General features: G+C 57.2%; 39 protein-coding genes and 4 pseudogenes. 27 read left to right on the top strand and 16 right to left on the bottom strand.

Going from position 1 to position 42,072, the window contains the following annotated elements; genetic code table 11:
* The coding region (locus B4968_RS23815) for a hypothetical protein (RefSeq protein ID WP_206601099.1) at positions 1 to 207 on the top strand (207 nt) is incomplete at its 5' end.
* A gap of 33 nt (positions 208 to 240) precedes the next feature.
* On the opposite strand, the gene B4968_RS12230 is transcribed toward B4968_RS23815, so the two are convergent.
* The 3 genes from B4968_RS12230 to B4968_RS24465 form a co-directional block, all read right to left on the bottom strand.
* Entirely contained in the window at positions 241 to 930 is a 690-nt protein-coding gene (locus B4968_RS12230) for a c-type cytochrome (RefSeq protein ID WP_241525715.1), read from the bottom strand.
* Positions 931 to 1,897: 967 nt separating this feature from the next.
* Positions 1,898 to 2,680 (bottom strand): MDR/zinc-dependent alcohol dehydrogenase-like family protein, encoded by a 783-nt coding sequence (locus B4968_RS12220; protein ID WP_241525714.1) that lies wholly within the window; start codon positions 2,678 to 2,680, stop codon positions 1,898 to 1,900.
* A 71-nt stretch (positions 2,681 to 2,751) separates the two neighbouring features.
* On the bottom strand, positions 2,752 to 3,012 hold the full coding sequence (locus B4968_RS24465) for a hypothetical protein (protein ID WP_241525713.1): 261 nt from the start codon (positions 3,010 to 3,012) through the stop codon (positions 2,752 to 2,754).
* 184 nt (positions 3,013 to 3,196) lie between these two features.
* Between B4968_RS24465 and B4968_RS23100 the strand changes: the two genes are divergently transcribed.
* The 5 genes from B4968_RS23100 (at position 3,197) to B4968_RS12200 (ending at position 9,230) form a co-directional block, all read left to right on the top strand.
* On the top strand, positions 3,197 to 3,409 hold the full coding sequence (locus tag B4968_RS23100; RefSeq protein WP_139792784.1) for a hypothetical protein: 213 nt from the start codon (positions 3,197 to 3,199) through the stop codon (positions 3,407 to 3,409).
* A 322-nt stretch (positions 3,410 to 3,731) separates the two neighbouring features.
* The gene (locus B4968_RS12215) at positions 3,732 to 4,529 is read left to right on the top strand and encodes an MBL fold metallo-hydrolase (protein ID WP_338153254.1); all 798 of its coding nucleotides are present in this window, start codon (positions 3,732 to 3,734) and stop codon (positions 4,527 to 4,529) included.
* Between the two features lie 362 nt (positions 4,530 to 4,891).
* Positions 4,892 to 5,107 (top strand): hypothetical protein, encoded by a 216-nt coding sequence (locus B4968_RS12210; RefSeq protein WP_083099363.1) that lies wholly within the window; start codon positions 4,892 to 4,894, stop codon positions 5,105 to 5,107.
* A 91-nt stretch (positions 5,108 to 5,198) separates the two neighbouring features.
* On the top strand, positions 5,199 to 8,108 hold the full coding sequence (locus tag B4968_RS12205; RefSeq protein ID WP_083099362.1) for a LodA/GoxA family CTQ-dependent oxidase: 2,910 nt from the start codon (positions 5,199 to 5,201) through the stop codon (positions 8,106 to 8,108).
* A gap of 6 nt (positions 8,109 to 8,114) precedes the next feature.
* Complete coding sequence (locus B4968_RS12200; RefSeq protein ID WP_083099360.1) at positions 8,115 to 9,230, top strand: tryptophan 7-halogenase; 1,116 nt, start codon at positions 8,115 to 8,117, stop codon at positions 9,228 to 9,230.
* 312 nt (positions 9,231 to 9,542) lie between these two features.
* Here the strand turns inward: B4968_RS12200 and B4968_RS12195 are convergent, their stop codons facing one another.
* From B4968_RS12195 to B4968_RS25240, 7 genes are all read right to left on the bottom strand, one after another.
* Positions 9,543 to 10,472, bottom strand: coding sequence for a TRAP transporter large permease (locus tag B4968_RS12195; RefSeq protein WP_277620941.1), 930 nt, complete (start codon positions 10,470 to 10,472; stop codon positions 9,543 to 9,545).
* Positions 10,403 to 10,831 carry a TRAP transporter large permease subunit gene (locus B4968_RS25245; RefSeq protein ID WP_277620940.1) on the bottom strand — a complete coding sequence of 143 codons (429 nt, stop codon included), beginning with the start codon at positions 10,829 to 10,831 and terminating at the stop codon, positions 10,403 to 10,405. Before B4968_RS25245 ends, B4968_RS12195 begins: the two co-directional genes overlap by 70 nt.
* 75 nt (positions 10,832 to 10,906) lie before the next feature.
* A complete protein-coding gene (locus B4968_RS12190; RefSeq protein WP_083099359.1) occupies positions 10,907 to 11,908 on the bottom strand; it encodes a TRAP transporter substrate-binding protein in 1,002 nt (333 codons plus the stop codon).
* On the bottom strand, positions 11,898 to 12,425 hold the full coding sequence (locus B4968_RS12185; protein ID WP_206601097.1) for a TRAP transporter small permease: 528 nt from the start codon (positions 12,423 to 12,425) through the stop codon (positions 11,898 to 11,900). The genes B4968_RS12190 and B4968_RS12185 overlap by 11 nt, the downstream gene beginning before the upstream one ends.
* A gap of 34 nt (positions 12,426 to 12,459) precedes the next feature.
* Positions 12,460 to 13,587: an FAS1-like dehydratase domain-containing protein gene (locus B4968_RS12180; protein ID WP_083099357.1), complete on the bottom strand. Its 1,128-nt coding sequence runs from the start codon at positions 13,585 to 13,587 to the stop codon at positions 12,460 to 12,462.
* A gap of 45 nt (positions 13,588 to 13,632) precedes the next feature.
* Entirely contained in the window at positions 13,633 to 15,048 is a 1,416-nt protein-coding gene (locus B4968_RS12175; RefSeq protein ID WP_241525712.1) for an acetate--CoA ligase, read from the bottom strand.
* A 22-nt stretch (positions 15,049 to 15,070) separates the two neighbouring features.
* Positions 15,071 to 15,193 carry a hypothetical protein gene (locus B4968_RS25240; RefSeq protein WP_277620939.1) on the bottom strand — a complete coding sequence of 41 codons (123 nt, stop codon included), beginning with the start codon at positions 15,191 to 15,193 and terminating at the stop codon, positions 15,071 to 15,073.
* A gap of 145 nt (positions 15,194 to 15,338) precedes the next feature.
* Here B4968_RS25240 and B4968_RS12170 point away from each other — a divergent pair, with 145 nt between their 5' ends.
* From B4968_RS12170 to B4968_RS24460, 4 genes are read left to right on the top strand one after another with little or no spacing between them, the layout of a single operon-like run.
* Entirely contained in the window at positions 15,339 to 16,145 is an 807-nt protein-coding gene (locus tag B4968_RS12170) for an IclR family transcriptional regulator (RefSeq protein WP_083099356.1), read from the top strand.
* On the top strand, positions 16,142 to 16,606 hold the full coding sequence (locus B4968_RS12165; protein ID WP_241525711.1) for a PaaI family thioesterase: 465 nt from the start codon (positions 16,142 to 16,144) through the stop codon (positions 16,604 to 16,606). Before B4968_RS12170 ends, B4968_RS12165 begins: the two co-directional genes overlap by 4 nt.
* Positions 16,603 to 17,586, top strand: coding sequence for a CaiB/BaiF CoA transferase family protein (locus B4968_RS12160; RefSeq protein WP_241525710.1), 984 nt, complete (start codon positions 16,603 to 16,605; stop codon positions 17,584 to 17,586). Before B4968_RS12165 ends, B4968_RS12160 begins: the two co-directional genes overlap by 4 nt.
* Positions 17,555 to 17,827, top strand: a complete 273-nt coding sequence (locus tag B4968_RS24460) for a CoA-transferase family III protein (protein WP_241525709.1) — start codon at positions 17,555 to 17,557, stop codon at positions 17,825 to 17,827. The genes B4968_RS12160 and B4968_RS24460 overlap by 32 nt, the downstream gene beginning before the upstream one ends.
* A gap of 169 nt (positions 17,828 to 17,996) precedes the next feature.
* On the opposite strand, the gene B4968_RS24455 is transcribed toward B4968_RS24460, so the two are convergent.
* From B4968_RS24455 to B4968_RS24445, 3 genes are read right to left on the bottom strand one after another with little or no spacing between them, the layout of a single operon-like run.
* Positions 17,997 to 18,800 carry an O-linked N-acetylglucosamine transferase family protein gene (locus tag B4968_RS24455; RefSeq protein WP_241525708.1) on the bottom strand — a complete coding sequence of 268 codons (804 nt, stop codon included), beginning with the start codon at positions 18,798 to 18,800 and terminating at the stop codon, positions 17,997 to 17,999.
* 5 nt (positions 18,801 to 18,805) lie between these two features.
* Positions 18,806 to 19,801, bottom strand: coding sequence for an O-linked N-acetylglucosamine transferase family protein (locus tag B4968_RS24450; RefSeq protein ID WP_338153253.1), 996 nt, complete (start codon positions 19,799 to 19,801; stop codon positions 18,806 to 18,808).
* A complete protein-coding gene (locus tag B4968_RS24445) occupies positions 19,798 to 20,160 on the bottom strand; it encodes a tetratricopeptide repeat protein (RefSeq protein WP_241525707.1) in 363 nt (120 codons plus the stop codon). Before B4968_RS24445 ends, B4968_RS24450 begins: the two co-directional genes overlap by 4 nt.
* Before the next feature lie 442 nt (positions 20,161 to 20,602).
* Here B4968_RS24445 and B4968_RS12150 point away from each other — a divergent pair, with 442 nt between their 5' ends.
* From B4968_RS12150 to nusG, 5 genes and pseudogenes are all read left to right on the top strand, one after another.
* Positions 20,603 to 21,658 carry a GSCFA domain-containing protein gene (locus tag B4968_RS12150; protein ID WP_241525706.1) on the top strand — a complete coding sequence of 352 codons (1,056 nt, stop codon included), beginning with the start codon at positions 20,603 to 20,605 and terminating at the stop codon, positions 21,656 to 21,658.
* Between the two features lie 230 nt (positions 21,659 to 21,888).
* Positions 21,889 to 22,203, top strand: a complete 315-nt coding sequence (locus tag B4968_RS24440) for a hypothetical protein (RefSeq protein WP_241525705.1) — start codon at positions 21,889 to 21,891, stop codon at positions 22,201 to 22,203.
* Positions 22,151 to 22,468 (top strand): hypothetical protein, encoded by a 318-nt coding sequence (locus B4968_RS24435; RefSeq protein ID WP_241525704.1) that lies wholly within the window; start codon positions 22,151 to 22,153, stop codon positions 22,466 to 22,468. The genes B4968_RS24440 and B4968_RS24435 overlap by 53 nt, the downstream gene beginning before the upstream one ends.
* Before the next feature lie 66 nt (positions 22,469 to 22,534).
* Entirely contained in the window at positions 22,535 to 22,732 is a 198-nt protein-coding gene (gene secE / locus B4968_RS12140) for a preprotein translocase subunit SecE (RefSeq protein ID WP_083099354.1), read from the top strand.
* A gap of 353 nt (positions 22,733 to 23,085) precedes the next feature.
* A pseudogene (gene nusG / locus B4968_RS12135) lies at positions 23,086 to 23,618 on the top strand (transcription termination/antitermination protein NusG).
* 132 nt (positions 23,619 to 23,750) lie between these two features.
* Here the strand turns inward: nusG and B4968_RS25235 are convergent.
* On the bottom strand, positions 23,751 to 23,885 hold the full coding sequence (locus B4968_RS25235; protein WP_277620938.1) for a hemerythrin domain-containing protein: 135 nt from the start codon (positions 23,883 to 23,885) through the stop codon (positions 23,751 to 23,753).
* Positions 23,872 to 24,333, bottom strand: a complete 462-nt coding sequence (locus B4968_RS12130) for a hemerythrin domain-containing protein (protein ID WP_139792782.1) — start codon at positions 24,331 to 24,333, stop codon at positions 23,872 to 23,874. The genes B4968_RS25235 and B4968_RS12130 overlap by 14 nt, the downstream gene beginning before the upstream one ends.
* A gap of 238 nt (positions 24,334 to 24,571) precedes the next feature.
* Here B4968_RS12130 and rplK point away from each other — a divergent pair, with 238 nt between their 5' ends.
* From rplK to B4968_RS12090, 9 genes and pseudogenes are all read left to right on the top strand, one after another.
* Positions 24,572 to 24,997, top strand: coding sequence for a 50S ribosomal protein L11 (gene rplK, locus B4968_RS12125; RefSeq protein WP_083099351.1), 426 nt, complete (start codon positions 24,572 to 24,574; stop codon positions 24,995 to 24,997).
* 1 nt (position 24,998) lies between these two features.
* A complete protein-coding gene (gene rplA / locus B4968_RS12120) occupies positions 24,999 to 25,697 on the top strand; it encodes a 50S ribosomal protein L1 (RefSeq protein ID WP_083099350.1) in 699 nt (232 codons plus the stop codon).
* Positions 25,698 to 26,090: 393 nt separating this feature from the next.
* Complete coding sequence (gene rplJ / locus B4968_RS12115; RefSeq protein WP_083099348.1) at positions 26,091 to 26,609, top strand: 50S ribosomal protein L10; 519 nt, start codon at positions 26,091 to 26,093, stop codon at positions 26,607 to 26,609.
* Between the two features lie 81 nt (positions 26,610 to 26,690).
* Positions 26,691 to 27,062, top strand: a complete 372-nt coding sequence (gene rplL / locus B4968_RS12110; protein ID WP_083099346.1) for a 50S ribosomal protein L7/L12 — start codon at positions 26,691 to 26,693, stop codon at positions 27,060 to 27,062.
* Between the two features lie 266 nt (positions 27,063 to 27,328).
* Positions 27,329 to 31,463: pseudogene (rpoB, locus tag B4968_RS12105) on the top strand (DNA-directed RNA polymerase subunit beta).
* 53 nt (positions 31,464 to 31,516) lie between these two features.
* A complete protein-coding gene (gene rpoC, locus B4968_RS12100; protein WP_083099345.1) occupies positions 31,517 to 35,758 on the top strand; it encodes a DNA-directed RNA polymerase subunit beta' in 4,242 nt (1,413 codons plus the stop codon).
* Between the two features lie 209 nt (positions 35,759 to 35,967).
* Positions 35,968 to 36,510 carry a glycosyltransferase gene (locus tag B4968_RS12095; protein WP_241525703.1) on the top strand — a complete coding sequence of 181 codons (543 nt, stop codon included), beginning with the start codon at positions 35,968 to 35,970 and terminating at the stop codon, positions 36,508 to 36,510.
* Positions 36,497 to 36,775, top strand: coding sequence for a glycosyltransferase (locus tag B4968_RS24430; RefSeq protein WP_241525702.1), 279 nt, complete (start codon positions 36,497 to 36,499; stop codon positions 36,773 to 36,775). Before B4968_RS12095 ends, B4968_RS24430 begins: the two co-directional genes overlap by 14 nt.
* 2 nt (positions 36,776 to 36,777) lie before the next feature.
* A pseudogene (locus B4968_RS12090) lies at positions 36,778 to 37,643 on the top strand (DMT family transporter).
* A gap of 41 nt (positions 37,644 to 37,684) precedes the next feature.
* On the opposite strand, the pseudogene B4968_RS12085 reads toward B4968_RS12090, so the two are convergent.
* Positions 37,685 to 38,493: pseudogene (locus B4968_RS12085) on the bottom strand (putative rhamnosyl transferase).
* Between the two features lie 491 nt (positions 38,494 to 38,984).
* On the opposite strand from B4968_RS12085, the gene rpsL reads away from it, so the two are divergent.
* The 3 genes from rpsL to fusA are packed head-to-tail and all read left to right on the top strand — an operon-like array spanning position 38,985 to position 41,981.
* Entirely contained in the window at positions 38,985 to 39,356 is a 372-nt protein-coding gene (gene rpsL / locus B4968_RS12080) for a 30S ribosomal protein S12 (protein ID WP_005621086.1), read from the top strand.
* A 15-nt stretch (positions 39,357 to 39,371) separates the two neighbouring features.
* The gene (gene rpsG / locus B4968_RS12075) at positions 39,372 to 39,842 is read left to right on the top strand and encodes a 30S ribosomal protein S7 (RefSeq protein WP_058335875.1); all 471 of its coding nucleotides are present in this window, start codon (positions 39,372 to 39,374) and stop codon (positions 39,840 to 39,842) included.
* A gap of 21 nt (positions 39,843 to 39,863) precedes the next feature.
* The gene (gene fusA / locus B4968_RS12070; RefSeq protein ID WP_083099343.1) at positions 39,864 to 41,981 is read left to right on the top strand and encodes an elongation factor G; all 2,118 of its coding nucleotides are present in this window, start codon (positions 39,864 to 39,866) and stop codon (positions 41,979 to 41,981) included.
* The last annotated feature ends 91 nt before the right edge of the window (positions 41,982 to 42,072 follow it).

Raw genomic sequence — 42,072 nt, 5'->3', positions numbered from 1 at the left:
CGTCAGTGCAGGCAGGCCGGACGCTTACCAGTAGTGTGCAACTTGCGGACATCTGACAACGGCCACTCTTGGAGCGGCTTTGCCGCCATGCTGCTTCTTGAGCAAATGCCCGCTTTCCGCCGCCTCAGGCAATACCAGACACCAGAAGAGAAGTTTGAGACCTGTGTTGCAGCGTCCCGTGGTTTGTACCGGACAAAGAAGAACTAGCGCTTTCCCGTCTTCCTCCAAACCTCGAACAGTTTAGCCGGCATCTGGGAGTGGTGGCAATTGACGCAAGTATAGAACGATCGCGTCTAGATCGGTTTCCGTCATCGCCGCATAATGATGATAGCCCATAGGCGGGAGCATCCGGGAACCATCTGGACGCACACCCTCGGTAATCATGACCTTGAGTTCCGCATCGCTGTAGCCTGCGAGGCCATCTTTGTGGGTGGTCAAATTGGCTGACACAGATGTTCCCCATGGTCCGTGAAACTCAAACCCACCTGCACCAAGATGCGTATCAAACAACGGCCCTTTCTCACCCATCGGCGTATGACATTCGACGCAATGGGCGACCGGCCCTGCGAGGTATGCGCCATATTCGACGCTTACTGACTGCGGTGGTGCTGTAACGCTTTGTACCGGTGGCCCATACGCAGGTGGCAGCGGAATATTGTAGGTGGAGAAAGGCGTTTCAATCTGGCTCGTTGGAACCGTGCGTAGGAAGGCAACGATTGAGTAAAGGTCATCATCGGACAAACCTCGGTAAAGGCTCATAGGCATTGGCGGTCCGATTACAGAGCCATCAGGACGAATACCTTCTCGGATAGCTTTCGCCAGTTCATCGTCTGTCCAATTGGCGATACGCCCACCGGGTGTAATATTCACTGCCCAAGCCTCGAACGCAGGGTTCTTGTCGACCATGAACCCACCCAATTCTTTAGACATATCTGGTCCCTCGGGTGTTTGGGGCGTATGGCAGTTCCCGCAACCCGCTGGCCCTCGGACGAGATACTCGCCTCGTTCAACAGAGGGTTCTGCATTCGCAAGTAAGGCTGTTGATGCCAGTACAAAAGTAGCCAAGAAAAGGCGCATATCTTTTCCCCTGAGTTAAGTTAACCGCCGAGCCTGCGTTAGGATTGCCTCTCACAATAGGTTGAGTAAAGGAATTCACCTAGAAAAAGTTCCTCGGCATTTCTGCAATGGGCTCTGACAAGTCATCGGAGTCAATTTGCGGGACATCTGTGGGCAGAATGACCGCTTTCGCCGATCTGAGGGAGGATGCGTTCGCATGCAGCTAAGTGTTCCATCCCGGATGATTGCATAGCCCGTCGCCGATCTGCGTTTTTATGGCAGGGTCTGTTGTTGAGGCAGTTCGGGATGGAGAGAGCGATGCAAATCAGACTGCATAAGGACGCGACGACGACCCCAAATGGGCGGCACAGGATCACCCGACCCACGGGGCGGAGACCTTACAGGGGCGATATTTGCTTCCGTTGAAGGTGGCGCCCCATGGGCGGACATCGGCGGGCCGGAAACCTTCACACAGAACGACCTCGCCAGGCTCTGTTTCGAGGTTCTCAGTAAGCCAGCCCGGATCAGCTATCTGCCGACCCAACAGCCGTTTGAAATGACAAAATGGCAAACGGCCATGACGTTTCGGACATTCAAAGGCCTTGCAGGCCATATCTGTGCCGCCGTCAGCTTTGTCGACGCCAAACCCCGGCCGCGGATCCTGGCGGGCGCTTCAGATCATGTCTGGCCCGCTGCATTCTCCGGAGAGAATTCAGGAGCGTTAGTCGAAAAAACAGATCGCGCCGCAGACTGAAAGGCTGACCGGTGTCCCGAAAGTTGACCGGTGTCCCGCGCTTCGCCGGACACCCGAGCCAGCCTCACATGCCTGGGCACAGGCCCCTTATTTCCAGGGCATGACGAGATACTTCTCACCCGTTTTCATCGCGCGATAATCGGTCACGGCTTCTTTGGTAAGCATCTCATCGAGATCGACCCGTTTCTTATAGTGGCTGGCAAAGGTGGTTGTCAGGTTCTCGAGCACACGCCGCCGCATCCGCCCCACGGTTTCCATGCCAACCGATTGAATGAAGGGGAACAAGAGCCAGCCAGACAGGGTCCAGCCAAAACCGTAACTCGGCGACAGGATTGTCGCACCAACGTCTAGCCGACCGTATATGAACATGCGCTTTTGCTGGTTGGAGCCATAGCGTGAATACTCGGTCATCTTGCCAACCGCGACCTGCTCCATAGCCTTAAAAACACTGTCGACCGTTTTTCCCCCGCCAATCGGATCAAATCCGTAAAAGGCGTCGGTGTCGTCGATTGCGGACCGGAGTTGGTGCATGAAGTCGTCATCTGATGAATTGACGATATGGGTGGAGCCAAGCTGCTTGAGCAATTCGACCTGGGCGTCTTTGCGTACGATATTGACCAGCCCCAAGCCGTCTTCGTTGCAGATGCGGGTCAGCATCTGGCCCAGGTTTGATGCCCCCACCGTATGCAGAATAGCGTTTTGTTGGTCCATTTTTGCGTTTTCAACGAACCCCAGCGCGGTCATGGGATTGACGAAGGCGCTCGCGCCATCCTCGGCCGAATAGTCGCCCAGTGGCAGGCACATGGCGGCGTCGGCGATACAATACTGGCTGTAGGCATTGCCTGGCACACAGGCGACGCGCTGCCCCATCAGGGCCTTGGCGATCTCGCCGTCACCCGTTGCGACGACTGTGCCCGCGCCTTCATTACCGGCAGGAAGTTTCAGCCCATGGCGCGCCTTGGATCTCCCGTATTGAACGGCTCGGGCATGCGGGCGACGAATTTACCAGGCGAATATTCGGCGCCTTCGAGATCGGCCGCACCGGCAAGAATGGCGAGATCCGACGGATTGATCGGCGCCGCCTCCATTTTCACCAGGACCTGATTGCCGGTCGGGTCGGAAAAGGTCACATCCTCAATCGCGACGGTGAGCGTGCCATCGCTGTCTAGCGTGGTGAATAGCTGCTTGCCGGTGGTGCTCATGTCGATATCTCCCAGTTTCGGATTCAGAATGAAAAGATGCGTCCAGGTCAGAAACCCGGCGAGATGGACTGAAAGACACCTCGATCCCTCGGCTATACACCGAACACGAGAAGCGTCGAAGTGGCAATCACCGATTGCTGCGCATCTCTGCTGCCGCTGGGGCAACCTATAGGGACAACGACCAATGGCCGCCCATACCTTAGTCCCGCCTGACCGCCGCCTCGCGCCTTTGGAGCGACTGCAGGATCGCAATGGGGGCGTCCTTGTTGGCCCATCCATGGCCCAGGGATGGCCCGGCGTGCAAAAGGAAATGAAATTACGCAGCCCGCGCTTCACGTATATTTCAGCAGCGAAACAGGAAAATTGGCAAAGCTATAACAACGGCAAGGATCACTGAGGGACGTGATGTAAGAGACGGCGACAAGGCCCCCGGCAAGTCGCAATATTTGTGGGATGGAAATCACCTCTCGCATCTGCAACAAAGTCTGCGGCTCTGCGGCTCTGCATCATGGCGCTGGAATATAAGGTACTGAAATGCCCAAGAACCCCTACTATTCTGGCCCCGTAAGTGATCACTTTGACGGCAACCGATTTCACTTGCGCGACCAAACGGCACTGATCGCTCTCTTCTTGATCTCTGGCGGTGGCATCGGGACGGCGTGCGCGCGTCATGGCCGAAAAGTGTTCCTGTGACCCCAGTAACGCCACCCAGTCGCAGCATGGTGCCACGTCTCACAATGATTGGGCATGCGACGATACTCATTCAGGTTGCGGGGCTTAACATCCTCACAGATCCCGTCTGGTCAGACCGCGCGAGCCCATTCCGTTTTGCGGGGCCCAAGCGGGTCACGGCTCCGGGGGTGGATTTTTCTCAGTTGCCCAAGATCGATACAGTCCTTCTGAGCCACAATCATTACGACCATCTGGACATGGCAACGCTGCGCCGCCTGGAGGCCCGGGACCGCCCGCTGATTGTCACGCCACTTGGCAACGATGTGATCCTGCGCAAAGGAGTGAAAACGGCTCGGATCAAAACTGGCGATTGGCACGACAGAATTTCACTGTCCTCAGATGTTTCGGTCAACCTGACACCAGCAAACCACTGGTCATCGCGCGGTATTCGCGACCGGCGAATGGCCCTTTGGTCCGGGTTTTGGATCGATACGCCCTGCGCGCAAATATGGTTTGCAGGTGACACAGGCTACGGAGATGGTGAAATCTTTCACGACATTCGTAAACGCTATGGGGCGCCTCAAATTGCGATGATTCCGATTGGTGCTTATGAGCCACGCTGGTTCATGTCTGACCAGCATGTGGCACCCGAGCAATCCGTCCAAATCCTTCATGATATTGGCGCAGATCAGGCCCTTGGTTTTCATTGGGGCACATTCCAATTAACCGACGAAGCGCGCGAAGAACCAAAGCAGCTGTTGCGCGCATCGCTTGTCGCTTCTGGCGTCGCTCCCTCACGCTTCACCGCATTTGCGCCTGGTGATGTGCATATCGCGTCAGCTTAGGGTTAATCAAACCCCACTGGATTGCTAACTCGCATTCTATGTCCGACCCTGGCACGGGTAAGGTTTGCACGAATGTCAAACGACGATTCAGAAAAATCGTGCCTGTCCTGACACCCGCCACGACGACCCCGAACTGGCGATATTCATCCAATCCGATTGGTTCGAAGTGGTTGGGCCCGGGGAGGTACAAACAGGTAGCTGTGCCAGAAATCATCGGTTTGAGAGTGCTGAACTGATATCTGCGGACTTCCAAGACGGGCCCGTTAGGTCAGGCTCTCCAATTGGGTCAACCTCCCCACATAGGAGAGTTCTTGATTAATTATACAATTTTGTGTTGATTCATTTTCAGAATGAGTGCTTGCATGTTTGTGTTTATCACAAAGCAACTGAGGAAAATCATGTCTCTTAAAGACTTGCCCAAAGTAGCAACATTCATTGTAATTTCGCTCACCGCCGCGCAGGCGGATCCGTCGGTTGTTCTCCCATCCGATGCGGACATGACATGTGCGCTTGACCAGGCGAGCTTTGACATCGAATGGACAAAGCTGGCCTTTGGCTCGTCACTATCTCGCGGCTGACATAGCCCAGACCTTCAGGATGTTGGTGGGGTGGGGCGATTTTCTCATAGGTTGAGACCGTATTTAAACTCAATTTCAGGAGTCCGATTAAATGTCGAAGACACACAAGAATTCCAAGTCTGCTAACGACGTGATGTGTTGGAATTGCCAGGATCACCCAATCGAGCGCCTTGAGGAGATGTTCGTCACTTTGATTCAGGGCCAGCGTATCGCGCGCGGGCAAACACCCGCCTTGCGCACAGTCTTTCTCAAGCAACACGGGGTCGCTTGGGGTTTTTTTGAGCCGCTCAAGGATCTGTCAGATGATCTGCGGGTCGGCGTCTTTGGACAAGGTGACAAGCCGGTCTGGGTGCGTTTCAGTTCGGACACCCAGCCCGGCAGCCCGGATTTGCATTCCACTCTAGGTATCGGCATCAAGTTGTTCGGCGTGACTGGTGGCACCTTGATGGGAGAGGCGGACACGGCGGACTTTATCTTGCAAAATCACGATGTGTTTTTTGTCGATAACGCTGCAGAAATGTGCGCGTTTACGACCGCAGGCGTGGTCGATGGTGACTATCCGGGATATCTCGCGAAACATCGCAAAACCGCACATATCCTGAATGAGATGGAAAAGGCCGAGGCGTCTTGTCTGACGGCAGATTACTGGGCCATTTTGCCCTTCGCCTTTGGGGAAAGGTTCGTCAAATACCGCCTGCGACCGGTTGAGCAAGAGGCAGGAGAGCCTTTTGACAACAGGAATTACCTTGGGCTTGATCTTGCGTCTCGCATGCGTCGCGGCGAGGCGCTCTTTTCATTTGAAATCCAGTTTCGCAAAGGCGAAGAGCCGTTGGATGAGGCGACGGTAAGGTGGTCCGGAGACTGGCTGCCGGTTGCGCATCTTCGATTGCCGCAACAGGATATCGCCCGGCGCGGCCAGGAGGACTATGGTCAGCATCTGGCCTTCAACATTTGGCGCACACCAGAGCCCAACATGCCCCAGGGCTCCATCGCCGAGGCCCGCAGGGTAGTCTATCAGGGCAGTGCGGATCAACGCAGGCAGGCCAACGGCATCCCGTTGGAGGAGCCACAGAATCCGGCGACCCATTCAAAACCTATTCCAAGTGACAATTGCGTTGTCTCCGCCGCGATCTACCCGCCGGTCGGGGTGATGCGGGTCGGAAATTCTGAGCAATGGTACCTTGGCCCAGAGGTGCCTGATCCATTGCCCTTGCCCAATGGCGCCTATCGTGACTCGGATGGGCATCTAAAGCGCGAGGCAGCCCGGTTTCGGGTTTATGGGCTGAATGCACTGGGAGAGGCCGTATGCGAACTGAACCTCGATGACCCTGACACCGAGATTGAATGGACGGTCCAGATCGAAAACCAGAAATCCAGCTGGTATGAGTTCCAGCTGGCGCTGGATATCCCGGAGGCAGCGGATGCGCCACCTTCGATGTTGCGAAACGCCGAGGTGCCGGACCGCCAAAGCCTGCGCATCACACCCAAGCGAAGGAATATTTCCGGCAAGGATGAATCGGGGCAAAAGTACCATTTTGACGATGGGAAGTTTCTCGGAAATAAGGTCCCGCTAGGTGAAGTGCGTACCGATGAGTCCGGGCGCCTGATTGTGCTGGGCGGGTTTGGCGTTGCGCAGAACCCGGCAGGCGGCAAAGCGGTCACATTCGCCAACAATGACGGCTGGCATGACGACACCTCTGATGGCCCGGTCAAGGCGAAAGTGCGCTACAAAGGGGTGGACCTGCGCGTCAAACCTGCCTGGGTTATCTGTGCGCCGCCTAACTATGGTCCGTCACAGAAATCGGTGCGCACAATGTGGGACCTGATGCGCGACGTTGCCTGCGATCACGGTATGTTGGCCAAGCCCGCGCGCCCAAGCTTTACGCACGATATCCTTCCGATCTTTGAACGCATGACGAACCTGCAATGGGTGAATGCCGGATTTGCTGCGGGTTTTGGCTTTGATGGCGTATTCGACTTTTCGACGCCGCAGTGGCGGCAGAGACTGGGCGACCCTAGTCCCGCGATGATCGAGCGGCGGCGGGTGCTTGCCAACAACTTCAGAAGCTTTGTTATTGATGGTAAATCACCTGTGCCATGGCCCTGGCTGTACGGCGATGCCATGAACATCCCTCCTGCAGATACACCCCGCCAGCATTCCGTCCTTTCCGATTTTCAGATGTGGGCTCTGGAGCAATGGGTGGTCGGAGACTTCGACGCCGATTACGATGTCGACTATGTGCCGCCAGGCGCGCTTGAAGACGTTCCGGTGGCAGACCAACCGGACACCCTAACAAGGGCGGCGATGGAGTTCTGCCTGGCGGATGCGTTTCATCCCGGCTGCGAGATGACCTGGCCGATGCGCCAGGCGGGCATGTATATGGAGGCCTTCCGGGTCAAACATCGCCACAAGGAAAATCCGGAACCCAGCTATGGTGCCCAGCTTGGTGATGACTGGTCTCTGCCGGATGGCCCCATAAACGGCGGGCAGGAACCCGGAGGGCTGACCCGGTGGATGGCGGTGCCCTGGCAGACCGACACGTCATCCTGCAGATCAGGTTACACGCCGCAGTATGATCCTTATGCGCCAACTTTCTGGCCCGCGCGCGTGCCCAATGAGGTGATGTCAGAAACGGAATATCGCACCGTCATGGATACCAGCCTGCCGCTGAGCCAGCGCTTACAGGCCTTCGCCAACCGGGCCAATTGGCTGGAACCCCTTGGGCTGGACAAGTCTTATACGCATCAAATCAATCATATGGTCCACCATTTTGACAAAATGGGTGTGGTTCAGGTGCGGCCGGGACCACAGAATGATCCAAATTTTCCGAATACCATGCAAGTTTCGGACGAAGAGATTTTGCCGTGGAAAACAGCCAATGAACCCAATCCAGAAGCAACCAGTGTAAAGGGGGGCGCGGTGCAGAACGAACAGGAGGGTGTGACCACAGGGACAACCGATCTGTCCAACATTGCCAAGGTGCGCCGGTTTCGTGGCTGATCCCCGGTGACGTATGACGTCGCAATCATCGGCGCAGGCCCTGCGGGGGCTGCGCTTGCCTGTGCCCTTGCGCCGCGCTGGCGAGTGGCATTGATCGACAAGAACCCTTGGCCTTCGGTGCAGATCGGAGAGGCTTTGGTGCCTGCAGCCGGGCGTATATTGCGCGATCTGGGGCTTTGGACAAGCTTCATAGAGCTACAGCCTGCGTCTTATGCCGCAAACCGCAGCCTTTGGGGCAGCGCAGCGGAAGAATACCGCGATTTCATATCCGATCCGGAAGGCTGCGGCTGGCATCTTGATCGCGCAGCGTTTGAAACGATGCTGCGCGATCAAGCAACGGCACGGGGCGCTCATTGCTACCTCTCAAACAGGGTACTGGACGTCGCCAGTGGCTGGCGCCTGACGCTGGACGGAGCCAACGAGGTGGTGTCGCGTTTTGTTGTCGACGCCTCGGGCCGGTCAGCTGCATTGGCGCGACGTCTGGGCGCGTGCAGGCTGCCACATGATCGGATGGTGGCGCGATGGTGCCGATTGCGCGGCGGGCAGGCGACATCTGGCATCAGTAGCGTCATCGCTACTCCAGACGGTTGGTGGTACCATATTGCCGGGCAGCGAGAGGGGCTTTCGGAAGGCATGCTTGCCTTTCATGGTTTGCCGGAAACGGTGCCGCAAGCCAGCGCAACCGATCTGCTGGAAGCCGCGAGATGCCTTTCAAGCCTTTGTGGACAACTTCAGGATGTAATGCCTTTGGGAGAAGCCGCCACGACAGCCGCGCACACTGCGCGTCTCGACAGGTTCAGCGGTTCCGACTGGCTCGCCATTGGCGATGCCGCGGTTTGTTTTGATCCAATCGCTTCGCGCGGGCTGTTTCACGCACTCTACTCGGCGCTTGTGGCGGCTGCCCTGCTGGAGGACCGCCTGGCAGGCCTGAAAAGGAGGTTTGGGCTCTATAATGACGAGATATCTCGTATCTATTTAACCTATTTGAACCATCGCGAGGCCGTGTATCGCACCGAAAAGCGATGGCCAGAAGCCGCGTTCTGGCAGGAAGCGGCAACTGCGCATCCTGCGGCAAAGGGAAGAAATCCTGGATGCCTTGAACCAGAGCGGGGCCGTTCCTGACGCCCTGTAGATGGTCGATAGCACCGTGATCCAGGCCCATCATCAGGCAGCGGGTGCAAAGGGGGACGCAGCGACAAGGTTTTGGGCGCTCAGGATTTGGCCTTACGATCAGGACCCACCTCCGCGTCATCTCTATGAAAAACACGGCTGCGCGTTGGGTCATGGAACGCCCGGCACACAGCGGGGAACAGAAGTCACCAAGCAGGAATTTTCCCGATTGCGGACATTGCCACATTACATGACAACGGCGGCAAAGTTTAAGGCATCTTCGATGCGGGCCTGAACGTCGTGCCTGAACGTCCCGCCTGAACGTCAGCGGCTCATCAGTTCAGGCAGGACCAGTGTGATCGACGGGAACGCCAACAGCAGGATCAGCACGATAATTTCCATTCCAAGGAAGGGTAAAATCCCCCGGAAAATCGTTTTCAGCGGCACCTGAGTTTGCGCGGCAGCCACATAGGCATTCAGTCCTAACGGCGGTGTCAAAAGTCCGATTTCGACCGTCTTGGTCACCACGATGCCGAACCAGATCGGATCGCAATCCAGCGCCATTGCGGTTGGAAACGCCAGCGGCATGGCCAGTGACAGAATGGCAAGCTGATCCATGAACATGCCCATGACCAGCAGGGCGAGAATGATAATGCCAATGATGACCTCGCGCGGCATGTCGGTGGTCGCCACGAATTCAAGCAGGCTGTGGGTGATGCGGGTAAAGGCAAGGTAGTTGGAGAAAATAGCCGAACAGGCGACGATTGTGACGATCATCACCGTCGCGCGGATTGCGCTGCTGACGGACTGGTTGAATTGCACAAAGCTCATGGTGCGTTGCGCCAGAACAATGACAAGTGATCCCATCACACCCAGAGCCGCCGCCTCGGAGGGGGATGCAATGCCGCCGTAAATTGCGCCAATGACAGCAATCATCAGCAGTACCATCGGGATGACATGACGGCTTTGTTTGACGGCTGTCTTAAAGACAAAGGGTTCGCCCTTGGGGGCCTGATCTGTGGTCTGTGCGATGATCTTGATCACCACGCCCAGGCCACATGCGGTCAGCAGGCCCGGAATGATTCCGGCGATAAACAGTTTGCCGATCGAGGTCTCAGTCAGCACGCCATAGACAACCAGCACGATTGAGGGCGGAACAACCACGGCCAGGGTGCCGCCGACGCTCACGACAGCAGCCGCAAGCCGGTCGGAATAGTTGTGACGACGCATCTCGGGAAAGGCCGAGGCAGACATTGCCGCAGTGGATGCCGTCGAGCTGCCAACCAAGGCTCAAGCAGGACAGAGGCGCCAACCGTTGCAATGGCCAGACCGCCTTTGAAATGGCCCAGCCAGGACTGGCAGGCAATGATCGCGCGTCGCGTGACGTCACCGGCGGTCAGAAGTGCAGCCATCAGGATGAACAACGGGATCGCAACAAGTATGAACGAGGAAGACGAGTCAAAGAACGTGCGCTCCAACACCGCCAGTGCGGGGCTGAACCCAAGTTGGGCCGCAAGCCCAAGCGTGCCGGTGATGCCCATAGCAAAAGCGATCGGCACACGGGCTGCCATGAGAGCGGCAAGAAGAAGAAGGATGACAATGAAGGTAAGCATCTGGGGAACCTGCGCTCGGAATGGGGCAGGCGGTCGCCGAAGCGATCGCCCTGCTAATTATTTCGGAACCTGATGTTATTGGCTGGTTAGCGCACGATAGCTTTCGAGCACGGCAGAGGCTTTGTCATCTTGCAGACGCCCGGCCCAGTCGACGCTGACAGCCACCAGCGAGTCTGAAATCGCCGCAAGCTCGTCTTTGGTGAACGCATAGGTGTCGATGCCTGCGGCTTTCCACTCTGCGATCAACCCTTCGACCGACGCGTCCTGTGCCTGTGCGACGTGAACAGCTGTTTCGTTGCCAAGTTGCAGCATCGCCGATTTGACATCATCAGACAGACCATCAAACAGCTCCGTGCGCACAACCATAATAAAGCTGTAGCCGCCAAACGACGCGTTGGTAGAGATATGGCTGACAACTTCGTTCAGCTTATAGCCGGGCACAGAAGCCAGCGGGAACAGCACTGCATCCAGACGACCACGCTCGACAGCGGTATAGACTTCCGGCCCGGGGATCGAAATCCCGACCCCGCCAAGCGCGCGTGCCGTCATTGCCTGCGTCGAGCCCGAGGTGCGCACATCGAGCCCGTCCCAATCTGCTGGCACCCCGAGCCGGTCTTCCGCCAGCACCTGATAGGGCGGCAGTACAAACCCGAAGATAGGCGTCACACCCGAGGCCAGAACCTCGTCACGCAATGGCCCGTCCTTGAGCATCGTCTGCAGGGCAACGGTGCCCTGTTCGGCTGAGCCGTAAAAGCCCGGCAGACCAACAACCGAGTTCAGTGGCAATGCATCGGCATGATAGGAGGCCCCAAGCAACGCGGCGTCCAGGATGCCGTTGTTCACCGCATCCAGCTGCGCTTTGGATTTTGCCGCCTGTTGTGACGGGAAATGTTCAAAGCTAATTGCCCCGTTCGTGGCGGTGGTTACGGCCTCCATCCACTTTGAGGTTCCTTCGGCAGAAACAATGTGGCTGGTCGATTGGAAATCACCCAACCGCAGTGTTTCAGCCTGCGCCGCCATACCTGTGAATGCAAACGCACCAGCGACGAGGGCGATCAGTTTATTCTTATGTTTCATCTCTTTTTCCTCCCATGGAAATTGTTGTGGGTTCTGAGAGCGGACCTTGCGTGAAGGCGCCGTGCAGCAACCGCAGAACCAATACGCAGCATCCCAAAGGGATCACGGCGTAGGCCCACCCAAGCGGCCAATCGACTGCTCCGTATTCCACATCGCCGTGGACGATGGCTTTGAGAGCAAATTTTCCGGACATCCACGTGACTGCGGCAAAGAACGCCGCTGGCAAAAGCAATCGCACCTTGGCAATCACGCGCCCCAAAGGTCCTGGCAGGTGTTCGGGGATGAAATCCAAAGCCAGATGGCCGCCATCGCGAAAAACCCGCGACAGGGACAAGGTGGCAAGGGCCGGCATCAAGTACAGTTCGGTCAATTCGAACTGGATCTGCACCGGCCGGTTAAAGAAAAGCCGGAGCAGAATATCTGCGTTGATCAACGCCGCAACCGCGACGAGGCCGAGGCACCCTCCGAGATGGAGGGTGTCCTCGATTTTAGTCAGAAGTTTTCCCAGAAATTTCAACCAAGCCTCCCCAGCTGTTGAAGTGTGGAGGACCTCAGCGTTTCGGCAATTCCACTATTGCGGAGCCCACGGCCGACATTTCACCGTCTTGCTGTTCCGCACGTTGCTTGATTTCCAGCAGGTAGCGGCCGTCTTCCTCAAACTTGCGAACAACGGTGCCGTGGATCAGAATGATGTCGCCCTCAGGGTTATGACGGCGCACTTCGCACTTCGATTTGGCAAGGAAGCCATCATCCCCCATCCAGCTGGTGATCTGGTGGGTCAGCCAGGACGTGCGCTCTGGGCCGTAGTCGTAAGCACCGGGGGCTCCGACTTCCAGAGCGAATTCTTCTTCCCAGTGCACCCGCTCGGGGCAATCGGGGATGCCGAACTTGTTCTTGATCCCCGCGCTAGGGTGTTTTTGCTGCAACTGCCAGGCCAGCTTGTTGGCGCGGATGTACAGACCACCCCAGCCCTGCGCATAGGCAATAAAGCCAGTGGCCGTCATCGGGCCTTTGACCATTGTAGGCAGCTCCTCGCCCTCATTTACGTCGTCCCAATACCGGGTCTCGGCGCCGCGGATGGTTTCCTGCTCGTAGTACTTGTTGTACTTATCCAGCTCTTCCTGGGTATAGACCTTGCGGCCGTTCTTTTTGGCCTCGGTGTATTTGGTGCCGTTTTCACGCGCCTGATCGCGGTCGGTGCGGAAACACCAGCTGTCGGCTTCGGCCAGCATCTCACCGGTGTGCGCGTCGTAGAAATCAACATGATAGATTTGTTGGATCGCCTTGCCTGCAAACCGGGTGTTATGCTCGACCAGGTCTTTCAGGTAGGCTTCGGTGCGGAACTCGGTATTGCGCAGGATCGGCTTGTGCCATGTCCAGTTTGCGCCTGACCACATGGCGTGTACGCCTGGCAGACCGCCAACATAGCCCGAGATGATCCGGCTGGTGGCAAACAGAAAGCTCGGCAGCGCCAGAACATCGCCGTATTTGGTGGTTTTGGCGTACTCGGGATCGCACCACAACGGGTTGTCGTCACCGATCCCGTGGGCATAGTGGCGAATATTGTCGCGGGTCGCTTCATAGCACCAAGGCTCGACCGTTCTTTCGATTTTTACGCCAACGCGCTGGCGCAGGTCTGCCAGACCTTCATCGGTAATCTTCGGAAATTTGCGTGTCATCTCGTCATTTCATTCTCCTTGAAAATGGGGGGGGAGCCTTGCGGATTATTCCGCTGCTGCCAGTTTTTCTGCTTCCTGATCTCTCAGGATCTTGCGGTTCACTTTCCCTGCCGGTGTCTTCGGCAGGTCGGTGACAAACTCGATTTGTCGGGGGTATTCGTGGCGTGCCAGCCTGGCGCGTACATGATCCTGAATGCGCGTGGTCAGGTCCGGCGTCTCATCGCCCTTGAGAATGATGTAAGCCTTGACCACCAGCCCGCGCAGCGCGTCAGGGGCACCGATAACGGCGCATTCGGCCACGGCCGGATGGCTCAGCACCGCGTCCTCGACCTCGACCGCACCGATTGTCCAGCCAGCAGAGATGATGACATCATCCGCCCGCCCGCCGTGGTAAAAATATCCATCCGCATCGACGCGCCCCAGGTCTTTTGTCTGGAACCACGCGCCACGTTTTCTGACCATCAATTCGCCGGTCTCGCCGGGTTCTGCGGCAGACCCGTCGGGCCGCTGCACTTCCACTTCGACACCAGGCACAGCCTTGCCCATTGCGCCGTCGCGGACCTCCAGATCGTCGGATCCGGGGTAGTTTGCGATGATGACGCCAATCTCGGTCGTGCCGTACATCGAGCGCACTTTGGTGCCAAAAACCTGCTCGACGTAGGCCGCGGTTTCCGAGTCGATCGGCTCGCCGGTGAAGGAGAGCTTGTCAAAGCTATAGGTGAAATTCTCGGCCGCACCGGAATTGCGCATCATGCGGTAATGCGTCGCTGCAGCCGTGAGGTTGGTGATGCGGAAATCATGCAGGGCACGCAAAAGGCGGACGGCATCGAATTTGCCGCTGTAGGTGCCGGTCGACACGCCCATGGCCATCGGCGCAAGTGTGCCGTGCCACAGACCATGCCCCCATGCGGGCGAAGACGGGCAAAAGAAGCGGTCGCCGGGGCGGATGCCCGTCGCGTAAAGTGCGGCTACCATCAGCGTCACGATCGACTGGTGGCTGTGTTTGACAGCCGCAGGCAACGCACGGGTGGTACCCGAGGTATACTGCAAGACCGCCAGATCGCGACCAGAGGTCGTCCACTCATAGGTCGCAGGCAGATCGTTCAGCCCATCCAGGAACTCCTGATCTACGACGACCACATTCTCGGCCCCGCCCGCAACCGCGTCAGCTGCCTTCTCGGAATTGGTGAAAAACACCGCTGGCTTGCAATCACCGACCCGCAAACGAATTCCGTCCGGTCCGAACAGCGAGAACATTGGCACCGCAACGGCGCCGCTTTTGATCACCCCGAACATCGCGGCATAAAAGGCCAGCGACGGCTCGATCATCACAGCGACGCGGTCACCCTTCTTGATGCCTTTGGCGTCCAGGTAGTGCGCAATCTGCGAAGACCGGCGCGATACCTCTGCAAAGGTCAGGACTTCATCAGCGCCGTCAGAATGCGCGATCCGAAGCGCCACGTTGTCCCCATCGACGTGCCGATCAAAGGCACTCATGCGAGATATTGAAGCGCGCTGTATCGCCGTCGAACAGCTCCCAAAGCTTCTCTTTCGAGTAGTGCTTTTGAGCGTCCGCGTAGGACGTGAATTCCGTCAGCCGGGTCATTCCCGTCTCCTCCCCAAAATTTTCAGCAGGCCCCCCAGAAGGTGTGCCCTGGCTCGTTGACAAGGGTAAGGATAGCGATCATCTATTGTCAATAAGGGTATATTATTGTATATAGGCAATAAATCACATGAGGGAGAGGCCCAAAATGAACGGAGAAGACAAGACATCCCCGACCAAACGGCAGGTGCCTGCTGTCACGCGCGCCCTTGCTATATTGAGGCTTTTGGGGCGATCAGACGTGCCGGTGGGCGTCAATCCCATCGCGAGAGAGCTTGGGTTGGTCCCCAGCACATGCCTGCCCATTCTGCGCGTGCTCGAAGACGAGGGCATGGTCGAATTTGATTCGAATCTAAAACGCTACACGATCGGAATCGGCATTCTGCCACTCGCCAGAGCCGCGCTTCAGCGCAATTCCTTCTCGGTTTTGATCCAGCCAAGGCTGTCAGAGCTATCCACAGACTTCGATGTGACCGGTATTGCCACACAGCTTTCCGAACCGGGGCAGATGGTGGTTATCGCCCTCTCGCAGTCCAATATCCCTTTCCGGCTTCAGGTCGATCTGGGCAGCCGCTTTCCGGCTCTTATCAGCGCCACGGGACGTCTGTTTGCCGCCTTCAATGTGCAGGACAAAACTGAGCTGGAAAACCGTTTCAAAAAACTGAAATGGGATCATCCGCCTACGCTCGAACAATGGCGCGAAGAGGTCGAGACTGCCCGCGAACTTGGCTATGCGGTGGACCAGGGCAGCTACATTTCCGGCGTGACGGTTGTTGCTGTCCCGGTTTTTGGCGCAAGCGGCAACATGACCCGCTCGATCGTTGCAATCGGCATTTCCGAGCGTCTGAAAGACAAACAAATCCCCAAGCTGGTCAAGGCCATGATGACCATGCGGGATGATATCGAAAATATGCAGATCGACACTGGTAGATCGACACCGGGAGGTGAATCGTGACGACACATGACATCGCGCCGGAAGACAGGCCGGAAGACAGGCCGGAAGGCTGGCGGGAGCTGAAGATTGACGGGTTTATGGCGCTGATTGGTCCGCTGTTACGCGCGACAGCCCGGGACCGGAAACACAGCTATGCGCTGCAAACCAACGAAGGCCACAAAAACCACCTGGGGGTTATTCATGGCGGCGTTATCACCAGCCTGCTGGATCAGGTGATGGCAATCACTGCGTGGAATGCAGCGGATCGCCAGCCAACAGTGACAGTGCAAATGGAAACGCGGTTCACCGGCGGTGCCCGGGTCGGTGATTTCCTGCAAATTCAGGCATCAATCCGGCAGGCAACAAGATCTTTGATCTTTGTCGAGGCGGACATCACCTGTGACGACAGGCTGATCGCAAGCGCATCGGCGGTCATGAAAATATCAAAAACATCGGGAAAGGCATCGGAAAAGACATCATGAACGACACCAAACAACAGCCCGCCGCCGGACCACTGGCAGGCCTTAAAGTTCTCGATTTTTCACGCATCCTGTCCGGCCCTTATGCAAGCATGGTCCTCGCGGACCTTGGCGCCGAAGTCATCAAGGTCGAGCCGATCACATCCGGCGACGAGACCCGCAACTTCCCTCCCTTTCAAAACGGCATGAGCCACTATTACATCGCCCTCAATCGCAGCAAGAAAAGCATCTCGCTCGATCTGAAATCACCCGAAGGGATGCAGATTGCCAGGGATCTGGCGCAGCAAAGCGACATTTTGCTGGAAAATTTCCGCCCCGGCGTGATGGACCGGCTGGGCCTGGGGTATGACACGCTGCGCGCCCTGAATGACCGACTGCACTATTGCTCGATCACCGGCTTTGGCGCCAACAGCCCGCATGGCGACAAGCCTGCCTTTGATATCGTGGCACAGGCGCTTTCCGGTGTGATGAGCGTAAATTGCGAGCCAGGCCAGGCGCCGAACAAACTGGGCATTCCCCTGGGTGATATGGCCGGCAGCATCTTTTCGGTGTTCGGTCTGCTCGCGGCCCTGCACGAACGCAATGCCACAGGGCGCGGCAAACATATCGAAGTCGCAATGCTCGACAGCCTCATCGCCCTGCAGGGGTATTTGTCGCAAATCTATTTTGTCACCGGTCAAAGCCCACAGCCTGTCGGCACCCAGCACCCCAGTATCGTGCCCTATGGCTCGTTCCCGACCTCGGACGGTCATGTCATCGTGGCCTGCCTGACCGAACGGTTCTGGCATAATTTTGCCTGCCGTCTGGACCATGAGGATTTGATCAAGGATCCCCGCTTTGCACTTTACGACGCACGGCTGACCAACCGCGATGCGCTGCAACCCATCATCCATGCGCGCATGACCCCAAACCACCACCGCCTATTGGCTGCAACGGTTGGAAGAGCTCGACGTGCCCAGTGCTCCGATCCTGTCCATCGGTGAGGCGCTTGAGCAAGACCACGTTGCCAAACAGAGCCTTGTCGAAGTGGTCACACATCCGCAGATCGGCGACATGAAACTGGTCCGCGGCCCGATCCGGTTCGACGGTGTTGGTCCGGCTAAGGCCAAAGCGCCGTCCATGCTGGGGGAAAACACCTTTGACGTCCTGTCCAACCAGCTGGGCCTGCAAGCGTTGGATATTCAGAAACTGGTCGCCAAAGGGGCGGTGAAAGGCCTGCCCTGAGGCAGGCCACCAGGGCCAACCGGATCACCGCCGCATGTTCGCCGACCCCGCAGGGGGCGTGCGCCAGACGCGCCGCTTGGGGCAGCCATAGCCTAAGCGGCGCGTCAAAGACAGCCGGAGGAGGTCGGCTCTGGCCCCGTTCTGGCCCGTTTCTGGCACCTGAAGTGGTTTATCCCGCTTGCGGTGCGATCTGCCCCGGAGGGGGTGGCTGCTGGTGGAAGGCTGCTGGCGAGACATAGGCCTCGGGGGCCGGGGTGTCTGGCTCAAGGCTGTCCGTAGCCTCCAGATGTGCCACCTCCAGATGGGTAGGCGGCAGGCCGCTTTGGGACCGGCTGTGGGCCATGTCAAAGGCACGTTCCAGCATCCGGGTGAACGCCAGGGTGTCAAAGAGCGACGTCGTCAGGCGGTTGCGCTGCAATTTGGAGCGCAGGGTGGCCAGCGCATCTGCATCACGCGCCAGCTCCAGCGCGCGGGCCTCATAGTCCGCAGCCGAGGTGGCGATCATCTCTGGCAAGCCAATGGCGCTGACCAGGCGCGCCCCAACACGGGCGGCAAATTGCTGTCCGGGACGCGTCAGCACGGGCACTCCCGCCCAAAGTGCGTCGCTGGCCGTGGCATGGCCGTTGACCACAAAGGCGTCGAGGAAGAGATCCGCGACCGGGTGCCGCGCAAGATGGTCTGCCTGCGGCACGTGCGGTGCAAAGATCAGGCGGTTTGGGTCCTGACCCCGCTGCTCGGCCTCACGCCGCAGATTTGCCTTGGCGCTCTCGCCGCAATCCAACAGCCCCAACACGCTGCCCTCAACCTGATCCAGCAGGCGCATCCAGATATCAAATTCCGCGGGGGTGATCTTGTAGCTGCTGTTGAAGGAGCAAAAGACAAACCCATCATTGGGCAATCCGCAGTCCTTGCGGGTGAATTGCCGTCCCGACACCGATCTTTGGTTGTCATTGGCCTGATGGCTGTGGGGCATGCGGATCAGATATTCTTCAAGAAGCGTTCGCTGCCGGGCGGGCAGCTGACATGGTCGCAGATGAAATAGTCCAGCGCCGTGGTGCCAAGGGTGCCGGGAAAGCCGAGATATGACATCTGCAGCGGTGCCAGCCGGTGGGAAAAGAGCGCTGTGCGGCTGTCGCCGCTAAAGCCTTTGAGGTCGACAGCAATATCAAGACCATCCTGTTGCACCATTTTCAGGACGTCGGCGTCCGACATCTGGCTGATGTCCCTGAAGCTGGAGACAGCGCTGCTCACACGGCTACGCATGGCGTCCACCGGGGCGGTGTCATACGAGTAGGCGATAATGTCAAAGCGGCTTTTGTCGTGGGCTTCAAGTAGCCCGGCCATCAGGCGCATGGTGGCGTGATCGTGATAGTCCGAGGAAAAATACCCAATGCGCAGCCGGTGTGGCCGCTCTGGTGTCTCAGGCTCTGCCGCCAGCGGGGCAGCGGGTTGAACCACAGGCTGCGTCAGTGGCTGCACCACAGGCAATTGCGCCGTGGCATAGGCCTGGGTGCGCAGCCGCAGCAGGTCAGGATTATCTTCAAAGGTCAGGGCGTAGAACGGAGCGCAGGGCTTGCCGGTGAGACCCAGCGGGCGGCGATTGTTCTGGTATTCCTCGATCCAGGACCAGTCATTGAGTTTGGCCTGGGCATGCAGCTTGGCGGCGCGGGCGCTGTCATTGCCGGGATTCTTCTCCAGCACGGCTTCAAAGCTGGCAATGGCCTGCTCTGTGTCGCCCGCCATTGTTTGCAATTGGGCCAGATTATACTGCGCCTCAACCAGCTGTGGCGCCAGCTCTATTGTCTGCTCCAGCAGCGCCTTGGCCTGAAGTTTTTGCCCGGATTTCAGCAGGGCATTGCTGTAGTTGAAGAGGATGTCCGCGTTGTCCGGCGCCTGTCTGGCGGCCTCACTGAACAGGGGAATGGCCTCAGCCAGACGCCCGAGATCGAGCAGGGTGTTTGCCATATTGGTCAGGCTGTCCAGATGGGCGGCGTCCAGCGACAGGGCCTTTTTATACAGCGCCAGTGCGTTTTCGGTCTGGCACCCTGGGCGCGGTAGACTTCTCCCAGGCTGCAGAAGGATGCCGGATCTCTGGGATTGAGCTCGCAGGCCTTGTTGAGGCAGGTCGCCGCTTCGTCCAGGTTTTTTGCCTGCAGGTGGCAATTTCCCAAAACACCCCAAAGAAAATGGGATTTACGGAAGGTATTCAAAAGTGCTGCACATTTGGCCGCAACGGAGGTGTGCAGCCCGGCTTCACAATCGGCAAGCAGTAAATTTTGCTGATCCAATGGGGGGTTTTGGTCTGTTTGAACACGATTTTGCAGCGTGGCCAATGCCTCGCGTGCGCGGGTGTTCTTTGGGAACTTGGCCAGAATGTCACCATATATCTTGGCGGCGTCCGCGTGCCTTTTGTCCCGCTCCAACTGATTGGCTTTGTTCATGGATGTAGCGATGTTCATGGAATCCTATCTCACAGTCTCGCAAAGGGCGGCCAGGCGTCATTCTGAGACCTCAGGCCGGGTTCTCTATGGATATTCGAAGGGAATTAAGATTGAGTTGCCTCAAACTTTGCACAGCTCAAACAGTGTGTTTCCACAGAGCGCTTCCACAGAGCGCTTCCACAGTGCGTTTCCAAGGTGCACGAGGCCGTGGTTCCCGCCGACCTTTGGTGGCGGTGCTGTTGCAAAAGAATTGTTTTTCTGCGGTGCCGTGCCTAGGCTGTGCCAAAATGACAGCAGGCAAGATGATATGAGTGAGCAACACCAAAACCCCTAGGTGGGTTTGCCGGAAACTGCCTTTTGGAAAACCGCAGTTGCGGCGAAAAACCCGCTTGAGATTTCACAGCTGTGGCAGCCAAAATTTGCGGTGGCGCCCGACCACAGGGTGATTACGGCAGGCTCGTGCTTTGCGCAGCACTTTAGCCGGGCGCTGCTGGCGCGCGACTATAAATGGATGGACAGTGAACCTGCGCCAAAACTGTTGAGCGAAGAGCAGGCGCGTGACTTCAATTACGGGAGCTTCTCGTTTCGCAGTGGCAATATCTATACGGCCCGAATGCTGCGCCAATGGCTGAGCTACGCCTTTGAGGAAGAGGAGCAACCGGCGGAATACTGGCAGAAGGACGGGCGTATTTATGACCCGCTGCGCCCGGCAATAGAGCCGGATGGCTTTGCCAGCGTCGCGGAAATGCAGGCCTCGCGCACCGCAACCCTGGCGGCCATCCGGCAGGCGGTGACAGAGGCGGATGTCTTTGTCTTTACCATGGGGCTGACCGAATGCTGGCGCCACCGGCAAAGCGGTCTGGAATATGCAATGTGCCCGGGCACTGTGGCCGGCGACTTTGATCCGGCCTGTCATGAATTTGTCAATCAGGGCTATGCCGGAATATGGCGCGACATGCGCGCGGCGCTTAAGGTGCTGCGCCGGGCCAATGCCAAACTGCAGGTCCTGTTGACGGTCTCACCGGTGCCGCTGACCGCGACCGCTTCGGGGCAGCATGTGCTGACGGCCACCTCGCATTCCAAATCGGTCCTGCGTGCCGTGGCGGGTGAGTTGGCGGCGGACTACAAACATGTCGACTATTTCCCGTCGTATGAAATTATCACGCATCCGGCCTATCGCGGTATGTTCTACGCCCCCAACCAGCGCAGCGTGGTGCAGCAGGGGGTCAATCATGTGATGGAGAGCTTCTTTGCCTGCCAGTACGAGACCTTTCCCTGGGTAAAGCGCAAAGCCAGTCGCGGCGCAAAACCACAGGTGGTGAGCAAGGTGGCAGGAGCCAGTGAGCGGGCGGTCAAATGTGACGAGGAGTTCCTGGATGCCTTTGGATAAAAGCCGCGAAAACCAGCGCATCGCGCCAGACAAAAGGCCAGACGAAAAGCCAGACACAGAAGGCCTCAAAGCAAAAGCCGCAGCGCTTCTGCGTTTTTGGCGACAGTCATATTGCCTGCATCAAACATGCGCTGGACGAGGGGCTGCTTGATCTGCAGGGGGTAGAGCTGGAATTCTGGGGCGCGCCGGGGCCACAGTTTCGCGACCTGCACTTTCTTGACGGACAGTTAGTGGGCACCACCGAGGCGGCGCGGGATAATCTGGCAAAGATCAACCCGGCCCGTAGTGCAGCCCTGGTGCCGCAGGATTTTGATGGCTTTTTGTTCATCGGCTGCCGCTTGCGGCTGTCTGAGTTCCTGGTGCCGCTGTTGCAAAATCAGGCCGGAAAGCCGGGCTTTGTGTCAGCGGCGGTGCGCGACCTCATGCTGGTGCGCTGGCTGGAGGGCTGTCGCTGGTATCGTGCCGCCGCGGGAGTTTGCCAAAGAGCGGCCAGTGTATTTTTCTCCAGCAGGATTCCTCAACGAGGGGGTTCTCAGCGAAGATGATCTGGCCAGTGCCATCAATACCGAGGCCACGGCAGCTGACCGACGCGCGCTTTGGCAGCAGATGGAGGCGGCCATGGCGCAAGACAGTGTCCAGCTGCTGCGCCAGCCCGAAGAGACCGTGACGCGTGGCGCCTTGACGGCACGCAGCTATGCCACCACCCTGGGGGCGCAGGATGACGATGCGGTGCACAAAAACGGCGCCTATGGGGCGCTGATCCTAAATCAGGCCCTGGCGCAGCTGCGGTTGTCGCAGAAAACAGCCTAGGGCTTGAAATCGAGGGCTGTTGGCGTTACATGCCGCAGACCCTGCTAGCAGAGAGATACAAGGCACATGGCCACCATCAATCCCGTTCAGTTCATCCAGCAAGTCCGTGCCGAGGTAAGCAAGGTCGTCTGGCCTACCCGTCGCGAAGTTATGCTGACCACAGTCATGGTCTTTATCATGGCCGCTTTGACAGCCGTTTTCTTTGCTATGGTTGATCTGCTGATCCGCTTTGGCCTGCAGGGCCTGTTGGGCATGTTTGGCTAAAACAGTGCGGACGGCTGCCAGCTTGGCTGACGCGCCTGCCAAAGGCCGCTCTCTAGCGGCATAGGCTGGAGTTTGACTGGGGTTTGACTGGGGTTTGAACGGCACAGCTCCTACAGGCCTGATCCAGACCCCCATTCAAACAAGCCTGCACAAAACCCGGCCCGGCTCTTGATCTTGGCCGCATTGGCGGGTAGGGGAGCCAGAAACTCTGGCGTGGGGGTGTGGCGGTTTGAGTTGCGCGCCGATTTTTGTTCAGGCACGTCATGTGTTTTGGGCAGGATTGCGGCAGATATTCAAATTCACTGGCGGCGACAAAAAATCTGTCGCCCGGCAAAACAAGGACGGTCAAGTTCATGGCGAAACGGTTGTATTCGGTCAGCGTTCTTTCGAACTTCGAAAAGAAAATCGCAGAGCAGATTCGCACCTCGGTTGCCGAGCAGGGGCTTGAGGATGAAATCGACGAAGTTCTGGTCCCCACGGAAGAGGTGATCGAAATTTGTCGCGGCAAAAAAGTCACGACAGAGCGGCGCTTTATGCCCGGCTATGTGCTGGTGCACATGGAGATGTCCGACCGCGGCTATCACCTGATTTCCTCGATCAACCGGGTCACTGGCTTCCTGGGCCCGCAAGGCCGCCCCATGCCAATGCGCGACGCCGAAGTTCAGGGCATCCTGGGCCGTGTCGAAGAAGGTATCGAGGCACCACGCACGCTGATCTCCTTTGAGATTGGTGACAAGGTCAAGGTCAACGATGGTCCGTTTGAGGACTTTGATGGCATGGTTGAGGGCGTCGATGATGGCGCCAGAAACTGAAAGTCTCTGTTTCGATCTTTGGTCGTGAAACCCCGGTCGAGCTGGACTTTACCCAGGTCACCAAACAGAGCTGATCGCCGATCCGATCCGGAATTTAAAAACGCCGCGAAGTCCTAAGGCTCGCGGCGTTTTTGTTTCTGAGTGGCGGTTGTATGGGCGAAAGGCGAGTTGATGCTGGCTGTGCCAGGCCGCCTAAAAGGGCGCCGTCAGATCGACCCGAGGTAGTACCCGATGGCCTCCGCCAGCTCAGTTTCCTCATAGCCAAAATGCGAGCGTACGACCTCTTCCAGTTTTCGAAAAATAGTGGCGGCCTGAGCGAAGTTCGCATCACTGGGGATCATCCGCCAGTGCCTCCGCTGCACGACCGAGGCGGATGATCAACTCATGGACCACCTCGTGCTCTGACTTCAGCTTGGCCACAATCTCGCGGAACTTTCCTCCGCCTGCGGCCTCGATCCGGGGGAACATGTCAGTGTTTTCAATGTCGTGGTGAAACTTGAGAATCTGGCACTCGCGGCCGCACAGCGATCCAAACGCTTGAAAATTCTCAGCCATGTCGAGGGACAGCACGATCTGCTTCAGATGCTCAGGTGGCGTGTCGCGCGCGTCAATCCGCGCCAGCACCGCAGCGATTTGGGCCATCTCCATCAGATAGTGACGATGGATTGCCGCCAGTTGCCGCCCTTGGCGACGGTGCATGTCTGTTGCAGCCGGCACCGGCGGTGCTTTTTGTCGGGCGGCCTCATTGAGGCTGAGCTCATCCAGCAATTGGGTTGAAAGATCAGTCATGATGGACAAAAAACGCCTTACTCAGGTTAAGTCAAGGACCTCTCCTTTAGACTGAGGCCGGGCCGTGGGTTTTGTCAGGCTTGCCCACTTGCCAGCTACGCCATTCCGCGGTAGATGCGCCCAATCGTCTTTGGGCGAGATTCTCTCGTGGGAGATTCGGAGGTCGCGATCTTCGGTCGGACCACGCAACACCAAACCGGATGGGACGCGTCTCATCCTTCGTTGAAAGGACAACCAAATGGCTAAGAAGCTTGTTGGTTCGATGAAACTGCAGGTTGCTGCAGGTCAGGCAAACCCATCCCCGCCAGTTGGCCCCGCATTGGGTCAGCGCGGCATCAACATCATGGAATTCTGCAAGGCGTTCAACGCCAAGACCGCAGATCTGGAGCCCGGTGCGCCGTGCCCAACCGTGATCACCTACTACCAGGACAAATCCTTCACCATGGAAATCAAGACGCCTCCTGCGTCTTATTACCTGAAGAAGGCTGCTGGTGTTAAGTCCGGCGCCAAGACACCTTCGCGTGAAACCGTTGGTACTGTGACTGCTGCTCAGGTGAAAGAAATCGCCGAAGCAAAGATGAAAGATCTGAACGCCAACGATATTGAAGCGGCGATGAAGATCATTCTGGGCTCTGCCCGGTCTATGGGCATTGAGGTGAAGTAAGATGGCAAAGCTCGGAAAACGTACACGCTCCGCCCGCGAAGCTTTCGCTGGCAACGCCAACCTCTCTGTTGAAGCCGCTGTTGCCCTGGTCAAGGCCAATGCAACTTCGAAATTCGACGAAACCATCGAGATCGCTCTGAACCTCGGCGTTGACACCCGTCACGCGGATCAGATGGTTCGTGGTGTTGTCGGCCTGCCAAACGGCACCGGTAAATCCATGCGCGTTGCTGTCTTTGCCCGTGGCGCCAAGGCTGACGAAGCCACGGCTGCTGGTGCAGACATTGTTGGCGCAGAAGACCTGATGGAAGCAATTCAGGGCGGCACCATCGATTTTGATCGTTGCATCGCCACCCCTGACATGATGCCCATCGTTGGTCGTCTGGGTAAGATCCTCGGCCCACGTAACCTGATGCCTAACCCCAAGGTTGGCACCGTGACCATGGACGTCAAAGCGGCTGTTGAAGCGGCCAAAGGCGGCGAAGTCCAGTTCAAAGCGGAAAAAGGCGGCGTTGTGCACGCAGGTGTTGGCAAAGCGTCTTTTGACGAAGCCAAGCTGGCTGAAAACGTCAGCGCCTTTATCAGCGCAGTTGCAATAGCACGTCCTGCCGGTGCCAAGGGTGCCTACATGAAGAAGATCGTTCTGTCTTCGACCATGGGTCCAGGCGTGACTCTTGACGTGGACGGCGCTGTCTCCGAGTGAGATAGGCCTCCGGTCTGATGCGGATTTGAATGGGCGGGCCTCCGGGTGCCGCCCATTTTTGTTGACATTTGCATCAAATTGCCACGGTCCTGTCCCTGCGTTGCTGAAATGGGGCATTTACTGCTTGGATATCGCTTAAATTGCCAGTAATACGACCAAGAGGTAAAGCGTGCGATTCGTCGTGCGCTTTATTTCATTTCGTCCAAGATGGTGGGTGACCTGTCGATCGGGTCTTAATTTCCCTCCTGAGACGGGAAAGACAAAAAAGATCGAGAGTTTTTTATGCGCTCGGGCGACGTTGGCTATCCCTGTAAAACGGACTTGAACGCCAGGCAATTCTTGTCTGGCACATCAATGAGCCGGGGTGTTTACGCCCCAAATTTGGAGAGAACTGTGGATAGAGCCCAGAAAGAGAAATTGGTCGAGGAACTCGGCCAGATCTTCGAAAGCTCTGGCGTCGTGGTGGTTTCCCACTACGTCGGTCTGACAGTTGCTGAGATGCAGGACCTACGAGCACGCGCAAGCGAAGCTGGTAGTGCCGTGCGTGTTGCCAAAAACAGGCTCGCCAAAATCGCCCTCGAGGGAAAGCCGTGTGAAAGCATATCTGACCTGCTGACGGGGATGACTGTTCTGACCTACTCTGAGGACCCTGTGGCAGCTGCCAAAGTGGCCGAAGATTTCGCCAAAGAGAACAAGAAATTCGAAATTCTTGGCGGCGCAATGGGTGAGAACCTTCTGGACCGGGCTGGTGTTACAGCTGTGTCGAAAATGCCTTCGCGCGACGAGCTTATTGCTCAGATCGCAAGCTGCATTGGCGCACCTGCAAGCAACATCGCTGGGGCCATTGGCGCACCTGCAAGCAATATCGCAAGCATCCTTTCGACCATCGAAGAGAAGGCGGAAGCTGCGTAAGCGGTTGGTACTGAATGACTGGCGTGGGGTTTCAACCCATACGTTAGAACACATACACTGAACACGGAAAGAGCTGATACAATGGCTGATCTGAAAGCACTCGCAGAAAGCATCGTGGGTCTGACCCTGCTGGAAGCACAAGAACTGAAAACCATCATAAAAGACGAGTATGGCACCGAGCCCGCCGCTGGCGGCGCAGTAGAAATGGCAGCCGGCGACGCCGGTGGCGCTGCTGAAGAAGAGAAAACTGAATTCGACGTCGTTCTGAAGAACGCCGGCGCATCCAAGATCAACGTGATCAAAGAAGTCCGCGCACTGACCGGTCTTGGCCTGAAAGAAGCCAAAGAGCTGGTTGAAGCTGGTGGCAAGATCAAAGAAGGCGTGTCGAAAGACGAAGCCGAAGAAGTCAAAGGCAAGCTGGAAGCAGCTGGCGCCGAAGTCGAAGTGGCCTAAGCCATTTCTTCTGGGGAAAGGGTCGGGGTTTCCTGACCTTTCCTTGCAAAATTCAGGCTGGATCCGAGGTAATTCGGGTCCAGCCGAATCTGTCTCAGCAAGGACCATTATTCAGTGGTCTTTTCTCAGGCGAGGTTCAACGGATCGGGAGGCCGCCATTCGGGACGGTGGCCATGAATAGATCCAACCACGCTGTCTCGTATGGGCAAGATGCTGTGGCCCGGCAGCAGTCTTGACCGGTGAGAACTCGAAAGGTGACATCTGACATGGCTCAATCGTTCCTTGGCCAGAAACGTCTACGCAAGTATTATGGCAAAATCCGCGAAGTGCTGGATATGCCGAACCTCATTGAGGTTCAGAAATCGTCTTACGACCTGTTTCTCCGTTCCGGAGATTCCCCTGAGCCGCTCGACGGCGAAGGCATCAAAGGCGTCTTCCAGTCGGTATTCCCGATCAAGGATTTTACGAAACCTCCGTTCTGGAGTTCGTAAAATACGCGTTTGAAAAACCAAAATATGATGTCGAAGAGTGCATGCAGCGCGACATGACCTATTCAGCGCCGCTGAAGGTCACTCTGCGTCTGATCGTGTTTGATATCGACGAAGATACCGGCGCCAAGTCGGTCAAAGACATCAAGGAACAGGATGTCTTCATGGGCGATATGCCTCTGATGACCCCCAATGGCACTTTTGTTGTCAACGGCACCGAGCGCGTTATCGTCTCGCAGATGCACCGCTCGCCTGGCGTGTTCTTTGACCACGACAAGGGCAAGACGCATTCCTCGGGTAAACTGCTGTTTGCCTGCCGCATCATCCCGTATCGCGGCTCCTGGCTGGACTTTGAATTCGACGCCAAAGACATGTCTTTGCCCGGATTGACCGTCGCCGTAAACTTCCTGTGACCACCCTGCTCTATGCGCTGGGGCTGGACCAGGAAGCCATCATGGACGCCTATTACGACACGGTGAACTACTCGCTCGACCCCAGCCGTGGCTGGGTAACGCCGTTCTTCCCTGATCGTGTCCGTGGCACCCGTCCGACCTTTGATCTGGTTGATGCCGCCTCCGGTGAGGTCTTTGCCGAAGCTGGCAAAAAGGTAACACCCCGTGCCGTGAAGAAGATGATCGACGAAGGTGCGATCAACAATCTTCTGGTGCCGTTCGAGAACATCATTGGCAAGTTTGTCGCCAAGGATATCATCAACGAAGAAAACGGTGCGATCTACGTTGAGGCCGGCGATGAGCTGACCATGGAATACGACAAGGGTGGCGAGATCATTGGCGGTACCGTCAAGGAACTGATGGATGCCGGTATCACCGACATTCCTGTTCTCGACATCGACAACATCAACGTCGGCCCCTATATGCGCAACACCATGGCGGCAGATAAAAACATGGGTCGCGACACCGCCCTCATGGATATCTACCGCGTCATGCGTCCGGGTGAGCCACCCACCGTTGAGGCAGCCTCGGCGCTGTTTGACACATTGTTCTTTGATAGCGAGCGCTATGATCTCTCGGCCGTTGGTCGTGTGAAAATGAACATGCGTCTGGCTCTGGATGCCGACGATGCCCAGCGGACTCTGCGCAAAGAAGATATCGTGTCTTGCATCAAGGCCCTGGTTGATCTGCGTGATGGTCGCGGCGGCATCGATGACATCGACCACCTTGGCAACCGTCGTGTGCGCTCTGTTGGCGAGCTGATGGAAAACCAGTACCGCGTTGGTCTGCTGCGCATGGAGCGCGCCATCAAGGAACGTATGTCCTCGGTTGAGATCGACACTGTGATGCCACAGGATCTGATCAACGCCAAACCAGCTGCGGCTGCGGTACGTGAATTCTTTGGCTCTTCGCAGCTGTCGCAGTTCATGGACCAAACCAACCCGCTGTCGGAAGTCACCCACAAACGCCGTCTCTCGGCGCTTGGGCCTGGCGGTCTGACCCGCGAACGTGCTGGCTTTGAAGTTCGAGATGTTCACCCGACCCACTATGGACGGATGTGTCCGATTGAAACGCCGGAAGGCCCGAACATTGGTCTGATCAACTCGCTGGCGACCTTTGCCCGCGTCAACAAATATGGCTTTATCGAAACACCCTACCGTGTGGTGAACGAAGGTCAGGTGACTGACGAAGTGCACTACATGTCGGCGACCGAAGAAATGCGTCACACTGTGGCGCAGGCCAACGCCTCGCTTGATGCGGACGGTAAGTTCACCAGCGATCTGGTCTCGACCCGTCAGTCCGGTGACTACACGCTGGCGCCCAGCGAAAGCGTCGACCTTATTGACGTCTCACCTAAACAGCTGGTCGCGGTTGCGGCGTCGCTTATTCCGTTCCTGGAAAATGACGATGCGAACAGGGCCCTGATGGGCTCGAACATGCAACGTCAGGCGGTTCCGCTTCTGCGTGCCGAGGCGCCTCTGGTTGGCACCGGTATCGAAGAAGTTGTGGCCCGCGATTCTGGTGCGGCGATCATGGCGAAACGCGGCGGCATCATCGACCAGGTCATGCCGCAGCGTATCGTTATCCGCGCCACCTCTGATCTTGAGTTGGGCGACGCAGGCGTAGACATCTACCGCATGCGTAAATTCCAGCGCTCGAACCAGAACACCTGCATCAACCAGCGTCCGCTGGTGCGTGTTGGCCAGGAATTTACGCAAGGGCGAAGTTATTGCCGATGGTCCGTCTACCGATATCGGTGAGCTGGCGCTGGGTAAAAACGTCGTCGTGGCCTTCATGCCCTGGAACGGCTACAACTACGAAGACTCCATTCTGATCTCCGAGCGTATTGCCCGCGATGACGTCTTTACTTCGATCCACATCGAAGAATTCGAGGTCGCCGCCCGTGATACCAAGCTGGGCCCGGAAGAAATCACCCGGGACATCCCCAACGTTGGTGAAGAAGCGCTGCGCAACCTCGATGAGGCTGGCATTGTCTACATTGGCGCCGATGTTGAACCCGGTGATATTCTGGTCGGCAAGATCACACCAAAGGGCGAGAGCCCAATGACGCCGGAAGAAAAACTGCTGCGCGCCATCTTTGGTGAAAAAGCCTCGGACGTGCGTGACACATCCCTGCGGGTAAAGCCTGGTGACTACGGCACAATCGTCGAAGTCCGCGTCTTTAACCGTCATGGTGTGGAAAAAGACGAACGTGCGCTGCAGATCGAGCGTGAAGAAGTCGAACGTCTGGCCCGTGACCGGGACGACGAGCTGGCCATTCTTGACCGCAACATCTATGCGCGTCTGCGTGGCATGCTGCTGGGTAAAAATCCTGTCAAAGGCCCCAAGGGCGTGCGCACCGGCACAGCAATCGACGAAGATACACTGTCGATGCTCAGCCGTGGTCAGTGGTGGATGATTGCTCTCGAAGACGAGCAGGATGCCAAAGCCGTTGAGGCGCTGAACGAGCAGTATGAAGCACAGAAACGTGCTCTGGACGCCCGTTTTGAGGACAAGGTCGAAAAAGTCCGCCGTGGTGACGATCTGCCACCCGGTGTGATGAAGATGGTCAAAGTCTTTATCGCGGTGAAGCGTAAGCTGCAGCCAGGCGATAAGATGGCCGGTCGTCACGGCAACAAAGGTGTGATCTCGAAAGTGGTTCCCATGGAGGACATGCCGTTCCTTCAGGATGGCACCCCGGTCGATTTCTGTCTGAACCCACTGGGCGTTCCATCGCGGATGAACGTTGGTCAGATCCTTGAAACGCACATGGGCTGGCCGCACGCGGTCTGGGCATCAAGGTGGATGACGCGCTGCAGGACTACCGTCGCTCTGGCGATCTGACTCCTGTGCGCGATGCGATGAAACATGCCTACGGTGACAACGTCTACGACGAAGGCATCGCGGATATGTCCGAGTTTGACCTCGTTGAGGCAGCTGGCAACGTGGTCAACGGTGTTCCGATTGCAACACCGGTCTTTGATGGCGCCAAAGAGGCTGATGTGAACGACTCGCTCATCCGGGCTGGGTTTGACACTTCTGGTCAGTCGATCCTGTTTGATGGTCGCACCGGCGAGCAGTTTGCCCGTCCTGTGACCGTTGGCATCAAGTATCTGCTGAAACTGCATCACCTGGTGGACGACAAAATCCACGCGCGTTCCACCGGCCCATACTCGCTGGTTACCCAGCAGCCATTGGGTGGTAAGGCGCAGTTTGGTGGTCAGCGTTTCGGGGAAATGGAAGTCTGGGCTCTCGAAGCCTATGGCGCTGCCTACACCCTGCAGGAAATGCTCACTGTCAAATCGGATGATGTCGCAGGTCGGACCAAGGTCTATGAATCGATCGTCAAGGGCGAGGACAACTTTGAAGCGGGCGTGCCCGAAAGCTTCAACGTTCTGGTCAAAGAAGTCCGTGGCCTCGGCCTGAACATGGAACTCCTGGATGCGGAGGATGAGGAGTAGGGGCGCGTGCCCCTTCTTCCTTCCCCCTTTTCCGCGAAATTTGAGGTATCAAAATGAACCAGGAAATCACCAACAACCCGTTCAACCCGCTGACGCCAACCAAGACCTTTGATGAAATCAAAGTGTCGCTGGCCTCGCCGGAACGGATCCTGTCGTGGTCTTATGGCGAAATCAAAAAGCCAGAAACCATCAACTACCGGACCTTCAAGCCTGAGCGCGATGGTCTGTTCTGTGCCCGTATCTTTGGCCCGATCAAAGATTACGAATGCCTGTGCGGTAAATATAAACGCATGAAGTATCGCGGCGTTGTCTGCGAGAAATGTGGTGTTGAAGTTACCCTGCAAAAAGTGCGCCGTGAGCGCATGGGCCATATCGAACTGGCCGCGCCCGTTGCGCATATCTGGTTCCTGAAATCGCTGCCATCTCGCATTGGTCTCATGCTGGACATGACCCTGCGTGATCTTGAGCGGGTTCTGTACTTTGAAAACTACGTTGTTATCGAGCCTGGTCTGACCGACCTGACCTACGGCCAGATGATGACCGAAGAAGAGTACATGGACGCCCAGGATGCCTTTGGCATGGACGCGTTCACCGCCAATATCGGTGCTGAGGCGATCCGCGAAATGCTGGCGGCAATTGATTTGGATTCCGAGGCAGAGCACCTGCGCGCCGAGCTGGCCGAGGCCACCGGTGAGCTGAAGCCCAAGAAGATCATCAAACGTCTGAAAGTTGTGGAATCCTTCCTGGAATCCGGCAACCGTCCAGAGTGGATGATCATGACCGTGATCCCGGTTATCCCACCAGAGCTGCGCCCGCTGGTGCCGCTGGATGGCGGCCGTTTCGCGACCTCTGACCTCAACGATCTGTATCGTCGGGTGATCAACCGGAACAACCGTCTGAAGCGTCTGATTGAACTTCGCGCGCCTGATATCATCGTGCGCAACGAAAAGCGGATGCTGCAGGAATCTGTGGATGCGCTGTTTGACAACGGCCGTCGTGGCCGCGTCATCACCGGTGCCAACAAGCGTCCGCTGAAATCGCTCAGCGACATGCTGAAGGGTAAGCAGGGTCGTTTCCGTCAGAACCTTTTGGGGAAACGCGTCGACTTCTCCGGTCGTTCGGTCATTGTGACCGGTCCCGAGCTGAAGCTGCATCAGTGTGGCTTGCCCAAAAAGATGGCCTTGGAACTGTTCAAACCCTTCATCTACTCGCGTCTTGAGGCCAAAGGTCTGTCCTCTACCGTGAAGCAGGCGAAGAAGCTGGTGGAAAAAGCGCGTCCCGAAGTCTGGGATATTCTGGACGAAGTCATCCGCGAACACCCTGTGATGCTGAACCGGGCGCCAACGCTGCACCGTTTGGGGATCCAGGCGTTTGAACCCACGCTGATCGAAGGCAAGGCTATCCAGCTGCACCCGCTGGTCTGCTCGGCCTTCAACGCTGACTTTGACGGTGACCAGATGGCTGTTCACGTGCCACTGAGCCTTGAGGCCCAGCTGGAAGCACGTGTTCTGATGATGTCGACCAACAACGTTCTGTCGCCTGCAAACGGTGCACCGATCATTGTTCCGTCGCAGGATATGATCCTGGGTCTCTACTATGTGACCCTGGACCGCGAAGGCATGATCGGCGAAGGCAAGGTCTTTGGCACTATTGAGGAAGTCCAGCACGCGCTGGACGCGGGGGAAGTTCACCTGCACTCTCGCGTGACGGCTCGGGTTCCGCAGATCGACGACGAAGGCAACGAAGTCCTGCAGCGGTTTGAAACCACGCCGGGCCGGGTTTTGCTGGGATCGTTGCTGCCGAAAAACGCCAAGGCACCGTTTGAGCTGGTCAACCGTCTTCTGCGTAAGAAAGAAGTGCAGCAGGTCATCGATACGGTCTACCGCTACTGCGGTCAGAAAGAGTCGGTTATCTTCTGTGACCAGATCATGACCATGGGTTTCCGCGAAGCCTTTAAGGCGGGGATTTCCTTTGGCAAGGACGACATGGTTGTTCCTGAAACCAAATGGCCCATCGTCAACGAGACCCGCAGCCTGGTGAAGGACTTTGAACAGCAGTACATGGACGGCCTGATTACTCAGGGCGAAAAGTACAACAAAGTTGTCGATGCCTGGTCCAAATGTAACGACCGCGTCACCGATGCCATGATGACCACGATTTCGACCTCCAAACGCCATGAAGATGGCTCTGAGGCGGAACCGAACTCGGTCTACATGATGGCGCACTCCGGTGCCCGTGGTTCGGTTACGCAGATGAAACAGCTGGGCGGTATGCGCGGTCTGATGGCGAAACCAAACGGCGACATCATCGAGACACCGATCATCTCGAACTTTAAGGAAGGCCTGTCGGTTCTGGAGTACTTCAACTCCACCCACGGCGCCCGTAAAGGTCTGTCGGATACGGCTCTGAAAACGGCGAACTCGGGTTATCTGACCCGTCGTCTGGTGGATGTTGCACAGGACTGCATCGTGCGGGACCGTGACTGCGGCACCGAAAATTCGATCACGGCGCAGGCCGCGGTCAATGACGGTGAAGTCGTGGCGAGCCTTGGCGAGCGTATCCTGGGTCGTGTGACGGCCGAAGATATCAAACGCCCCGGCTCTGACGAGATCCTGGCCGCCTCTGGTCAGCTGATCGATGAACGTCTGGCAGACACCATCGAGGAAGCTGGCGTTCAGACCATGCGGATCCGGTCGCCTCTGACCTGTGAAGCCGAAGAAGGCGTCTGCGCCATGTGCTATGGTCGTGACCTTGCACGCGGCACCATGGTCAACACCGGTGAAGCTGTCGGCATTATTGCCGCGCAGTCGATTGGTGAACCCGGTACACAGCTGACAATGCGGACCTTCCACATTGGCGGCGTTGCACAGGGTGGTCAGCAGTCCTTCCAGGAAGCCAGCCACGAGGGCAAGATCGTCTTTGAAAACGAAAACACTCTGAAAAACTCCGATGGAGATGTTCTGATTGTTGGTCGTAACATGAAGATGATCATCCAGGACGAACACGGTGAAGAGCGTGCCAGCCACAAGCTGAGCTACGGCTCGAAACTGATTGTCAAAGCGGGCCAGCAGATCGGCCGCGGCGACAAGCTGCTTGAATGGGATCCCTACACGCTGCCGATCATCGCCGAGAAGTCCGGTACAGCCAAATATGTCGACCTTGTTTCAGGTATCGCCGTGCGCGACGAGACCGATGAAGCAACCGGCATGACCCAGAAAATCGTGATCGACTGGCGCGCCGCCCCCAAAGGCAGCGAACTCAAGCCTGAGATCATTCTGGTTGGCACCGATGGCGAACCGATGCGCCTCGATAATGGCAACCCGGTAACCTATCCAATGTCCGTGGACGCGGTCATGTCCGTTGAGGATGGTGACGCGGTTCAGGCCGGTGACGTTGTTGCGCGTATCCCGCGTGAAGGCGCCAAGACCAAGGACATTACCGGTGGTCTGCCACGGGTTGCGGAACTGTTTGAAGCCCGTCGTCCCAAGGACCACGCCATCATCGCCGAGCTGGATGGTTACGTGCGCTTTGGCCGCGACTACAAAAACAAGCGCCGGATCTCTATTGATCCTGCGGATGAGTCCCGCGACGCCGTCGAATACATGGTGCCCAAGGGCAAGCACATTCCTGTTCAGGAAGGTGACTTCGTCCAAAAGGGTGACTACATCATGGACGGCAACCCGGCGCCGCATGACATCCTTGGCATCATGGGTGTAGAGGCTCTGGCCAACTACATGATCGACGAAGTGCAGGACGTTTACCGCCTGCAGGGTGTGAAGATCAACGATAAGCACATCGAAGTCATCGTGCGTCAGATGCTGCAGAAGTGGGAGATCTCGGACTCGGGTGAAACCACGCTGCTCAAAGGCGAACATGTGGACAAGGCAGAGTTCATTGCAGCCAATGAAAAGGCCCTGTCGCGCAGCAAACGTCCGGCAAAAGGCGCGCCGATCCTGCTTGGGATCACCAAGGCGTCGCTGCAGACCCGTTCGTTTATCTCGGCGGCCTCCTTCCAGGAGACCACACGGGTTCTGACCGAAGCATCTGTTCAGGGCAAACGGGACAAGCTGGTTGGTTTGAAAGAAAACGTCATCGTTGGCCGTCTGATCCCAGCCGGGACCGGTGGTGCGACGCAGCGTGTGCGCTCGATTGCTCAGGGTCGCGACAACGTGGTGCTCGAAGCGCGCCGCATTGAAGCCGAAGCGGCTGCAGCCCTGGCTGCTCCGGTTGCCGAAAGCGATCTTGCGAGTGATACTTTTGACAATCTGGTGGACACACCAGAAAGCCGCGATTGATTTCAGACCCGCTCTGACATGACAAGATTGCAAACCCCTGCACCATTGGTGTGGGGGTTTTCTTTTGGCTGGGCGTCTGGGCACAAGTGACAGGGCGTTTGTGCACAAGATTTGTGTCGGCGACGCCATTAGTCTAACTGGAGGGCAGGGGTGGCATTTCCATCCGGGGCTCTCACGCCTTTTGGTCGAATATTTCAACAGGAGTTTTGATGGCGCAGCGGTTGAAAATGGTGGGTCTGGTACGCTTTTCCGTTCTGACACCAACCTATTACTCAGAGCGTTTTTCGAGCCTGGAAGAAACGGCAAAGCATCTGTTTTCCCCTGACCGGATGGAGCTGCGTTTCAGCGTCTTTGAGCAATTGTGCCTGCCGTCGCTGCTGCAGCAAAGCGATGAGGCCTTTGATCTGGTGGTTCTGACCGCGACCTCGATGCCGAAAGCCTATCTCACCCGGCTGCGGGATCTTTTGGCACCCTATCCAAACCTGCATTGCCGACCGGTTGGCACCCGCAATCACTACCGTTTGCTGCGCCAGGGCTATGAATCCGTGCCGCAGGAGGGCGAGAGCCACCGGATCCTGTTTCGTCTCGACGATGATGACGCGGTCGACCTGGACTTTGTCCGCCGTACCAAGGCGCTGGCGGCGGGGCTTTTGCCACTGCAGGGGCCAGAGAACGCGTTTGTGATTGCCCATAATCGCGGCTTTTATTTGCGGGCTACCTCCGAAGGCCCCGAGGTTTTTGAATGCCATTGAGCAGGCGCCGCTTTCGGCTGGAACGGCGCTGGTCGCACCAGCTGCCAGCAGGGCCAACCCCTACAGGTTCAACCACCGCAAACTGGCGCGCCACTACAATCTCTATTCCGACATGCAGGTGCCTGCCTATATCCGCACCATTCACAGCGATAATAAGTCAGAACCGGCCCAGACCGGGATCTCGCGGCGGATGGAGCCGGATGAGATAGACGCCAGCCTGCAGACCCATTTTGGCCTGAGCCTCGCCCGTTTGAAAGCGATCTGAGCATGAGCCCGAACCAGACCGGCGCTTTTTTGATGATGGGGGCCATGGCGGCCTTTACTTGCAATGACACGCTGGTCAAAGCGGTCGGAGGCGCCTTGCCGCTGTCGCAAATTCTGGTTCTGCGCGGTGTTATGGCCAGTCTGTTGATCTTTGCCCTGGCGCGGTATCAGGGCAGCCTGCGCCTTAAACTCTCGCGCAGGGACTGGGGGCTGGTGGCGCTGCGCTGCGCTGCCGAGGCAGGGGCGACCTTCTTTTTCCTGACCGCGCTGATGCGCATGCCTATCGCCATATAACGGCGGTTTTGCAGATGCTGCCACTGACCGTCACCCTTGGCGCGGCCCTGTTGTTTAACGAGCAGGTGGGCTGGCGGCGGATGATGGCAATTCTGGCGGGGTTTTGTGGAATGTTGCTGATCGTGCGGCCGGGGCCGGCCGGGTTTGACGCGGCCTCGCTCTATGCGCTTGGCGCGGTCGCCTGTGTTACGCTGCGCGATCTGGTGACGCGGCGGATGTCGCCAAATGTACCGTCCCTAACCGTCACCCTGATGGCGTCGCTTTCGGTTTTGACCTTTGGCAGTCTCTATAGCTTTTGGCAGGACTGGCAACCGGTCGGGGCACGTGAGGTGACTATGCTTGCTGGGGCGGCCTGTTTTATCCTTGGCGGCTATCTGTGTTCGGTGATGACCATGCGGGTTGGCGACATCGCGGTGGTCTCGCCGTTTCGCTACACAGGGCTGCTCTGGGCTCTGGTGCTTGGCTGGGCGGTTTTTGGCGACTGGCCCGATGCACTGACCCTGATGGGGGGCGCTTTGGTGGTCGCGGCCGGGTTGTTCACGCTTTTCCGCGAGCGCCGTCTGGCCCGCGGCTGATCCCAGCCTCCAGATCGGTTTGGATCACCTGGTTGAGCGCGCTAGGGCGCAGGCGCAAAGACGCGACGAACCTGATCCTGGCGCAGGGCAAAGCGGGCGTCGAAATCCGCAATCTGTTCCGGCTCAAGCGGCAGAACAGGCACCGGTTTCACCTTTTTCTGCCGTGAATCGTTATAGCCGTTGTGGCTACGCACAAACATCGGCGCATCGCTGATCGTGACCGTTGGCATGAAGCGCAGGATTTTCTCATGGGCAAAGTTCATGATGGTGAGCGGGCAGTTACCCTGCACATACATCCCCAGAGAGGCACATAATAGGGGCGGTGGATCTCGGTGGCGGCGATGCCCTCGGGGCCCAGTTCTGCGACATAGCCGCGATTGAAATCTACCGCCATGGTCCTGTTGTTGCGCAGCAGTCCTTGGCAGTCGTCAATGGTCTGGCGCAGCCGCTCGACGAAATCCACCGAGACGGCATCGTCGTCATCGTGGCGGAACTGCAGGCAGGGCGCCTTGGGGTCGCGCCGCGCCGCATTCAGGATTTCCTTCATGACTTCGCGTTGTTTGCGCGGCGGCTCGACATGGATCCTGATTTGCTCAATATCGGCGCAAAGGTCGCGCAGCCGCGCAACATGATGTGCGGGCAGGCTGTCGCCTATCACAATGATCAGTTCAAAATCCTGATCTGTCTGTTCGCGCAGGCAGGGCAGGGCGATGGTTTCCATCAGGCGAAACCGCTCTTCGAGCCGGGCCTCACCGTATAAAAAGGCAATGCGGTCTTCTAACGAGTCGTGCTCGACCTGAAAGCCGCCGATGGCAGGATAAGAAAATCGACAAAGACCAATGACCTGCATGTGGGATATCCTGAAATCTGTGCGCCAAGAGAGAGCGACCTGGCCTGTCGCGCAACTATGCATGGAGCTCACGCAGGCTGCAAGTCGCACACCGCCCGGGCGGCATCGCAGCAGGCGGCGAATGTGCCTCAGCTTTGCAACGAGGGGCGGCTGCTATAACAATGGATCCGGTCCGGAAGGTCTGGACTTTGGCGGGTGAGGCGGGCCTCTTCCCAGAAGCTTGGGGCTGTTGTTGACAATGGTTGCGACTCCCCATATACGCGCGGTTATCCGGCAACAGAGGGTCGCCTCTAAAGCCGATATCAATACTGTTATGCGTCCAGGTTCAGGAACTTTTTTCACCTGAACCCTCTGTAAAATCACCGCGTTGTTCACCTCGGAATGGGAGCAATTGCGGTTTTTACGCTTGCGGACGCGCGAGTGTGTGAAGACCTAGCCGTATGCTCGATGAGCGTACATGAACAAAGTTGCGAAACGGGGAAAAAACCGGAATGCCAACGATCCAACAGCTGATCCGCAAGCCGCGTCAGCCAAAAGTAAAGCGCTCCAAGTCCATGCACCTGGAGCAGTGCCCACAGAAACGCGGCGTGTGCACACGTGTTTATACCACCACACCTAAGAAGCCGAACTCCGCGATGCGGAAAGTTGCGAAGGTTCGCCTGACCAACGGTTTCGAAGTGATCTCTTACATCCCGGGTGAAAGCCACAACCTTCAGGAACACTCCGTGGTTCTGATCCGCGGCGGTCGTGTAAAAGACCTTCCGGGTGTCCGTTACCACATCCTGCGTGGTGTGTTGGATACCCAAGGCGTCAAAGACCGTAAACAACGTCGTTCGAAGTACGGCGCGAAGCGTCCTAAATAAGAAGGAGAGGCTGATATGTCACGTCGTCACGCCGCTGAAAAACGCGAAGTACTGCCAGACGCAAAGTTTGGCGACCGCGTTCTGACCAAATTTATGAATAACCTGATGATCGATGGCAAAAAGGCGGTCGCTGAGCGTATCGTTTATAACGCTTTCGATCGTGTTGAAGGTAAGATCAAGCGCGCCCCCGTGGAAGTTTTCCACGAAGCGCTGGAAAACATCAAACCATCGGTCGAAGTTCGTTCGCGCCGTGTGGGTGGTGCGACTTACCAGGTTCCAGTCGAAGTACGCCCCGAGCGTCGCGAAGCATTGGCCATCCGTTGGTTGATCACTGCGGCCCGCAAGCGCAATGAAAACACCATGGAAGAGCGCCTTGCAGGCGAGCTGATGGATGCTGTTCAATCGCGCGGTACTGCTGTTAAGAAACGCGAAGACACCCACAAAATGGCCGAAGCTAACAAAGCCTTCAGCCACTATCGTTGGTAATTTCCAGAGGACATTAGACCAATGGCACGCGAGTATACTCTCAACCATTACCGTAACTTCGGTATCATGGCGCACATCGATGCAGGTAAAACCACCTGTTCCGAGCGGATCCTGTACTACACCGGCAAATCCCACAACATTGGTGAGGTGCACGACGGTGCGGCCACCATGGACTGGATGGAGCAGGAGCAGGAACGCGGCATCACCATCACCTCGGCGGCGACCACCACGTTTTGGGAACGCACCGAAGATGGCGAAACTGCTGATACGCCCAAGCACCGGATGAACATCATCGACACCCCCGGCCACGTTGACTTCACCATTGAAGTTGAACGTTCGCTGGCGGTTCTTGATGGTGCCGCTGCTTTTCTTGACGCCAACGCTGGTGTTGAGCCGCAGACAGAAACCGTGTGGCGTCAGGCTGACCGCTACAAGGTTCCACGGATTGTGTTCGTCAACAAGATGGACAAAATCGGCGCGGACTTCTTCAACTGCGTTAAGATGATCAAAGACCGTACCGGTGCGATCCCTTGCCCAATCCAAATTCCGATTGGCGCAGAGACCGAGCTGGAAGGCATGATCGACCTGGTCACCATGAAAGAATGGGTCTGGGCCGGTGAAGATCTCGGCGCAAGCTGGGAAAAGCGCGAAATTCGTGCCGAGTTGAAAGACCTGGCTGACGAATGGCGTGCGAATATGATCGAAGTTGCCGTCAAAATGGACGACGACGCAATGGAAGCTTATCTGGAAGGCGAAGAGCCTGACGAAGTGACCCTGCGCCGCCTGATCCGTGAAGGCACCCTCGCGATCAAATTCATCCCGGTTCTGTGTGGTTCTGCGTTCAAGAACAAAGGCGTTCAGCCTCTGCTCAACGCTGTAATCGACTATCTGCCCAGCCCGCTGGACGTTGTTGATTACATGGGCTTCAAACCCGGTGACGAGACAGAAACCCGTGACATCCCGCGTCGTGCGGATGATGAAATGGCCTTCTCTGCGCTGGCGTTCAAAATCATGAACGACCCCTTTGTTGGTTCGCTGACCTTTACGCGGATCTACTCGGGTACCTTGGCCAAAGGCGAAACACTGCTGAACTCGACCAAAGGTCGTAAAGAGCGTGTTGGCCGGATGATGATGATGCACTCGAACGACCGTGAAGAGATCACGGAAGCGTTTGCGGGCGACATTATCGCGCTGGCTGGTCTGAAAGACACCACCACAGGTGACACGCTCTGCGCCGTCAACGATCCGGTGGTTCTGGAAACCATGACCTTCCCCGATCCGGTTATCGAGATCGCGGTTGAGCCCAAGACCAAAGCGGACCAGGAGAAAATGTCTCAGGGTCTGGGTCGTCTGGCTGCTGAAGATCCATCCTTCCGCGTGGAAACTGACCTCGAATCCGGTCAGACCATCATGAAGGGCATGGGCGAACTTCACCTGGACATCCTGGTTGACCGTCTCAAGCGTGAATTCAAGGTTGAAGCCAACATTGGTGCGCCTCAGGTTGCTTACCGCGAGACCATTGGTCACGAGGTCGAGCACTCCTACACCCACAAGAAACAGTCGGGTGGTTCGGGCCAGTTTGCCGAGGTGAAACTGATCATCACGCCAACAGAGCCAGGCGAAGGGTTCTCGTTTGAATCCCGGATCGTTGGTGGTGCTGTTCCCAAGGAATACATCCCAGGCGTTGAAAAAGGCATCAAATCGGTTATGGACAGCGGCCCTCTGGCTGGCTTCCCCGTGATCGACTTCAAGGTTGCCCTGATCGACGGTAAGTTCCACGATGTTGACTCCAGTGTTCTGGCCTTTGGAATCGCCGCCCGTATGGGCATGCGTGAAGGCATGCGCAAAGCTGGCGCCAAGATGCTGGAACCGATCATGAAGGTCGAAGTGATTACGCCGGAAGACTACACCGGTGGCATCATTGGCGATTTGACTTCGCGTCGTGGCCAGGTGACTGGTCAGGAAAACCGCGGCAACGCCATTGCAATCGACGCAATGGTGCCGCTGGCGAACATGTTCGGCTACATCAACACGCTGCGTTCGATGTCCTCGGGTCGTGCAAACTTCTCGATGCAGTTCGACCATTATGATCCCGTTCCGCAGGCTATCTCGGATGAGATCCAGGCGAAATTCGCGTAAGCGATCAAGAATTGTAGGGTGTGCGGTCGCCGCGCACCCTGTACAGATAAAAGGAGGCCATCATGGCTAAGGAAAAGTTTGAACGTAATAA

This window comes from Pseudophaeobacter leonis, assembly GCF_002087335.1.
Taxonomy (GTDB): Bacteria; Pseudomonadota; Alphaproteobacteria; order Rhodobacterales; family Rhodobacteraceae; genus Pseudophaeobacter; species Pseudophaeobacter leonis.
The sequence above is the reverse complement of the archived record's forward strand: the minus strand, read 5'-3'. Positions and strand labels throughout refer to the sequence as shown.

Excerpts from the sequence above, each read along its gene's own strand:
- B4968_RS12230 (WP_241525715.1), bottom strand. The coding sequence starts at position 930 with ATGTCTAAAGAATTGGGTGGGTTCATGGTCGACAAGAACCCTGCGTTC.
- B4968_RS12220 (WP_241525714.1), bottom strand. The coding sequence starts at position 2,680 with ATGGGGCAGCGCGTCGCCTGTGTGCCAGGCAATGCCTACAGCCAGTAT.
- B4968_RS24465 (WP_241525713.1), bottom strand. The coding sequence starts at position 3,012 with ATGAGCACCACCGGCAAGCAGCTATTCACCACGCTAGACAGCGATGGC.
- B4968_RS23100 (WP_139792784.1), top strand. The coding sequence starts at position 3,197 with ATGGCCGCCCATACCTTAGTCCCGCCTGACCGCCGCCTCGCGCCTTTG.
- B4968_RS12215 (WP_338153254.1), top strand. The coding sequence starts at position 3,732 with ATGGTGCCACGTCTCACAATGATTGGGCATGCGACGATACTCATTCAG.
- B4968_RS12210 (WP_083099363.1), top strand. The coding sequence starts at position 4,892 with ATGTTTGTGTTTATCACAAAGCAACTGAGGAAAATCATGTCTCTTAAA.
- B4968_RS12205 (WP_083099362.1), top strand. The coding sequence starts at position 5,199 with ATGTCGAAGACACACAAGAATTCCAAGTCTGCTAACGACGTGATGTGT.
- B4968_RS12195 (WP_277620941.1), bottom strand. The coding sequence starts at position 10,472 with ATGTCTGCCTCGGCCTTTCCCGAGATGCGTCGTCACAACTATTCCGAC.
- B4968_RS25245 (WP_277620940.1), bottom strand. The coding sequence starts at position 10,831 with ATGCTTACCTTCATTGTCATCCTTCTTCTTCTTGCCGCTCTCATGGCA.
- B4968_RS12190 (WP_083099359.1), bottom strand. The coding sequence starts at position 11,908 with ATGAAACATAAGAATAAACTGATCGCCCTCGTCGCTGGTGCGTTTGCA.
- B4968_RS12180 (WP_083099357.1), bottom strand. The coding sequence starts at position 13,587 with ATGACACGCAAATTTCCGAAGATTACCGATGAAGGTCTGGCAGACCTG.
- B4968_RS25240 (WP_277620939.1), bottom strand. The coding sequence starts at position 15,193 with ATGACCCGGCTGACGGAATTCACGTCCTACGCGGACGCTCAAAAGCAC.
- B4968_RS12170 (WP_083099356.1), top strand. The coding sequence starts at position 15,339 with ATGAACGGAGAAGACAAGACATCCCCGACCAAACGGCAGGTGCCTGCT.
- B4968_RS12160 (WP_241525710.1), top strand. The coding sequence starts at position 16,603 with ATGAACGACACCAAACAACAGCCCGCCGCCGGACCACTGGCAGGCCTT.
- B4968_RS24455 (WP_241525708.1), bottom strand. The coding sequence starts at position 18,800 with ATGCCCCACAGCCATCAGGCCAATGACAACCAAAGATCGGTGTCGGGA.
- secE (WP_083099354.1), top strand. The coding sequence starts at position 22,535 with ATGGCCACCATCAATCCCGTTCAGTTCATCCAGCAAGTCCGTGCCGAG.
- B4968_RS25235 (WP_277620938.1), bottom strand. The coding sequence starts at position 23,885 with ATGATCCCCAGTGATGCGAACTTCGCTCAGGCCGCCACTATTTTTCGA.
- B4968_RS12130 (WP_139792782.1), bottom strand. The coding sequence starts at position 24,333 with ATGACTGATCTTTCAACCCAATTGCTGGATGAGCTCAGCCTCAATGAG.
- rplK (WP_083099351.1), top strand. The coding sequence starts at position 24,572 with ATGGCTAAGAAGCTTGTTGGTTCGATGAAACTGCAGGTTGCTGCAGGT.
- rplA (WP_083099350.1), top strand. The coding sequence starts at position 24,999 with ATGGCAAAGCTCGGAAAACGTACACGCTCCGCCCGCGAAGCTTTCGCT.
- rplL (WP_083099346.1), top strand. The coding sequence starts at position 26,691 with ATGGCTGATCTGAAAGCACTCGCAGAAAGCATCGTGGGTCTGACCCTG.
- rpoC (WP_083099345.1), top strand. The coding sequence starts at position 31,517 with ATGAACCAGGAAATCACCAACAACCCGTTCAACCCGCTGACGCCAACC.
- B4968_RS12095 (WP_241525703.1), top strand. The coding sequence starts at position 35,968 with ATGGCGCAGCGGTTGAAAATGGTGGGTCTGGTACGCTTTTCCGTTCTG.
- rpsL (WP_005621086.1), top strand. The coding sequence starts at position 38,985 with ATGCCAACGATCCAACAGCTGATCCGCAAGCCGCGTCAGCCAAAAGTA.
- rpsG (WP_058335875.1), top strand. The coding sequence starts at position 39,372 with ATGTCACGTCGTCACGCCGCTGAAAAACGCGAAGTACTGCCAGACGCA.
- fusA (WP_083099343.1), top strand. The coding sequence starts at position 39,864 with ATGGCACGCGAGTATACTCTCAACCATTACCGTAACTTCGGTATCATG.